The organism is Streptomyces katrae (assembly GCF_000717655.1).
GTDB classification, from domain to species: domain Bacteria; phylum Actinomycetota; class Actinomycetes; order Streptomycetales; family Streptomycetaceae; genus Streptomyces; species Streptomyces katrae_B.
Map to the genome: position 1 here is coordinate 115,344 of NZ_JNZY01000006.1, position 56,320 is coordinate 171,663.

Here is a 56,320-nt window from a genome sequence, read left to right on the forward strand (position 1 = left end):
CCCCCGACGAGGTGGACAAGCTGCTGCGCGCCGGAGACGGCTGGCTGGCCGCGCACCCCGAGAACGGACTCATCAGTGCTCGTTATCTCGCCCGGCACAAACGGCTGACCCGCGACGCCCTGGAGCGGTTGGAGCTGCTTCGGCTGGCCGAGGCCGACGGCAGCGAGGTCGAGGAGCTCGACAACGCCGTGGGTGAGATCGAGGAGAAGCCCGTGCCGCTCGCCGTGCAGCGCCGCGAGGCGATCCTCGCCGCTCTGCGCGCCGTCGGCGCGGCCCGGGTCCTCGACCTCGGCTGCGGACAGGGCCAGCTGGTGCAGGCCCTCCTCAAGGACGTGGCCTTCACCGAGATCGTCGGTGTCGACGTGTCCGTGCGTGCCCTCGCCATGGCCGCGAAGCGGCTGCGCCTCGAGCAGATGGGGGAGCGCCAGAGCAGTCGTGTGCAGCTGCTGCAGGGTTCGCTCGCCTACACCGACAAGCGGCTGGCCGGGTACGACGCGGCGGTGCTCAGCGAGGTCATCGAGCACCTGGACCTGCCGCGGCTGCCGGCCCTGGAGTACGCGGTGTTCGGCTCGGCCCGCCCCCGCACCGTCCTCGTCACCACCCCGAACGTCGAGTACAACGTCCGCTGGGAGACCCTGCCCGCCGGGCACGTCCGGCACGGCGACCACCGCTTCGAGTGGACCCGCACGGAGTTCCGTACCTGGGCCGGCGAAGTCGCCGAACGGTACGGGTACGCCGCCGAGTTCGTTCCCGTCGGGGACGACGACCCCGAGGTGGGGCCGCCGACCCAGATGGCCGTCTTCACACAGATCAGCACCGATAGCAAGAAGGAGGGTGAGGTCGCATGACCAGGACCGGCACGCGCGTACTTCCCGTCACCGACCTGTCCCTCGTCGTCCTGATCGGGGCCACCGGATCCGGCAAGTCCACCTTTGCCCGCAAGCACTTCAAGCCCACCGAGGTCATCTCATCCGACTACTGCCGGGGCCTGGTCTGCGACGACGAGAACGACCAGAGCGCCAGCAAGGACGCCTTCGAGGTCCTGCACTACATCGTCGGCAAGCGGCTCGCCGCGGGCCGCCTCACCGTCGTCGACGCGACCAGCGTGCAGTCCGAGGCCCGCCGCCAGCTCGTCCAGCTCGCCCGCGCGCACGACGTGCTGCCCCTCGCCATCGTCCTCGACATGCCCGAGGGGGTCTGCGCCGAACGCAACGCCGGCCGCCCCGACCGGGCCGGGCTGCCCCGCGCGGTCATCCAGCGGCACCGCCGCGACCTGCGCCGCTCGCTGCGCGGACTGGAGCGCGAGGGCTTCCGCAAGGTGCACGTGCTGCGCACGCCCGAGGAGGCCGACAGCGCGGAAGTGGTGCTGGAGAAGCGGTTCAACGACCTCACCCACCTCACCGGCCCCTTCGACATCATCGGCGACATCCACGGCTGTTCCTCCGAGCTGGAGACCCTGCTCGGCAAGCTCGGGTACGAGGACGGCGTCCACCCGGAGGGCCGCACGGCGGTCTTCGTCGGCGACCTCGTCGACCGCGGCCCGGACAGCCCCGGCGTCCTGCGCCGCGTGATGGGCATGGTCGGGTCCGGCAACGCCCTGTGCGTGCCCGGGAACCACGAGAACAAGCTCGGCCGTTACCTCAAGGGCTCCAAGGTCCAGCAGACCCACGGGCTCGCCGAGACGATCGAGCAGCTCGGCCACGAGCCGGAGGAGTTCGTCGAGGAAGTGCGGGAGTTCATCCGCGGCCTCGTCAGCCACTACGTGCTCGACGGCGGCAAGCTGGTGGTCTGCCACGCCGGCCTGCCCGAGAAGTACCACGGCCGCACGTCCGGCCGGGTGCGCTCGCACGCCCTGTACGGGGAGACCACCGGCGAGACCGACGAGTTCGGCCTGCCCGTGCGCTACCCGTGGGCCGAGGACTACCGCGGCAAGGCGGTCGTGGTCTACGGCCACACCCCGGTGCCGAACACCGCCTGGATCAACAACACCATCTGTCTGGACACCGGCGCCGTCTTCGGCGGGAAGATGACCGCCCTGCGCTGGCCCGAGCGCGAACTGGTCGACGTACCGGCCGAGAAGGTCTGGTACGAGCCGGTCAGGCCGCTCGCCGGCGAGGCGCCCGCCGGTGCTGCGTTCGACGGCTCACAGGCCGGCCGCCCGCTCGACCTGGGCGACGTCCACGGGCGACGGATCGTCGAGACCCGGCACCTGGGCAACGTCACCGTGCGCGAGGAGAACGCGGCGGCGGCCCTGGAGGTCATGAGCCGCTTCGCGGTGGACCCGCGGCTGGTCCCGTACCTGCCGCCGACCATGGCGCCCACCGCCACCTCGCAGGAGGACGGCTACCTGGAGCACCCGGCCGAAGCCTTCGCCCAGTACCGCAAGGACGGCATCGCCCAGGTCGTGTGCGAGGAGAAGCACATGGGCTCCCGCGCCACCGTCCTCGTCTGCAAGGACGCCGAGGCGGCACGCGAGCGCTTCGGCGTCGAGGGCCCCACGGGATCCGTCTACACCCGCACCGGACGGCCCTTCTTCCAGGACCCCGAGGTCACCGAGGAGGTCCTCGCCCGGCTCCGCGGCGCCATCACCGACGCCGGCCTGTGGGAGGAGCTGGCCACCGACTGGCTGCTGCTGGACGGGGAGCTGCTGCCCTGGTCGCTGAAGTCCACCGGCTTGCTGCGCAACCAGTACGCCGCCGTCGGCGCGGCCTCCCGCGCCGTCTTCCCGGACGCCCTCGCCGCCCTGGCCGCGGCCGCCGGCCGGGGCGTCGACACCGGCGACCTGCTCGCCCGCCAGCGGGACCGGGCCGCCGACGCCGGGCGGTTCACGGACGCCTACCGGCGCTACTGCTGGACCACCGACGGGCTGGACGGCGTACGGTTCGCGCCCTTCCAGCTGCTGGCGGCAGCCGGGCGCTCGCTGGCCGACGTACCGCACGACGAGCAGCTGTTCTGGCTGGACCGGCTCGTCGCCGCCGACGAGGCGGCCGGTACCGGGCTGTTGCGCCGCACCGGCCGGATCCTGGTCGACACCGCCGACGAGGACTCGGTACGGGCGGGCACCGACTGGTGGCTGGAGCTGACGGCCGCGGGCGGCGAGGGCATGGTCGTCAAGCCGCTCCAGGCGTACGCCCGGGACGGCAAGGGCCGCCTCGTCCAGCCCGGCGTGAAGGTCCGCGGCCGCGAGTACCTGCGGATCATCTACGGGCCGGAGTACACGCGTCCGGAGCAGCTGGAGAAGCTGCGCCAGAGGTTCCTGGGGCACAAGCGCTCGCTGGCCCTGCGCGAGTACGCGCTCGGGCTGGAGGCCCTGGACCGGCTGGCGGGCGGGGAGCCGCTGTGGCGGGTGCACGAGGCGGTCTTCGGGGTGCTCGCCCTCGAATCGGAGCCGGTCGACCCCCGGTTGTGATGCGGAGGCCGTGACACGGAGGCGTAAAGGCGAGGCCCCCGTACGGCCCCGAATTAGGTCGTATGGGGGAACTTTCCCGAAGAACGCCGGGAAAACCACCGGCGGGATCGTTCATCCAGGGCAGCGGAATGTCCGCGACCCTGGAAGGACGGAACGTCACTTATGAAGATGACCGCGCGCGGAAGCATTGCGGCACTCATGACCTGTATGGCCGCGGCAGGCGCAGCCACCCCGGCCGTGGCCGACTCGGTGCCGGTGGCTGTGCCCCTGGACGCCGTGAAGACCACGCTGGGCGTGGAGACCCCGCGCGTGGCCACCGCGGTGCCGGTGCCGGTCGTCGGCGCCCCGGAGGCTCCGCGGTACCACACGGGGGATCTGCTCCCCAGCCCGATCCTCCCGGTGCTGCCGGTCGCCACCGAGCTCGGCAGCACCCTGGTCGGCGCGCCGGTGCCGAACCTGCTCGGCGACCCGAAGACGGACGGCGAGGGCACCGTGGAGTCCCCGGCCACAGGCCTGCTCGCCCGCACCCCGGGTGCCGTCGTCGGCGCCCCGCTGACGATGCCGAACGGCGACAACTTCGGGATCCCGGACCTGACCACTCCCAAGCTGGGCCTGACCACCCCGGAGCTGATCGGCACCCCGGCGGCACTCCTCGGTCTGCGCTGATCCCGCGGGGGCTGGCGGGCCCGCAGGGGCTGCCGGTCCTGCCCGGTCTCCTGAGCGAACGCCCCGTCAAAAAGCCGTCCGGTCTGCGAACGTGTACGCCATGGGATTCCATGTCGACTCCGAGACCGGGCGGCTTCGCCGCGTCATCCTCCACCGGCCCGACCTGGAGCTGAAGCGGCTCACACCGACCAACAAGGACGCGCTGCTCTTCGACGACGTGCTGTGGGTGCGCCGGGCCCGCCAGGAGCACGACGGCTTCGCGGACGTACTGCGCGACCGCGGCGTGGAGGTGCACCTCTTCGGCGACCTGCTGTGCGAGGCCCTGGAGATCCCGGAGGCCAGACACCTCGTATTGGACCGGGTGTTCGACGAGAAGGAGTACGGGCCGCTCGCCACCGACCACCTGCGCGCGGTCTTCGACGGGCTGCCGGCGGCCGGACTGGCCGAGGCGCTGGTCGGCGGGATGACCAAGCGGGAGTACCTGGAGCGGCACGCCGAGCCGGTGTCGGTGCGATTCCACGCCATGGAACTGGACGACTTCCTGCTGGGGCCGCTGCCCAACCACCTGTTCACCCGGGACACCTCCGCCTGGATCTACGACGGGGTGTCGATCAACGCCATGCGCTGGCCCGCCCGGCAGCGCGAGACGGTGCACTTCGAGGCGATCTACAAGCACCACCCGCTCTTCACCGCCTCGGGGGCCTTCCACTACTGGTCGCAGGGCCAGGCGGACTACCCGTCGACCATCGAGGGCGGGGACGTGCTCGTCATCGGCAACGGCGCGGTCCTGATCGGGATGAGCGAGCGGACGACGCCGCAGGCGGTGGAGATGCTCGCGCGCGGGCTCTTCGCGGCCGGGTCCGCGACCACCATCGTGGCGCTGGACATGCCGAAGCGGCGGGCCTTCATGCACCTCGACACCGTCATGACGATGGTGGACGGAGATACGTTCACCCAGTACGCGGGCCTCGGCATGCTGCGCTCCTACACGATCGAGCCGGGCGCCGGCCTGCAGGAGCTGAAGGTGACCGACCATCCGCCGGAGCACATGCACCGGGCGATCGCGGCTGCGCTCGGGCTGGACTCGATCCGGGTGCTGACCGCGACGCAGGACGTGCACGCGGCGGAGCGCGAGCAGTGGGACGACGGCTGCAACGTGCTGGCCGTCGAGCCGGGGGTGGTGGTGGCGTACGAGCGGAACGTGACGACCAACACGCACCTGCGCAAGGAGGGCATCGAGGTCATCGAGATCCCGGGCAGCGAGCTGGGCCGGGGCCGGGGCGGGCCGCGGTGCATGAGCTGCCCGGTGGAGCGGGACCCGGCCTGACCGGGGGAAACCGGACGGGAACCGGAGGGGCGGGCAACAGGAGGACCGGCGCAACCGGAGGCCGGGGGGCTGTATATCAATGCAGGAGAGCGTATACACTTCCAGCATCCCCTGTCAGTGCGACCCTGGAGTGCCCCGATGGCCACCGACCTCGTCGGCCGTAGTTTCCTCAAGGAGCTCGACTTTTCCGCCGCCGAGTTCCGCGGCCTGATCGAGCTCGCCGCCGACCTCAAGGCGGCCAAGAAGGCCGGGGCCGAGCAGCGCCGCCTCCGGGGCAGGCACATCGCGCTGATCTTCGAGAAGACCTCGACGCGCACCCGCTGCGCGTTCGAGGTCGCCGCCGCCGACCAGGGCGCCCACACCACCTACCTCGACCCGGCCGGCTCCCAGATCGGCCACAAGGAGTCGGTCAAGGACACGGCGCGGGTGCTCGGCCGGATGTTCGACGGCATCGAGTACCGGGGTGACAGCCAGGCGGCCGTGGAGGCGCTCGCCGCGCACTCCGGCGTGCCGGTGTTCAACGGGCTCACCGACGACTGGCACCCCACCCAGATGCTGGCCGACGTGCTCACCATGACCGAGCACTGCGCCAAGCCGCTGGACCGGATCACCTTCGCCTACCTCGGCGACGCCCGCTTCAACATGGGCAACTCGTACCTGGTGACCGGCGCGCTGCTCGGCATGGACGTCCGGATCGTCGCGCCGAAGGCCTACTGGCCGGCCGAGTCCGTGGTGTCCGAGGCGCACCGGCTCGCGGCCGCCAGCGGGGCCCGGATCACGCTGACGGAGAACGTCGCCGAGGGCGTGGCCGAGGCGGACTTCGTCGCCACCGACGTGTGGGTCTCCATGGGTGAGCCCAAGGAGGTCTGGGACGAACGGATCGGCGCCCTGGCCCCGTACGCCGTCACGATGGACGTGCTGCGCGCGACCGGGAACCCGGACGTGAAGTTCCTGCACTGCCTGCCCGCCTTCCACGACCTGGGCACCAAGGTCGGCCGGGAGATCCACGAACGGCACGGGCTGGAGTCGCTGGAGGTGACGGACGAGGTGTTCGAATCCGCGCACTCGCTCGTCTTCGACGAGGCCGAGAACCGGCTGCACACCATCAAGGCCGTGCTCGTCGCCACCCTCGCCGGGCCGGACGACACCCCCTAGCGGGGCTCTTGTTCGCGTGGCATCGCATAGTCATGCGGGCGGGGGCCCGCCAAGGTGAGCCGGGCGGCGGTGGGGCGCGACGCCTTCACTCATGTGTCGCGTTTCTGTGACGGCAGTCACGATGCAGTGATACCGTCGATCGTGTGAGCCCCTTCATCGGTTCCACAGCAGCGACCGAACGGTGGCGCCACCTGCGGGTGACCCGGCAGGACGGCGTGGCCACCGTCACCCTCGACCGCCCCGAGAAGCTCAACGCCCTCACCTTCGGCGCCTACGCCGACCTGCGCGATCTGCTCGCCGAACTCTCCCGCGAGCGGTCCGTGCGCGCCCTCGTGCTCGGCGGCGAGGGTCGCGGGTTCTGCTCCGGCGGAGACGTCGACGAGATCATCGGTGCCACCCTCGCCATGGACACCGCCCAGCTCCTCGACTTCAACCGGATGACCGGCCAGGTGGTGCGTGCCGTCCGCGAATGCCCCTTCCCCGTGATCGCCGCCGTGCACGGGGTCGCCGCCGGCGCCGGCGCCGTCCTCGCCCTCGCCGCCGACTTCCGGATCGCCGACCCCACCGCCCGCTTCGCGTTCCTCTTCACCCGCGTCGGCCTCTCCGGCGGGGACATGGGCGCCGCCTACCTGCTGCCCCGCGTCGTCGGCCTCGGCCACGCCACCCGGCTGCTGATGCTCGGAGAGCCCGTACGCGCGCCGGAGGCCGAGCGCATCGGCCTGCTCAGCGAGGTCACCGAGGAGGGCAAGGCCGGCGTACGGGCCGCCGAACTCGCCGCGCACCTCGCGGCGGGCCCGGCCCTCGCGTACGCGCAGACCAAGGCGCTGCTGACCGCCGAGCTCGACATGCCGCTGGCCGCGTCGGTCGAGCTCGACGCCAACACCCAGGCCCTCCTGATGAACGGCCGGGACTACGCCGAGTTCCACGCCGCCTTCACCACGAAGCGGCCGCCGGAGTGGAAGGGAAGGTAGCGCCATGGCTGCGGGCACCCTGCGGGTCGGCAGCGCCGTGCGGGCCGGCAGCCCGCTGCGGGTCGCCGTCGTCGGCGGCGGGCCCGGGGGCCTGTACGCCGCCGCACTGCTGGCCCGCCAGGGCCACACCGTCGAGCTCTGGGAACGCAGTGCCCCCGAGGACACCTTCGGCTTCGGCGTGGTGCTCTCCGACGAGACCCTCGGAGGCATCGAAGCGGCCGACACCGTCGTCTACGCCGCCCTCGGCGCGGAGTTCGTGCGCTGGGACGACATCGACATCGTCCACCGCGGGCGGCTGCTCACCTCCGGCGGCCACGGCTTCGCCGCCATCGGGCGGCGCAGGCTGCTCAAGATCCTGCACGAGCGCTGCGCCGGGCTCGGGGTGAAGCTCCGCTTCCGCACCCGGGCACCGGCCGCCGCCCTGCTGGCGGCCTCGTACGACCTGGTGGTCGCGGCCGACGGGGTGCACAGTGCGACCCGGCAGAGCGGCGCCGCGCACTTCCGGCCGACGCTGACGAGCGGGAGGTGCCGGTACATCTGGCTCGCCGCCGACTTCGCCTTCGACGCGTTCCGCTTCGAGATCGCCGAGACCGAGCACGGCGTCATGCAGCTGCACGCCTACCCCTACTCCGCGGACGCCTCCACCGTGATCGTGGAGATGCACGAGAAGGTGTGGCGGGCCGCCGGCCTCGACCTGTGCGACGAGGGCGAATCGGCCGCCCGCTGCGCCAAGGTCTTCGGCGAGGCCCTGCGCGGCCGGCCGCTGCATGGAAACCGCTCCGCGTGGACGGAGTTCCGTACGGTCGTCAACGAGCGGTGGTCCCACGGCAACGTGGTCCTGCTCGGCGACGCGGCGCACACCGCGCACTTCTCCATCGGCTCCGGCACCAAGCTGGCGGTGGAGGACGCGCTCGCGCTCGCCGAAGCCGTGGCCGCACAGCCGGACGTGCCCGCCGCCCTGGCCGCGTACGAGGCCGCACGGCGCCCCGCGGTGGCCTCGACCCAGCGGGCCGCCGCCGCCAGCATGCGGTGGTTCGAGGAACTCGCCGGGTACGTGGACCAGCCCGCCCGGCAGTTCGCCTTCAACCTGCTCACCCGCAGCCGACGGGTGACCCACGACAACCTGCGGCTGCGCGACGAGCGGTTCACCCGGGCCGTGGAACGGGACTTCGGCTGCCCGGACGAGGACACCCCTCCGATGTTCACGCCGCTGAAGCTGCGCGGACTGACCCTGCGCAACCGGGTCGTGGTCTCCCCGATGGACATGTACTCCGCACAGCACGGCGACGGGACTCCCGGGGACTTCCACCTGGTCCACCTGGGCGCGCGGGCCCTCGGCGGAGCCGCGCTGGTGATGACCGAGATGGTCTGCGTGTCTGCCGAAGGCCGGATCACCCCCGGCTGCACCGGCCTGTACACGGCGGAGCAGGCGGCGGCCTGGACCCGGATCGCCGACTTCGTGCACACCTCGGCGCCCGGCACCGCGCTCGGCGTCCAGCTCGGCCACTCAGGTCCCAAGGGCTCGACGCGGCTGATGTGGGAGGGCATGGACGACCCCCTCCCGGAGGGCAACTGGCCCGTGGCGGCGGCTTCGGCCCTGCCGTACCGGCCGGGCGTCTCGGCCGTCCCGCGCGAGCTGACGGTGCAGGACCTCGCCTCGATCCGCTCCGATTTCGCGGCCGCCGCGGTACGGGCCGCCGACTGCGGGTTCGACCTGCTGGAACTGCACTGCGCCCACGGCTATCTGCTGTCCGGCTTCCTGTCCCCGCTCACCAACCACCGTACGGACGCCTACGGAGGCCCGCTGGAGAACAGGCTCCGGTTCCCGCTGGAGGTCTTCGACGCGGTCCGCTCGGTGTGGCCCGACGACCGCCCGATGACCGTCCGCATCTCCGCCACCGACTGGGCCCCCGGCGGCACCTCCGCCCAGGACGCGGTGGACATCGCGGCCGCCTTCGCCGCCCACGGCGCCGACGCCATCGACGTGTCGACCGGCCAGGTGGTGGCGGACGAGGCCCCCGAGTTCGGGCGCTCGTACCAGACCCCGTACGCGGACCGGATCCGCAACGCGCTGGGCGTCCCGGTCATCGCCGTCGGCGCCATCTCCTCCTGGGACGACGTGAACTCCCTGCTGCTGGCGGGCCGCGCCGATCTCTGCGCCGTCGGCCGCCCCCACCTCTACGACCCGCACTGGACCCTGCACGCGGCCGCCGACCAGTCCTACGCAGGCCCGGCGGCCCCCTGGCCCGCCCCCTACCGGGCCGGCAGCCGCAAACCGCCGGCCGGCCGCGGCTGAGGGAGGCTCACGCAGCTGCCCTCAGAGGGCGGCCACCTCGATGCGGTCCTCGACCGGGGCGTAGCCCAGGCGCTGGTACACGCCGTTGCTGGTCGGGTTGGCCAGGTCCGTGAAGAGCAGCACCTCCGAGGCGCCGGCCGCGTACGCCGCTTCGCTCACCGCGTACGTGACCCCGGCGGCGTAGCCGCGCCCGCGGAGCTCCGGCGGGGTGTACACGGGGCCGACGCGGGCGGCCGAGCCGATCGGGCGGAAGAACCCGGCCATCGACACCGGCCTCCCGGCGTCCTCCCAGAGCAGCACGCCCCCGTACGAGAGCCGGTCGCGCAGGGAGGCCTCGGAGGGGCCGCCCGGCTCCCCGGTCTCCCGCTTGAAGGCGCCGGCCCAGTCCATCAGCAGCGGCAGATCGGCCTCGGCGGCGGCCCGGGCCCGCCCGGCCGGGGCGGGATCCGGGGCGACGAGTCCGGCGAGCCGGTACAGGCGGTGCTCCTGGGTGACCTCGCTCGGCCTCCCCCAGGCCGCGGCCAGCGCCTCCGCGTCGCGGCGGCGGGCGTTCAGCGCCTCGACCCCGGCGAGGAGCGGCTCGGCGGCGAGCGCGGCCCCCAGGCCGCGGACGGCCCCGTCCGGCAGCGCCCCGATCAGCAGCGGGAACGGCGGGGTGCACAGCAGGGCGCCGTCGACGCTCCCGTCGGCGCCGGTCCACCAGCCGAAGAAGGGCTTCGCGGACCCGTAGGCGTCCGGGCCGCGCCGCTCCAGCGCGTCGGTCACGGTCAGCAGCGTGGTGTTGGCGACGGGCTCGCCGGCCACCGCCCGGCCCGCCGCGGCCCGATAGGCCGTCAGGTCATGGGTGAAGGTCCAGGTCATGGCTCATGATGCCGCCGGATCGTTTCCCCGCGCACATCAGTTTCCCCCAGGCCTGGGGGCACCTGCCAGCGGTGGCCGGGGGAGGGCCTTCGACGGCATCCCCTAGGGTTCCAGGAACCCCGCCCCGATGTCCCGCAGCCGTGCGTGCAGTTCGGCGAAGACCGCCGCCGCCCGGTCGCCCGGCCAGTCCGCCGGCAGCAGCTCGCGCGGCAGGCCCGGATCGGCGTACGGGAGGCGGCGCCAGGTGTCCAGGGCCAGGAGGTAGCCGCGGTAGGCCTCCTCCGGGGTGGGCGCCGGGCCCGACTGCAGGGCGCGCAGCACCGGCTCGTGCAGGTCGAGGAACTCCTCGTGCTGCTTGGCCAGCGAGGTCAGGTCCCACCACCGGGCGACCGCCTCGGCGGTCGGGGCGAAGCCGAGGTGACCGCCGCGGAACAGCTCCACGTACGCCGTCAGGTGCAGCCGGTCCAGGGTGTGCCCGGTCTCCTCGTACAGGTGGGCCGGCGCGATCCACACCCCCGGCGCCACCGCGCCGAAGCCGAGCCGGGCCAGCCGCGAGCGCAGCAGGTGCCGCTTGTGCCGCTCCTGCTCCGGTACGGAGAACACCGCCAGCAGCCATTCCCCCGGCGGGTGGGCGTCGCGGTCCCCGTAGATCCGCCGGTCGCCGTCGTCCAGCAGCTGCCGCGCCTCCGCGGAGAGCTCGTACCCCGCCGAGCCGTCCGCGGCGCGCGCGGGCAGCAGGAAGCCGCGCCGCTTCAGCCGGGACACCGACGAGCGGACCGACGGGGCGTCCACGCCGGCCGCGCCCAGCAGGCGGACCAGCGCGGACACCGGGACCGGGCCCTCGAAGGCCCGCCCGTAGGCTCCGTAGAACGTGACGATCAGGGATCGCGGGGTGTGCTGCTCGACCACGGGTTCACTCTAGGGGTGTCTTGTGGATCAGGCCGGGTCAGCTGCGTCGCGCAGCAGGAACCGCTGCAGTTTCCCGGTCGCCGTCCGGGGGAGGGCGGAGAGGAAGACGAAGGAGCGGGGGCACTTGTGCGGGGCCAGTTCCGCCCGCATGAACGTGCGCAGGGCCTCCTCCGTCACTGCCGCGCCCGCCCGCAGGACGGTGTACGCCACCACGATCTGCCCGCGTCGCTCGTCCGGGCGGCCCACCACCGCGGCCTCCACCACGTCCGGGTGGTGCAACAGGGCTTCCTCCACCTCCGGGCCCGCGATGTTGTAGCCCGCCGAGACGATCATGTCGTCGGCACGGGCGACGTACCGGAAATAGCCTTCCGGATCGCGGACGTAGGTGTCCCCGGTCAGGTTCCAGCCGTCCCGTACGTACTCCTCCTGCCGCGGATCGGCCAGATAGCGGCAGCCCACCGGGCCGCGGACGGCCAGCAGCCCCGGCTCGTTGTCCGCGACCGGCCGGCCGGCGGCGTCCACCACCCGCGCCTGCCAGCCCGGCACCACGCGGCCGGTCGTGCCCGGGCGGATGTCCTCGTCGGCCGCGGAGATGAAGATGTGCAGCAGCTCGGTGGCTCCGATGCCGTTGATGATCCGCAGTCCGGTGCGTTCGTACCAGGCCTGCCAGGTGGCCGCCGGGAGGTTCTCGCCCGCCGAGACGCAGCGGCGCAGCGCGGACAGGTCGTACGCGCCCACGTCGTAGGGGCCCAGGGCGTCCAGCATCGCCCGGTACGCGGTGGGCGCGGTGAACAGCACCGTGACCCGGTGTGCGGCGAGGGCGGGCAGCAGCCGGCGCGGGACGGCCTGGTCGAGCAGCAGCGCGGAGGCGCCGGCGCGCAGCGGGAAGACGACCAGACCGCCGAGGCCGAAGGTGAAGCCGAGCGGCGGGCTGCCCGCGAAGACGTCGTCGGGGCGGGGGCGCAGGACGTTGCGGGAGAAGGTGTCGGCGACGGAGAGCAGATCGCGGTGGAAGTGCATGCAGCCCTTGGGGCGGCCGGTGGTCCCCGAGGTGAAGGCGATCAGGGCCACGTCGTCGGCGGAGGTCTCGACGGCGCGGAACGGCCCCTCGTGGCGGTCGGCCAGCCGCAGCAGGTCGTCCGGGGCCTCGCCGCCGTACGGGGTGATCTGCAGGCCGGGCACCTCCGCCTTGGCCAGGTCGTCCAGCACGCCCACGTGGCACAGCGCGTGCTGCACCCGGGCCATCGCGCAGACCGTGGCCAGCTCCTGCGCCCGCTGCTGGGCCAGGACCGTCACCGCCACCGCGCCCGCCTTCATCACCGCCAGCCAGCAGGCGGCGAGCCACGGGCCGGTGGGGCCGCGCAGCAGCACCCGGTTGCCGGGGACCACGCCGAGGTCCGCCGTGAGCACGTGCGCGAGGCGGTCCACGCGCTCGCGCAGTTCCCCGTACGACCAGACCTCGCCCGTGCCGCCGCGGAAGGCCGGGCGGTCGGGTCCGAAGCGGGCGACGGTGACGTCGAGCAGCTCGGCGCCGCAGTTGAGCCGGTCCGGGTAGGCCAGTTCGGGGAGCTCGAACAGCAGCCGCGGCCAGGCGTGGGGCGGCGGAAGGTGGTCGCGCGCGAAGGTGTCGGCGTGGGCGGAAGGCTTGAGCTCCAAGGCGGGTTCGCCCCCTTGCAACGGCAGCGGCCCCCGGGTGGGGGACCGAAGTGGCGGAGCAGGCCGTGCACGTGCGCTACGAGCGTATCGTGATGGTGACGGCAGTCAACAGGACGCGATAGAAGCGGGGATATTCGGATGACCGGATTCGCGCTCGGGGCGGAACAAGAGGAGTGGTGCGGGCACTTGCGCGCGCTCGCGGCGGACCGGCTGCGGCCGCTCGCCGACAAGGGCGAGCCGGGGCGGGTCAACCGCCCGCTGCTCGCGGCACTCGGTGAGCTGGGCCTGCTGGAGCGGGTCTTCACCTCGGGGGCGCTGGAGCTGTGCCTGCTCCGCGAATCCCTCGCGTACGGGTGCACGGAGGCGGAGACGGCCCTTGCCCTCCAGGGTCTGGGGGCGCATCCGGTGCTCAGCTCGGGGACAGCGGAGCAGCGGGCGCGCTGGCTGCCGCAGGTGCGGGCCGGGCGCGCGGTGGCGGCCTTCGCGCTGAGCGAGCCGGGGGCCGGCTCGGACGCGGCGGCGCTGGCGTTGCAGGCCGTACGGGACGGGGGCGCAGGGAGCGGGAGCGGGCACGGTGACGGCGGCGCGGGCGGCTGGCGTCTCAGCGGCGAGAAGTGCTGGATCTCCAACGCCCCCGAGGCGGACTTCTACACGGTGTTCGCCCGGACCGGCGAGGGGCCGGCCGCCAGGGGAGTCACCGCCTTCCTGGTCCCGGCCGACCGCCCCGGCCTGTCGGGGGAGCCCCTGGACATGCTGTCGCCGCATCCGATCGGCCGGCTGTCCTTCGACGGCGTCCCGGTCGGCCCGCAGGACCTGCTGGGCGAGCCCGGCCGGGGCTTCCGGGTGGCGATGGACACGCTGAACCTGTTCCGGCCGAGCGTGGGCGCCTTCGCCGTCGGCATGGCCCGGGCCGCGCTGGACGCGACCCTGGCCTACACGGCGGTGCGGCCCGCGTTCGGCGGGGTGCTGGGCGACCTCCAGGCGGTGGGCCACCGGGTGGCCGAGATGGCCACCCGCACCGAGGCGGCCCGGCTGCTGGTCTATGCGGCGGCGGGCGCGTACGACGCCGGCTCGCCGGACGTCCCGCGCCGGTCGGCGATGGCGAAACTGCTGGCGACGGAGACGGCCCAGTACGTGGTGGACCACGCGGTCCAGCTGCACGGGGCCGTCGCCCTCCAGCGCGGCCACCTGCTGGAGCACCTGTACCGGGAGGTCCGGGCCCCGCGCATCTACGAGGGCGCGAGCGAGGTCCAGCGCACGATCATCGCGAAGGAGCTCTACCGGTGAGTGTCGAGCGGATCAACCCGGCGGAGCTCTCCCCGCCGACGGGCTTCTCCCACGCCGTGGCGGCAACCGGCTCCCGGCTCGTCTTCCTGGCGGGTCAGACCGCGCTCGACGCCTCGGGCAAGGTGGTCGGGGACACCCTGCCCGAGCAGTTCGAACGCGCTCTGGCCAACCTCCTGGCGGCCCTCGCCGCATCCGGCGGTACTCCTGCCGACCTGGCCCGGGTGACCGTGTACACGGTCGACGTGGACGCATACCGCACCCATGCGGCCGAACTCGGCGGCGTCTGGCGCCGGCTGGCGGGCCGCGACTACCCGGCCATGGCGGTCATCGGGGTCGTCCGCCTCTGGGACGAGCCCGCTCTGGTCGAACTGGACGGTATTGCCGTACTCGGCACCACCCAAAGCGGGTTGCCGGATTGCTGACCAGGTGCTTTTGACAGCGAGCCGGGGAGGGGCGAGGGTGGAAATGACCTTTTTGTAAGGAAAGTCTCAATCCTCGGAGGTGCATGGTCATGCGCCGTGTCATCACCGCGACGGTCGTGGCAGGGGCCGCGGGCGTCGCGCTCGGCCTGATGCCTGTCGGCGGGGCGTTCGCCGCGGGTCTCCCTCAGACCCAGCAGAACAACACGGGATGGTGCTCCGACGACTGGCGCGGGGACCACTGGCGTGACTGCTGCGACTCCTCCCGCTGGCACCACTGGAACGACCGTCCCAGCTGGTGCTGGGACAACGACTCCTGGAACGACGGGCGGCACCACAACGCGAACTGGAACTGGAACGACAACTGGAACAACGACCGCTGGAACGACGGCCGCTCCAACCATGACAACCGCAACGACAACGACTGGCGCGGCGGTCACGACAGCGGCTGGAACGACAACGGCTCCGGCCGCGGTGGCGACGGCGGAGGCGGCGGCTACGGCGGTGGTGGCGGCAACGGTGGCGGTGGGGGCGGCGGCAACGGCGGCGGTGGAGGCAGCGGCCACGGTGGAGGCGGCGGAGGCGGTGGTGGCGGCCACTGACCGGGCCGCCTGACACCCCTCCCACTGACCGGGCCGCCTGACACCCCTCCCACTGACCCGGCTCACCGGCGCTCCAGCAGAGCCCCCATCCACTCCTCGATCCCCGCGACCGTGCGGGGCAGGGCGCCCGACATCAGCCGGGCGCCCTTCGCCGTGATGACCAGGTCGTCCTCGATGCGCACCCCGATGCCCCGAAGCTCCGGCGGCAGCGTCTCGTCGTCCGGCTGCAGGTACAGGCCCGGCTCGACCGTCAGGACCTGGCCCTCCTCCAGGACTCCGTCCAGATAGGTCTCCGCGCGCGCCTTCGCGCAGTCGTGCACGTCCAGCCCCAGCATGTGACCGCTGCTGCACAGCGTGTACCGCCGGTGCAGATCGCCCCGCGCGTCCTTCAGGACGCCCCACTCCGCCAGGCCCTCCGCGATCACCTGCATCCCGGCCCGGTGGAAGTCCCGGAAGCTCGCGCCCGGGCGCAGCGCCGCCATGCCCGCGTCCTGCGCCGCCAGCACCAGTTCGTACACCTGACGCTGCACGGGGGAGAAGCGCCCCGACAGCGGGAGCGTGCGCGTGATGTCCGCCGTGTAGAGGCTGTCGGTCTCCACGCCCGCGTCCAGCAGCAGCAGTTCGTCCCGGTCGAGCCGGCCGTCGTTGCGGATCCAGTGCAGGACGCACGCGTGCGCGCCCGACGCCGCGATCGTGTCGTACCCGGTGCCGTTCCCCTCCGCCCGGGCGCGCAGGCCGAAGACCCCCTCGATCCACCGCTCGCCGCGCGGGTGCGCCAGGGCGCGCGGCAGCGCCCGTACGACGTCCTCGAAGCCGGCCGCCGTGTGGTCGACGGCGAGCTGGAGCTGCCCGATCTCCCAGGCGTCCTTGACCAGGCGCAACTCGGAGAGCGCCGCGGCCAGTTCGGTGTCGGTCGCGGCGTTGCGGCCCGCCGGGGAGCCGAGGTCGTCCAGGTGGGCGCAGCGCAGGCCGGTCAGGCGCTCCGCCTCCGCCAGGTCGGGGCGGCGGCCGACCCAGAACTCCCCGTACCGGCGGTCCCGGAAGAACTCCTCGTTGCCGTCCGCGCGCGGAGAGCGGGGGCGCAGGTACAGCACCGGCTCGTGGCCGTGCGGGCCGGAGGGTTCCAGCACCAGGACGTGGCCCACCTGGTCCTCGCCCGTCAGCCCGGTCAGCCAGGCGTACGCGCTGTGCGGGCGGAAGCGGTGGTCGCAGTCGTTGGAGCGGACCTTGAGCTCGCCGGCCGGGACGATCAGCCGCTCGCCCGGGAACCGCGCCGAGAGCCGGGCGCGCCGGGCCGGGGTGACCTCGTACGCGGAGACCCGCGCGGCGTCGGGAAGGGGGGACGCCGCCCAGTCGGCGGCCATGAAACGGGACAACTCCGGTGACACCGGCAGGTCGTGGCTGCCGATGTTGAGGGGGGAGGGGGTGTCGGTCACGGGGGGCTCCCTCAAGAAGATGCGAACTGGTGGGCGCACAGGTCTTGTCAGTGCAATTTCACATTACTATGTTACAGCTCACACCGCGGCACGTTAATCCCCGTCAAACGCCGCGTGACGCAGGGCAGTTCACGCATCTCACGCATGTCACGCACCACTTCCCCCACCTCCCCTTCCCAGCAGGAGTCTTTGGTGTCTCAGCACAGAGCTGTGCGTACGTCTCTCCTCTCCGCCGCCGTCGCGGTGACGCTGCTCGCCTCCGCGGGCCAGGCCGTGTCCCAGACCGCCGAGCGGCCCGCGCTCGCCGCCCCCGCCGCCGTGCCCGGCACCTTCACCTCCGGTGCGCCCGCCCCGAACCCGTTCGACGAGGTGGACCACCTCGCCTCCCCCAAGGAAGCCGCGCCCGCGACGGCCCAGGCACCCGGCGGTCTGGCCGCCAACGGCCGCGTCCCCGGGGCCGCCCCGGCCGCCGCCGCTCCGGCGGACCGCACCGAGCGCACCGAGAAGAGCCGCAAGCTCGCCGCCGCCCAGGCCGCGCCGACCGCGCAGAGCGTCGCCGCGGGAGTCCCCTGCACCCTCGACGGGATCAAGGGCCTGAGCCCCGAGCAGTTCGCCGACTTCCTGGCCGACCCGGCCGTCACCGCCGACGGCTGTCTGCGCGGGCTGATCTGGACCTGGGACGCCCGCCTGGTTCCCGTCATGTCCGACGCGCACGTCCAGGCCGTCTCCCGCCGGATATCCGGCCTGGCCGCCGCTCACGACGGCCGGAACTCCTCGCACCTGGAGGAGATGTTCACGTACCTGCACGCGGCCGTGTACCACGACTTCTCGCGCGACGAGATCGACCTCACCGACGCCGCGACCGTCGGCGCCATGAGCAAGGCCGTCACCGACTTCGGCAACGCGGCCCACACCTTCGACGCCACCGCCTCGAACGCCCGCACCCTGCGCGAGGCCCTCTACGCGACCGGCCCCGGCATGCGCCAGAGCCAGCTCGGCCTCGTCAAGAAGGTCCTGGCCACCATGGACGCCTCGCACTCCGCCACCAGCGGCGACGCGAACTGGGGCGGCGCGGCCCTCGCGGCCCTCACCGTCAACTACCTCGGCGTCTACCCGGGCAACGAGGACGACGCCTTCCACGCCGCGGCCAAGGCCGACTCCGCCTACCGGGCCGCCTTCAAGGCCTTCGCCGGGTACACCCACCTCAAGGGCACCGCCAACGAGTGGGTGGTCCGCGACGCGCTCGGCGAGTACGGCCGCTTCGGCCAGATCGAGGGCCTCCAGGGCCAGATCTCCCCCGACCTCGGCGCCCTCCTGGAGCCGGTCAAGGCCGCGTGGGGCAACGGCAGCGAGCCCTGGGCCAAGCTCGTCTCCTGGCTGAACACGTACAACGCGTGCAAGCAGTACGGGGTGTGCAAGGAGGACATCGAAAAGATGCTCTTCCCGAACACGTACACCTACGACAACGGCGCCATCAAGGTCCGCACGGCCCTCGACCGGGCCACCGTCGACCAGCTCTACTACGCGAGCAAGCAGGTCAAGACGCAGTTCCACCGCGTCATCGGGACCGACCAGCCGCTGGCCGGCGACCCCAACACCACGCTGAACATCGTGCTGTACGCCTCCCGCGCCGACTACGTGACGTACCAGACGATGCTGAACGGCTACGGCACCAACAACGGCGGCATGTACATCGAGAACGGCGCCACCTTCTACACGTACCAGCGCCGCGTCCCGCAGGACTCCTCCCTCACCCTCGAGGAGCTCTTCCGCCACGAGTACACGCACTACCTCAACGGCCGGTTCGCCGTCCCCGGCTTCTTCGGCGAGGGCCCCTGGTACGAGGGCGACCGCACCACCGCCATGGACGAGGGCACCGCCGAGTTCTTCGACGGCGCCACCCGCGACAACGGCATCGCCGTCCGCAAGTCCCTGGTCAAGGGCATCATCAACGACACCGCCGGCGGCGGCCCGCGGATGTCGGTCGAGCAGCTGCTCAATGCCACGTACGACGGCGACGGCTTCCGCTTCTACAACTACGCGGGCACCTTCTTCGAGTTCCTGTGGACGGAGAAGCCCTCGCTGCTGCGCGAGATGTACACCCACCTGCGGGCCAACGACGTCGCCGGGTATGACGCGTGGCGCCACCGCATGGGCGCGGACTCCTACCTCCAGCGCGACTATGACCGCTTCCTGAACGCGCAGATCGCCAAGGTCGACGAGCTCTACGTGCCGAACACGGTCTACACGCCCAACGACAAGCTGCGGGACTCCGCGCTGGCGAACGTGAAGTCGGCGTTCGCGACCGCCACGTACAGCACCCCGGACTGCGTGGAGAACGGGGACCCGGGCAAGCGCCGGTTCACCTGCACCGGCCGGATCTCCTCGAACCTGAAGAACTGGCGCAGCGACGACCAGAACTTCAAGGACATGTCGGAGACGGTGGACTACTTCATCCTCGACCGGGCGGGCGCGGCCTCCAACAACCTGGCCGACATGAACTGCTCCTTCAGCCCCGTGGAGGTCTGGACCGACCACAAGGCGGGGACGTCGAGTTACAGCTGCGAGGGCCCGCTGCGCAGCTGATCGGGCACCCGGGCCGGTCCCTTCCGCAACGAGGGGAGGGACCGGCCCCGGGGACCCCTGAGCGGCCTAGGCACCGACTAAAGAATGTGACATATTACTGCCGTGCCCAAGAGACATCCCCTGGACGTCGTGATCATCGGCGCCGGCGTCGTCGGAGCCGCGATCGCGTACTACGCCGCCCGCTCCGGCCTTTCCGTGGCCGTCGTCGACCGCGGCCCCGTCGCGGGCGGCACGACCGGAGCCGGGGAAGGCAACCTGCTCGTCTCCGACAAGGGGGCGGGCCCGGAGCTCGACCTGGCCCTGCTGTCGGCCGGCCTGTGGCGCGAACTCGCCGCCGCCCTCCCGCAGGAGATCGAGTACGAGGCCAAGGGCGGGCTCGTCGTCGCCCCGGACGAGGCTTCGCTGGGGGCGCTGCGAGATTTCGCCGAAGGCCAGCGCGCCGCCGGCGTCGAAGCCGTCGAGGCGGGGGTCGACGACCTCCGCGAGCTGGAGCCCCATCTGGCCCCCGGGCCGGCCGGCGGGTTCCTGTACCCGCAGGACGCCCAGGTCCAGCCGGCCCAGGCGGCGGCCAGACTGCTGGCCGCATCGGGGGCTTCGGTGCACCTCGGCGATGAGGTGACCGGGATCCTCACGGGGCCCGGCGGAGTCCGCGGGGTCCGCACACGCGGGGGTGAACTCCTCGCCCCAGCGGTGGTGAACGCGGCCGGGACCTGGGGCGGCCGCATCGCGGAACTGGCCGGGGTGTCCCTCCCGGTGCTTCCGCGCCGCGGGTTCGTCCTGGTGACGGAGCCGCTGCCGAGGGTGGTCCGGCACAAGGTCTACGCCGCGGACTACATCGCCGATGTGGCGAGCGGCTCGGCGGCCCTCCAATCCTCGGCGGTGGTGGAGGGTACGCCCTCGGGCCCGGTGCTGATCGGGGCGACCCGGGAGCGGGTGGGCTTCGACCGCTCGCTCTCGGTGGAGGCCCTTCGCCTCCTGGCCGCCCAGGCGGCGGCACTGTTCCCCGTCCTGGCGGACACCCGGGTGCTCCGCACCTACCACGGCTTCCGCCCCTACCTCCCGGACCACCTCCCGGCGATCGGCCCGGACCCCCGGGTCCCGGGGCTGTTGCACGCGTGCGGCCACGAGGGCGCGGGCATCGGCCTCGCCCCGGCGACGGGCGTCCTGATCACGGCAGCCCTGACGGGATCGGAACCCCCGCTCCCCCTCGACCCGTTCCGCCCGGACCGTTTCGACGAGCCGATGGCAGATCCGGAGCGCGCCCGATGACCGGTCCCGGGTCCGGTGCGGGTATCCGCTGCGCGGGGCCGTCCCCTGCCCGCCCTTCCACCGCTCCCCGGGCGCTGCCCGGACCCGCGCCTCGAACGGCGGCGGGGCCGGGGGTGCCGCCGTGCGGCAAGATCCGGCCTCGCCGGCGTCCGACGCGCGGGGTCCGGGGCGGAGCCCCGGGGACCGGGGAGGGGCGGGGCGGGAAGGAGGCTCCGCGCAGCGGAACCCTGCGCCCGCCCACCGCACCCACCACGCCGAAGGAGAACGGCCGATGAGCCACACCCCCCGCACCCTCGTCGGCGGTGCGCCCGAGGCCACCTACGTCCTGCGCTTCGACGGCCGCGAGCTCACCGCCCAGGCGGGCCAGAGCATCGCCGCCGTGCTGTGGGGCGCCGGGATCCTCGCCTGGCGGACCACCCGCGAACGCGGCGCCCCCCGCGGGGCGTTCTGCGGGATCGGCAGCTGCTACGACTGCCTCGTCACCGTCAACGGCCGCCCGAACCAGCGTGCCTGCCTCGTCCCCGCCCGCCCCGGGGACACCGTCACCACCCAGGAGGGAACCGGCCATGCCGAGCTCGGCGTCTGACCCCGCAACGCCGGGCCCCGCGCCCGACCTCGCCGTCGTCGGCGCCGGCCCCGCCGGGCTCGCCGCCGCCGTCACCGCCGCCGGGCTCGGGCTGCGGGTCGTCCTTCTCGATGCGGGGGAGCGGCCCGGCGGGCAGTACTACCGCCACCCCGCGCCGGGACTCGGGGCGGACCGTCCCGAAGCCCTGCACCACGGATGGGCCGCCTTCGCCGAACGCGAAGCCGCCCTCCGGGCCCATCGGGCGGCCGGCCGGATCACGTACCTCCCGGCCCACCACGTCTGGACCGTCGTACCGGACGGCCCCGCCTGGACACTGCACGCCGTCGCCGGTCCCGAGGAGGCGGCGGCCACCCTGCACGCCCGGGCCGTACTCCTCGCCACCGGGTCCTACGAGCGGCAACTGCCCTTCCCCGGCTGGACCCTGCCCGGAGTGGTCGGGGCCGGCGGGGCGCAGGCCATGCTCAAGAGCGGGCTCGTACTGCCGGGCCGGCGGGTCGTCGTCGCCGGGAGCGGGCCGCTGCTGCTCGCCGTCGCCGGATCGCTCGCCGCCGCCGGGGCCCGGGTGCCGGCCGTCGTCGAAGCCGCCGCGTACGGCGGCTACGCCGGCCACGTCCCCGCCCTGCTGCGCAACCCCGGCAAGCTCGCCGAGGCCGCCACGTACGGCAGCGCCCTGCTCCACCGCCACATCCGCCTCCTCACCCGGCACGCCGTGACCGAGGCCCACGGCGCCGGCCGCGTCGAGGCCGTCACCGTGGCCCGCCTGGACCGGGACTGGCGGCCCGTGCCCGGCACCGGCCGCCGGATCCCCTGCGACGCCCTCGCCGTCGGCCACGGGCTCGTCCCCCAGCTGGAGCTGGCGACCGGCCTCGGCTGCGCCACCCGCCGCAGCGCCGACGGCACCGCCGCACTGGCGCTGGACGCCGGGCAGCGGACCTCCGTCCCCGGCATCTGGTCCGCCGGCGAGACCGGCGGCATCGGTGGCGCCCAACTGGCCCTGCTCGAAGGGGAGATCGCCGCCCATGCCATCGCCGGACGGCCCGCCCCCGCCGCCCTGGCCCGCCGCCGGGCCCGCCTGCGCGCCTTCGCCGACGCGATGGGCACCGCCCACCGCCCCGGCGCCGGCTGGACCGAGTGGCTCCGCGACGACACCGACGCGTGCCGCTGCGAGGAGGTCCCGGCCGGCCGGATCCGCGAGGCCGTCGCCGACCTCGGCGCACGGGACGCCCGTACGGTCAAGCTCCTCACCCGGGCCGGAATGGGCTGGTGCCAGGGCCGGATGTGCGGACCGGCCGTCGCCGCCCTGGCCGGGGAGGCCCCCGCCCCCGACCGGCGGCCGCTGTCCTGCCCGGTCCCGCTGCGCCACCTCGCCGAACTGCCTCCGGCGGACGGCTGATCGGGCGGCCCGGGCCCTTGTGGCCGCCTCACACCCACTAGTAAAATGTCACACATCACTCTAGGGAGCTCTCACATGACCGACGCGCACACCCCCGCGCCCACCACCGGTACGGACACCCGCACCCGCCCCTGGCACGGCATCATGGTCGCCACCGCGCTGCCCCTGCGCCAGGACCTCACCGTCGACTACGACGCCTACGCCGAGCACGTCGCCTGGCTCATCGCCAACGGCTGCGACGGCGTGGTCCCCAACGGCTCCCTCGGGGAGTACCAGACCCTCACCGACGACGAGCGGGCGCGCGTCGTGCGTACCGCCGTCGAGGCGGCCGGGGACGGCGCCCGCGTCATGCCCGGCGTCGCCGCGTACGGCAGCGCCGAGGCCCGCCGCTGGGCCGACCAGGCGGCCGAGGCCGGGGCGGGCTCCGTACTCCTGCTTCCCCCCAACGCCTTCCGGGCCGACGAGGCGACCGTACGCGCCCACTACGCCGAGGTCGCCCGCTCGGGGCTGCCCGTCGTCGCGTACAACAACCCCATCGACACCAAGGTGGACCTGACCCCCGCCCTGCTCGCCCGCCTGCACGGCGACGGCAGCATCGTCGCGGTCAAGGAGTTCAGCGGGGACGTCCGCCGCGCGTACGAGATCGCCGAACTCGCCCCCGGCCTCGACCTGCTCATCGGCGCCGACGACGTCCTGCTCGAACTCGCCCTCGCCGGCGCGGTCGGCTGGATCGCCGGCTACCCCAACGCCCTGCCGCGCTCCTGCGCCGAGCTCTACCGGGCCGCCGTCGCCGGAGACGTCGCCACCGCCCTGCCCCTGTACAAGTCCCTGCACTCCCTGCTGCGCTGGGACTCCAAGACCGAGTTCGTCCAGGCCATCAAGCTCTCCATGGACCTCGCCGGACGCCCCGGCGGCGCCACCCGCCCGCCGCGCTTCCCCCTCACCGGGGAGACCGAGGCCGCCGTCCGCGCCGCCACCGAGAAGGCCCTCGCCGAGGGCCTCAACTAGTCACAAGGGGAGCGGAATGCGTACGCGCCACATCTACCACGCGGTGGACTCGCACACCGAGGGCATGCCGACCCGGGTGATCACCGGCGGTGTCGGGGTGATCCCCGGCGCCACCATGGCCGAGAAGCGGCTCCACTTCATCGAGCACACGGACCACGTCCGGACCCTGCTCATGTACGAGCCGCGCGGGCACTCCGCGATGAGCGGCGCCATCCTCCAGCCCCCCACCCGGCCCGACGCCGACTTCGGCGTGCTCTACATCGAGGTGTCGGGCCTGCTCCCCATGTGCGGGCACGGGACCATCGGGGTCGCCACCGTCCTGGTCGAGACCGGGATGGTGGAGGTCGTCGAGCCGGTCACCACCGTCCGGCTCGACACCCCGGCCGGGCTGGTCAGCGTCGACGTCCGCGTCGAGGACGGGGCGGCCACCGCCGTCACCCTCACCAACGTCCCGTCCTTCTGCGTCGGGCTCGACCTGAAGGCCGAGGTCCCCGGCTTCGGCACCGTCACCTACGACCTCGCCTACGGCGGGAACTTCTACGCCTTCGTCGAGCTCGACTCCCTCGGCCTCCCCTTCGACCGGGACCGCAAGGACGAGCTGCTCGCCGCCGGCCTCGCGGTCATGGACGCCGTCAACGCATCCGGAGACCGGCCCGTCCACCCCGAGAACCCCTCCATCGCCGGGGTCAAGCACGTCTACCTCGCCGCCCCCGGCTCCGACGGCCGCCGCTCCCGGCACGCCATGGCCATCCACCCGGGCTGGTTCGACCGCTCGCCCTGCGGTACGGGGACCAGCGCGCGCATGGCCCAGCTGCACGCCCGCGGCCTCCTCGAGCTCGGCGCGGACTTCGTCAACGAGTCGTTCATCGGTACGGAGTTCACCGGGCGGCTGACCGGGGAGACCACGGTCGGCGGGCTCCCGGCCGTCGTACCCACCGTCACCGGGCGGGCCTGGATCACCGGCACCGCGCAGTACTTCCTCGACCCGTCCGACCCCTTCCCGGCGGGGTTCCTGCTGTGAGCGCCGGGACCGCCCCCGTCCGGAGCGTGGACTACCACACGGCCGGGGAGCCCTTCCGGATCGTCGACGTCGCCGACGCGGGCCTGCCGCCCGTACCCGGCGACACCGTCGCCGAGCGCTGCGCCACCGCCATCGGCGCCGGTGGCTCCGGGACGGCCCCGCGCCGCAGCCCGCTGGACGACGTACGGCGGCTCCTCGTGCAGGAGCCGCGCGGGCACGCCGGGATGTACGGCGGGTTCGTCGTGCCCCCGGACGACGACGGGGCCCACTTCGGCGTGCTGTTCTGGCACAAGGACGGCTACTCCACCGCCTGCGGCCACGGCACGATGGCCCTCGGCGCCTGGGCCGTCGACACCGGCCGGGTCGCCGCCCCGGACGACGGCGACGTACTGGTGCGGATCGACGTGCCCTCGGGCCGGGTCGCCGCGACCGTGCACCGCAGCGGCGGACGCACCACCGGGGTCACCTTCCGCAACGTCCCGGCCCGGGTCAGCGCCCGCAAGGTGCCGGTGGCGACCACCCTCGGCATGGCGGAGGTGGACCTCGCGCACGCCGGCGCCTGCTACGCGTCCGCAGCCGCCCGTGACCTCGGCCTGGAGGTCTCCCGGGCCGCACTGCCCGAACTCGTCCGGGCCGGGCAGGAGATCCGGGCCGCGCTGGCCGGCCACCCGGGGACCTGGCACCCCGGCGGGCCGCTGCTCTCCGGGGTGTACGGGGTGATCCTCCACGAGGAGCTGCCCGACACGCCCTTCGGACCGCACCAGCGCAATGTCACCGTGTTCGCCGACGGGCAGATCGACCGCTCGCCCTGCGGCTCGGGAACCTCGGCGCGCCTCGCGCTGCTCGCCGAGGACGGGCGGCTCGGGGCGGGCGAGGACCTGCTCCACGAGTCGGTGGTGGGCACGGTGTTCACGGGCCGGGTGGTGCCGGTGCGCTCCGGCGACGGCCTGGTCACGGAGGTCACCGGCACGGCGTACCGCACGGGCGAGCACACGTTCGTACGGGATCCGCAGGACGCCCTCGGCCCCGGATTCCTGCTGTGATCCCGCAGTTCGAAGCCGAGGAGACGGCGGCGCTGCTCACCCCGGCCGCGGCCGCCGACGCGCTGGCCGGCGTACTGCTGGCCGGGCTGGACCCGGAGGCCTGCCCCCAGCGCTCGGCCATGCCCGTGCCGGGCGGCGGCGAGCTGCTGCTGATGCCGGCCGCGGCGGGGGCGTACGCCGGGGTGAAGATCGCCGGGGTGGCGCCCGGCAACCCGGCCCGCGGCCTGCCCCGCATCACTGGCTCGTACCTGCTGCTGGACGGACCGACCCTGCGCCCGCTGGCCCTGTTCGACGGCGCGGCGCTGACCGCCCTGCGCACCCCGGCGGTCTCGGCGCTCGCCCTGCGCCATCTCGCGCCGGCCGGGCGGCCGCTGCGGCTGGTGCTCTTCGGTGCCGGCCCGCAGGCGTACGGGCATCTCGAAGCGGTGCGGGGCGTGCGGGAGTTGGCGCAGACCGTGGTCATCGGCCGCGACCCCGTGGCCGCGGAGAAGCTGGCGGAGCACGCCGGCGCCCTGGGCGTGCCGGCCCGCACGGGCACCCCGCAGGACGTGGCCGACGCGGACCTGGTGCTGTGCTGCACCACGGCTCGCGAACCCCTCTTCGACGGGCGGCTGGTGGCTCCGGGCGCGACGGTCGTGGCCGTCGGCTCGCACGAGCCGGACGCCCGCGAGACCGACACCGCCCTCGTGCGCCGGGCGGCGGTGTACGTGGAGTCGCGGGCGGCAGCGCTGCGCGAGGCGGGGGACCTGCTGGTGCCGGAGGCGGAGGGGGCCATCGGACCCGGTCATATCAGCGGCACCCTGGCCGACCTGGTGACGGGCCGGATGCCGGTGGCCGGGCCCCCGAGTTGTCCACAGCTCTTCAAGAGCGTGGGCATGGCCTGGGAAGATCTCGCTGTGGCGGTGGCGATGTACCGCGCCGCCGGAGAGAACAGCGAAACGTGACATTGTACGCTGTTCCTCCGCACGTCGGTGGCGTGAAGGGTTTCGGAGGAACAGCAATGGGTGACCTGAAGCAGCACAGTCTCATCAAGGCCCAGGAACGGCTTCGCGACCAGGTCGGCCATGCCCTCCGAGCAGCCCTGATAGCGGGTGAACTGCGCCCCGGCAGCGTCTACTCGGCGCCCGGCCTGGCCGCAGAACTCGGGGTCTCCGCCACGCCCGTCCGCGAGGCGATGCTCGACCTGGCCCGCGAGGGCCTGGTGGAACCCGTCCGCAACAAGGGCTTCCGGATCACCGAGGTCAGCGAACGCGACCTGGACCAGTACACCGAGCTGCGCACGATGATCGAGGTCCCGACCATCGGCCGGATCACGAAGATCGCCACGGCGGAGCAGCTCGAGGCGCTGCGGCCCATCGCCGAGGAGATCGTCACCAGCGCCCGCGAGCACAACCTCATCGCCTACCTGGAGGCGGACCGCCGCTTCCACCTCTCGCTGCTCGCCCTGGCGGGCAACGACCGCCTGGTGGAGACGGTCGGCGACCTGCGCAAGCGCTCGCGGCTGTACGGGCTGACCGGCCTGGACGAGGCCGGAAAGCTGGTCTCCTCCGCCGAGGAGCACATCGAGCTGCTGGACCTGATGATCAGCGGGGACGCGGAGGCGGCGGAGGCCTGCATGGTCCGCCACCTCGGCCACGTCCGCTCCCTCTGGGCCCAGGGCCGCGACGAACCGGTCGGCCGCGCGCCGGGCGGCCTGGGGTCGGGCCTCTAGGGGATTTCACGGGGCTGCGCGGGGCTGCGCGGCGCGGAGGGCACCCTCAGCCGTCGAGCCAGCGCCGGCGCCCCGGGCCGGTCGGGTGCGTGCCGGTGACGCCCATGACCATCGAGTAGAGGCTGGTTTCGGCGGTGACGAAGAGGCGGTTGCGCTTGGCGCCGCCGAAGGCGATGTTGGAGACCGTCTCGGGGACGTTGAGCCGTCCGATCAGGGTGCCGTCGGGGTCGTAGCAGTGCACCCCGTCGTCCATCGCGGCGGCCCAGAGCCGGCCGCCGTCGTCGAAGCGGAGGTTGTCGAAGCGAGCCTTCCCGGGCGCCGCTTCGGCGAAGACCTTGCCCTCGGACAGCGTGCCGTCCTCGCGTACGTCGAAGACCCGGATGAAGCCGGCCCGGGTGTCGGAGACGAACAGCTGCCGCTCGTCCAGGGAGAAGACCAGACCGTTGGGTGCGCCGAAGCCGTCGGCGACCAGCTGCACCGCACCGGTGGCGGGATCGACGCGGTAGACGTTGTTGGCGCCGATCTCGCTCTGCGCGCGGTGGCCCTCGTAGTCGCTGGTGATGCCGAAGTCCGGGTCGGAGAACCAGACCGAACCGTCGGACTTCACCGCCGCGTCGTTCGGGCTGTTCAGGCGCTTGCCGTTCCAGCGGTCCGCCAACACGGTGATGGTGCCGTCGTGTTCGGTGCGCGTGACGCGGCGGTTGCCCTGCTCGCAGGTGATCAGCCGGCCCTGGCGGTCGAGGGTGTTGCCGTTGGTGTGCCCGGCGGAGCGGCGGAAGACGCCGACGGCGCCCGTCTCCTCGTCCCAGCGCAGCATCCGGTCGTTGGGGATGTCGCTCCAGACCACCTGCCGCCAGGCGGGCAGGTAGACCGGCCCCTCGGCCCAGCGGCAGCCGGTGTGGAGGACCTCCAGTGCGTCATCACCGTTCATGCACCGCCCGGTGCGGAACCGGTCGTCGAGCATCTCGTACAGCCCGGGGCGCTGGCTGGTCATTGGCCCTTCCCTTCTGGCAGTCGGAGGCCGAATCTCATCTGGCCTATGGCCAAGACTGCGAGATGATCTATGGCTCACGCCAGCGGAAGCCGAATGAAGAGGCGCGGATCACATTGGTCGTCGCCTGCTGCGGACACTGCCCCCAACGCGGCCTCGAACGGCGGCATTTGGGCAACGGCTGGATAACGGCGGCGCCAACCTCTTGTCAGTACAATTTCACATTACTATGTTACCGGTCACATCATAGAGCGCGGCCCTTCACTGGAGTGACCCATGACCAAGCGCACCCAACTCGCCCTCGCCACCGCCCTGGTGGCCGCACTCGCACTCGGTGCCTCGGGCTGCTCCGACCCCAAGAAGGGCTCCACCGGCGCCGGCGCGAGCAACCCCGCCGCCGCCAACGACGGCAAGATCCTCGGCGGCACCCCGGTCAAGGGCGGAACCCTGACCGTCCTGTCCAACCAGGACTTCGCCCACCTCGACCCCGCCCGCAACTGGGTCATGCCGGCCATGGACTTCGGGACCCGGCTCCTCTACCGCACGCTCGTCACCTTCAAGGCCGAGCCCGGCAAGGCCGGCAGCGAGCTCGTCCCCGACCTCGCCACCGACCTCGGTACGCCCTCCAACGGAGGCAAGACCTGGACCTTCACCCTCAAGGAGGGCGTGAAGTACGAGGACGGAACGCCGATCAAGGCGCAGGACGTCAAGTACAACGTCGAGCGCTCCTTCGCCCCCGACCTCACCGGCGGCCCCGACTACGCCGCCCAGTACCTGGCCGGCACGGAGGGCTACAAGGGGCCGCTCCAGGGGCAGCACCTCGACTCCGTCAAGACCCCCGACGAGCGCACCATCGTCTTCGAACTCAAGCGCCCGGTCGCCGAGTTCTCGGCGACCGCCACCCTCCCCACCTTCGCCCCGGTCCCGCAGTCCCAGGAGAAGGGCACCCAGTACGACGCCCGCCCGTTCTCCTCCGGCCCGTACAAGATCGAGTCGTACGACCGCGACAAGAAGCTCGTCCTCGTCCGCAACGAGCACTGGGACCCGAAGACCGACACGGTCAGAAAGGCCTACCCCGACAAGTTCGTCGTGGTCATGGGCCTCAAGGGCGGCCAGATCGACGACCGCATCATCGCCGGCGAGGGCGCCGACGCCTCCACCGTCCAGTACATGGACATGCGCCCCGAGAGCGCCCCCAAGGTGCTGCCGAAGCAGGACATCAAGGCGCGTCTGCTCGCCGAGTCCCAGGGCTGCACCGAGATGCTCTCCCTGAACAACTCCCGGGCGCCCTTCAACGATCCCAAGGTCCGCGAGGCCATGCAGTACGCCGTCGACAAGGAGGCGGTGGTCACCGCGGGCGGCGGCCCGGCCCTCAACGAGGTCGCCACCGCCTACCTGCCGCCGGCCCTCTCCGGCGGCAAGCAGGCCGACACCCTCAAGATCGCCCCGGCGGGCGACCCCGCCAAGGCCAAGGAGCTCCTCAAGGCCGCCGGCAAGGAGACCCTCAAGGTCTCCCTCGCCGTCTCCACCGGCGACAAGAGCAAGGCCGAGGCCATCCAGCAGGGCCTGTCCCGCGTCGGCATCGAGGTCGTCATCGACACCATCGACCCCGGCGCGTACTACGACGTCATCGGCGACCTCTCCACCACCCCCGACATGACGCTCTCCGGCTGGTGCCCCGACTACCCCTCCGGCTCCACCTGGATCCCCTTCGTCTTCGACGGACGCACCATCAAGGAGAAGGGCAACCAGGGCAACAACAGCCAGTTCCGCGACGAGGCCACCATCAAGCGGATCGACGAGATCAACGCCATGGCAGACGCCAAGCAGGCCAACCAGGCCTGGATCGACCTCGACGCCGAGATCATGAAGAAGTCCCCGGCCGTCCCGATCCTGCTCGAGCGCAAGCCGCTGCTCGTCGGCCCCAACATCGCGGGCGCCTACGGCCACCCCGTGTGGACCGGCACCATCGACTACGGCACGGTCGGCCTCAAGGACCCCTCGAAGAGCCAGGGCTGAGGGATACGGAGCCCCCGACACCATGACCACCACCGCACCCGGTGCCGGCGGCCAGACGGCCCCGGTCCCGGCTCCGGGCGGCGCACCGGCCCCCGGCGCCGCCAAGGACGGTCCCGCGGCGGCTGCCACCGGCAGCAGCCCCTGGCAGCTCGCCCGGCGGGAGCTCCGCCGCCGCCCCGCCGTCCGCGTCAGCCTCTGCGTCGTCCTCCTCTTCGTCCTGATGGCCGTCACCGCCCCCTGGCTGGGCGCGCTCGGCGGCTGGTCCCCCGAGGAGTTCGACAAGTCGGCCATCGACCCCTACCTCGGCGGCCAGCCCCTCGGCTCCCTCGGCGGGATCAGCCCCGAGCACTGGCTCGGCGTCGAACCCGTCACCGGCCGCGACCTGTTCGCCCGCGTCGTCCACGGCGCCCAGGTCTCCCTCCTCATCGCCTTCGCCGCCACCGCCATCGTCGTGGTCACCGGCACCGCCGCCGGAATCGCCGCCGGCTACTTCGGCGGCCGCACCGACATGGTCCTGTCCCGGCTGATGGACCTGACCATGTCCTTCCCGTCCCTCATCTTCATGATCGCGATGCTCTCCGTGGCCAAGGACGTCAACCGGATCGTGCTCATGACCGCCGTCATCGGCGTCTTCGGCTGGCCCGGCGTCGCCCGCGTCGTCCGCGGCCAGACCCTCTCCCTCAAACACCGCGAGTACGTCGACGCCGCCCGCGTCGGCGGCTCGAGCTCCTGGCGGATCCTGACCCGCGACATCCTCCCGGGCGTCTCCGGCCCGGTCATCGCGTACACCACCCTGCTCATCCCCGGCATGATCAGCACCGAGGCCGCGCTCAGCTACCTCGGCGTGGGCGTACGCCCGCCCACCCCGTCCTGGGGCCAGATGATCGCCGAGTCCGTCGCCTTCTACGAGACCGACCCCATGTACTTCGTCATCCCGAGCACCTTCCTCTTCCTCGCGGTACTCGCCTTCACGCTGCTCGGCGACGCCCTGCGCGACATCCTCGACCCGAGGGGCGGCCGCAGTTGATCCTCTACCTCGCGCGCCGGCTGCTCGCCCTCGCGGGCGTCCTGCTCGCCATCGCCGCCGTCACCTTCCTCATCTTCTACGTCCTGCCCTCCGACCCGGCCGCGGCCGCCTGCGGCAAGACCTGCAGCGCCGAACGGCTGGCCGACGTACGGGCGTACCTCGGCCTGGACCAGCCGGTGTGGCGGCAGTTCGCCGACTTCCTCACGGGGATCTTCACCGGCCGCACCCTCGGCACCGGCCAGTACGCCGTCCAGTGCGACTTCCCGTGCCTGGGCTACTCGTACGAGAACTCCCTGCCCGTGTGGGACCTGCTGATGGACCGCCTCCCCGTCTCCGCCTCCCTCGCCGTCGGCGCCGCCGTGCTGTGGCTCGTCCTCGGGCTCGGCGCCGGGGTCACCGCGGCCCTGCGCAAGGACACCGCCACCGACAAGGCCCTGATGGTCGGCGCGGTCGCCGCGGCCTCGCTGCCGGTCTACTTCACCTCCGTGATGCTCATCTACGGGGTCATCCGCGTCGCCGGGCTCCTGCCCTACCCCACCTACCAGGCCTTCAGCGAAAATCCGGCCGCCTGGGCCACCAACCTGCTGCTGCCCTGGACCGCGCTCGCCCTGCTCTACGCCGCCATGTACGCCCGCCAGAGCCGGGGTTCGATGATCGAGGCCATGGCCGAGCCGTACATCCGTACCGCCCGTGCCAAGGGCATGCCCGAGCGCACCGTCGTCGTCAAGCACGGGCTGCGCTCCGGGATGACCCCGATCCTCACCATCTTCGGCATGGACCTCGGCGGGCTGCTCGCCGGAGCCGTCATCACCGAGTCCATCTTCGGACTCCCGGGCATCGGGCGGCTGTTCTACGGGGCCCTGGTCAGCTCGGACCAGCCGGTGGTCCTCGGGGTCACGCTGCTCGCCGCCTTCTTCATCGTCGTCGCCAACCTCGTCGTCGACCTCTTGTACGCCGTCATCGACCCGAGGGTGAGGTACTGATGGGCGCCCCAGCCGCCGCCCCCCTGCTGGAGGTGCGCGACCTGCGCGTCACCTTCACCACCCCGCGCGGCTCCGTACGAGCCGTCGACGCGCTCGGCTTCACCGTGGAGGCCGGCCGGACCCTCGGCATCGTCGGCGAGTCCGGCTCCGGCAAGTCGGTCACCTCGCTCGCCGTCATGGGCCTGCACCGGGGCGCCGAGGTCGGCGGCTCCATCGCACTGGCCGGGCAGGAGCTCACCGGGATGTCCGAGAAGGAGCTGTCCCGGCTGCGCGGCCGGAAGATGGCCATGATCTTCCAGGACCCGCTGTCCAGCCTGCACCCCTACTACACCGTGGGCGAGCAGATCGCCGAGCACTTCCGGGTGCACTTCAAGGCCGGCCGGGCCGCCGCGCGCCGGCGCGCCGTCGACATGCTCGGCGAGGTCGGCATCCCGGAACCGGCCCGCCGGGCCGGCGAGTACCCGCACCAGTTCTCCGGCGGCATGCGCCAGCGCGCGATGATCGCCATGGCGCTGGCCTGCGAACCCGATCTGCTGATCGCCGACGAACCCACCACCGCCCTCGACGTGACCGTGCAGGCGCAGATCCTCGAGCTCATCGCCCGGCTCCAGCAGGAGCGCGGCCTCGGCGTCGTGATGATCACCCACGACCTGGGGGTGGTCGCCCGCGTCGCGCACGAGGTGCTGGTCATGTACGGCGGCCGGGCCGCCGAACAGGCCGGCGTCGACGAACTGTTCGCCGACCCGGCGCACCCGTACACCCGGGGCCTGCTCGACTCGCTGCCCCGGCTGGACGACGCCGACGACGAACCCCTGCGGGCCATCCCCGGTTCGCCGCCCTCCCTGCTCGGGCCCGCCCCCGGCTGTGCGTTCGCCCCGCGCTGCCCCCTGGCCGCCGCGGGCACCGCGGAGCAGCAGCGCCGCTGTGCCACCGAGCGGCCCGAGCCACGGCCCTACAAGGCCGCCGGGCGCACGGCCGCATGTCACTTCACGGGGGCCGGGGCGGTGCCCGTTGCCGCGCCCGCTCCGACCGCTCCGACCGCCCCGGAGGCGTCCCGATGACCGTAGAGGCCCGCTCCCCGGACACCACCGCACGGCCGGACCGGGCCGCCGGGACGGACCAGGCGCTGCCCGAGCCGTTGCTGTCCGTACGTGATCTCACCATGGCCTTCCCCGGCAGACGCACCGCGTCCGGGCGCCGGGGGGCGCCCGTCCGCGCCGTCGACGGCATCTCCTTCGATCTCGCGGCGGGCGAAACCCTCGGCCTGGTGGGCGAGTCGGGCTGCGGGAAGTCCACCACCGGCCGGATGCTGGTGCGGCTGCTGGAGCCCACCTCGGGCAGCATCGCCTTCGACGGACGGGACATCACCCGCCTTCCGCAAGGAAGGCTGCGCCCGCTGCGCCGCCACCTCCAGATGGTCTTCCAGGACCCGCACTCCTCCCTCAACCCCCGCCAGACGGTGGCCCGGATCATCTCCGACCCGCTGCTCGTGCAGGGCTGGTCGGCCTCCGACGCCCGCCGCCGGGCGGCCGAACTGATGGACCTGGTCGGGCTGATCCCGGAGCACATCGACCGCTACCCGCACGAGTTCTCCGGCGGCCAGGCCCAGCGCATCGGGATCGCCCGCTCGCTGGCCACCAGCCCCCGGCTGATCGTCGCCGACGAGCCCGTCTCCGCGCTCGACGTCTCCGTCCAGGCGCAGATCGTCAACCTGATGGAGCGCCTGCGCCGCGAACTCGGTCTGGCCTACGTGTTCATCGCGCACGACCTGTCCGTGGTGAAACGGGTCAGCGACCGGGTCGCCGTCATGTACCTCGGCCGGATCGTCGAGATCGGCGAGAAGCGCACCCTGTACGAAAACCCCCAGCACCCGTACACCAGGGCCCTGCTGTCCGCCGTTCCGCTGCCGGATCCGGCGGCCGAGCGGCGGCGGGAGCGGATCGTCCTGCTCGGCGACCCGCCGAGCCCGGCGGCACCGCCCCCGGGCTGCACGTTCCACCCGCGCTGCCCGAAGGCGCAGGAGATCTGCCGGACGGAGCGCCCGCTGCTGCGGATCGCCGCCTCGCGCGAGGTGGCCTGCCACTTCCCTGGCGCCTGACGGGGGGGGCAAGGGGAAGAAAGCGGAGGACCCGGGCCGACACGATCGGCCCGGGTCCTTCCGTTGCCCGGGTGTTCGCGCAGCGTCCCGTAACGTCATTCACCGCAAATGATCCAGGGGCGGAAATGACATCGAGTAGCGACGGATATGTGGCGAACGCCGCGTCCATCAACGGAAATTCGCCTCTTCTCGTTGAACTGGCGGGGCTCTTGTACGCGGGGCGGCCCGACGGCGGGATGACGGTCATGGCCCGGGTGCCCCGCTCGCACCAGGAGGTGTCGTGGCTTCGGCATGAACATCGAGGACGCGAGGCGGGCGCTGAATGACTGAGCAGCAGGTACCGGGGCTCACCCGACGCCACCGGGTGGCGACGGCCGCGGGCGCTGCCGTTCTGCTGGTGCTGCACACCGTGGCGGGCTTCTTCCTTCTCAACGCGCTGCTCACCGAGTCCGAGGGGCCCTGGGACCGGTCGGTGACGCAGACCGTCCGTCTGATGGCCGGGCTCGGCCTGTCGGTGGAGCTCCTGGCCGTCGCGGTCACGGCAGTCTGCGTGAACACGGCTCGGCTCAGTCGCTGGTGGTACGCGCCCGCGACGGCTCTGGTCCTCACCGCGCTGATCCGGACGGTCTTCGCCCCGCAGCCCTGACCGCCCGGCCGGGCACGCCCCGCCGGTGTCGAGGCCGGCGGGGCGCAGGGGACGGTGCTCAGGCCAGTTCGCGGCGGAAGAACTCCAGTTCCAGGGCCATGAGCTTCTCCTTCGTGCCGTTCGGGGTCATGTGGGTGACACCGGGCAGGGCCAGGAGCTGGTGCGGGCGGCCTGCGTCCGTCAGGGCCTGGGAGAGGCGCAGGGTGTGCGAGGGGTGGACGTTGTCGTCGGCCAGGCCCGTGATGAGCAGCAGCGGCCGGCTCAGGTGCGGGGCGTCCGGGATCAGCGAGTCCCGCTCGTACACCTCGGGGTCGTCCTGCGGGAGCCCGAGGTAGCGCTCGGTGTACGCGGTGTCGTAGTGCCGGAAGTCGGTCGGCGCGGCCCCGGCGGCCGCCGCGTGGAAGACGTCCGGGCGGCGCAGCACCGCCATCGCGGAGAGGTAGCCGCCGTACGACCAGCCGCGTATCCCGACCCGGCCGAGGTCCAGGTCCGGATGGCGTTCGCCGAGCGCGTGCAGGGCCGCGACCTGGTCGTCCAGGGTGACCTCGGAGAACCCGCGGTACACGGCGTGGGTGAAGGCGGGGGAGACGTACGGGGTTCCGCGGTTGTCGACGGTCACCACCGCGAAGCCCCGGTCGGCCCACCACTGGCGGTGCTGCCAGCGGCGCGGCTCGGCGGACACGTCCTGGAAGCAGGGGCCGCCGTAGCTGTCCATGAGGACGGGCAGCCGCCGGCCGGGGACGTGGCCGCGGGGCAGCACCACCGAGGTGGGGATGGCGTGCTCGGTGACCCGCTGCAGCAGCGGGACCACCTGGTACGGCAGCCGCGCGGCCAGGTCGGCGGGCTCGAACTCGCGCCCGTCGGCGGTGCGTACGGTCCGCCGGATCCCGTCGGCTCCCGGGTACGGCCGGTGGCCGGGTCGGCGGAGAGCAGCAGGACGCATTGCTGGAGCCGGTCCTGGACCGTCAGCAGGATCTCCGTCTCCGACTCCCAGTCGGCATCGGAGACGTACGGGTACGTCACCGCGTCCCAGTCGAGCCGTACGCGGCCGCCGCCCGGGCCGAGCACCCACAGCTGGACCTCGGCGTTGGGCCCGCCCGCCTCGGGATACGCGAAGTCCTCGGCCGGGAGCTCGGGGTGCGCGGGGTCGGCGAAGTGGCGCCGCTGGAGGGCGGATTCGTCGACGCGGGCGGCCAGCAGGGTCTCCCCGTCGGGGGACCACCAGTGGCCCCGGCCCCGGTCCAGTTCCTCGGCGGCGGCGAACTCGGCGATGCCCCAGCGGGCCCCGTCGGCCGGGCTGACCCGGCCGCCCGGGTGGGTGTACAGGGCGTCGTCGGTGACGTACGCGGTGCGGGAGCCGTCGGCGTTGAGCCGCGGGTCGAGGGCGGGCCCGGCGGCCGGGAGCTCCTCGGGCGCGACCGTGGGAGTGCCCTCGTACCCGACCCGGTACAGCCGCCCGTACAGCGGGAACACCGCGCTGCGGCCGTCGCCGGAGAGCGCGTACGAGCCGATCCCGGCGGCGACGAGCCGGATCCGCTCCCTCAGCCTGCGCTCGGCGGCCGGCAGGGTGCCCGGCTCGGGGGACAGCTCGCGGGGGTCGGCGAGGCGGGTCTCGGCGCCGGTGGCGGTGTCCAGGACCCAGAGGCTGTCGAAGGCATCGGTGGGGCCGGTGGAGCGGAGGAACCAGAGCAGCCGGCCGTCGTCCCCGAAGGAGAACGCGCGCGGGGCGCCGTAGGTGAAGCGGCCGGTGCTCGCGGAGAGCCTGAGGAAGTCATCCATGATCGGTAGTGTGTCATGTGAAATGGCACACTGTACATGTCGTTCGACCCTCGGCCATTCGAGTGGTGTACCCCCGGTAGCAGGTTTAGCGTCGAGAAAGTGGACGAGAACGCAACGCCGACCAGTAAGGGGCCCGACGGCAAGGTCCGGGGCAGCGGCAACGGGCTGGCGCTGGTCGTCATCGCCTCCTGCCAGCTCATGGTCGTTCTCGACATCACCATCGTGAACATCGCGCTGCCGCACATCCAGACCGCCCTCGGCTTCTCCACCGAGAGCCTGTCCTGGGTGGTCAACGCCTACACCCTCACCTTCGGCGGACTACTCCTCCTCGGCGGGCGCGCCGGCGACATCCTCGGCCGCAAACGCGTGTTCATCTTCGGCGTGCTCCTCTTCGGCCTGGCCTCACTGCTCGGCGGGCTCGCCCAGAACGAGGGCCAGCTGATGGCCGCCCGGGCCCTGCAGGGCGTCGGCGGCGCCATCGCCTCCCCGACCGCCCTGGCGCTGATCACCACCACGTTCCGCGAAGGCCCGGCGCGCAACCGGGCGTTCGCCGTGTTCGCCGCCGTCTCGGCGGGCGGCGGCGCGATCGGACTGCTGGCCGGCGGCGTCCTCGTCGAGTGGCTCAACTGGCGCTGGGTGCTCTTCGTCAACGTCCCGATCGCCCTGGCCATCGCCCTGATGGCCCGGCGCGTCATCCGCGAGTCCGCACGCCACCCGGGACACTTCGACGTCGCCGGCGCGCTGCTGTCCACCCTCGGCATGGTCGCGCTCGTCTACGGCTTCATCCGCGCCTCCCAGGAGGGCTGGACCGACCCGATCACGCTCGGCTCCTTCGGGGCGGCCGTGGTCCTGCTCCTGCTGTTCTTCCTCAACGAGCGGCGCTCGCCGCAGCCGATCACCCCGCTGCACATGTTCGCCGACCGCAACCGGGCCGGGTCCTACGGCATCATGCTCTTCCTGGCCTGCGCCATGTTCGGCATGTTCTTCTTCCTGACCCTGTTCGTGCAGAACGTACTGGGCTTCAGCCCGCTGCTGGCCGGCCTCGCCTTCCTGCCAGTGAGCGTCGTCATCGCCGTCGGCGCGGGCATCACCTCCCAGCTCCTGCCGAAGTACGGGCCGAAACCCTTCATGGTGGCGGGAGCGCTGTGCGCCTCGGCCGGCCTGGCCTGGCTGACGCAGACCGACGTCGACTCGACGTACCTGGGCAGCATCCTGGGCCCGATACTCGTCTTCAGCCTCGGCATGGGCATGAACTTCGTCTCGCTGACCCTGATGGCCCTGTCCAACGTCCGCGACCGGGAGTCGGGCGCCGCCTCCGGACTGCTCAACACGACGCAGCAGGTGGGCGGATCGCTGGGCCTGTCGATCCTGGTCACGGTGTTCGGCACGGTCAGCCGCAACGAGGCCCATGATCAGGTCCCGGCCTTCCTGAGCCAGGCCGCCCCCGCCCAGAAGGCCCTCTTCCTGCGGACCGGGCAGCTGCCGGACCCGTGGGGCGACCAGGTGCTCACCTCGGGCGTGAGCTCCGCGTTCATCGTCGCGGCCTGCTTCGCCCTGGTCTCCGCGGCCATTGCGCTGCTCGTGATCCAGGTCCGCCCCTCGGACCTGGAACGCCTCAAGGGCAACCACGCCCCGGCGGCCGTCTGAGGTGCCCTCCGGCACGGCCGTCCGAGCCCGGGCCGCCACGCACGGCATGGGCCCGCGTCACCCCGCGGCCGATGCCGCCAGCAGCTTCTCGTGCTGCCCGCGCGGAACGGAGGCCGGCACCGCGCCGTGGTACGTGGCGAGCACCCCGCGGGTGCGGACGACCGTGGTGCGCGAGGGCTCGTTCAGCGGAAGGCCCGGAGTGGTCCACGTGAAGACGACGCTGTCGTCGCCCGCGCCCGCAGCGGGCCCCGGTTTCACCACGACGCGGACGTCCTGATCGCCGAACATGAGGGTGTACGCGACGAACTCCTTGCACAGGGGCAGGGCCCGCTTGAGTCCCTCCATGACCGCCGTGGCCTCGTCCACGGTGTAACTGGCGAGTCTCAGGGAGTGGAGCCTCTTCAGGTCGAGCCGTCCCGACGGGTCGCCCGCAGGCCGTACCGCGGCCCGGAGATCGGCCGTCGGCCGGTGCTCGGCGTCCTCCCACATGAAGTCGACGAACTTCTGGCAGGCGGGGGGACTGTCCGGCGTGAGCGTGGCACGTGCCGCCCCGTTCTGCTGCCCGCCGGGCCGTCCTTCCGGCTGCCCGACGAGGTACCCGGGCAGCTGCCGCCCCGACGGCATCGCGGCCCGCAACTCCTCCGGGCCCAGCGGCTGCGCGCGGAACGCGCCGGGCGCCGGGTCCTGGCCTTCGGACCGACAGGATGCCGTGACCACCGCACAGACCGACAGCACGACGGCCGCCGTCACGACACGCACCAGGCGATGCACCCGGCCCCCTCCCTCTCGACGGACATCCTCGCGGGCAGCAGGATCCGGCGGTTGTGCGGTCGCTATCCGGCCGTGCTCCGGACCCGGCAGCGGATCGGGCCGTCCGCCCGCAGGGTGATCCCGGCGCTGACCGGGACGTCGGTGTCCAGGGCCTCGAACTCGTGCGCCCGCAGGATCATCGCCAGCGCGATCACCGACTCCAGCATCGAGAAGTGCTGCCCGATGCAGGCGCGCGGGCCGCCACCGAACGGGAACCAGGCATAGCGGGGACGGCCGGCTTCCGCCTCCGGGGTGAACCGGTCCGGGTCGAAGCGGTCCGGATCCGGCCAGTACCGGGGGTGCCGGTGCGTCACCCACGGGGCCAGGATCACGTCCGAGCCCGCCGGAATGGTCCGTCCCCCGACCTCGGTGGCCGCGACCGAACTGCGGCCGATGACCGGGGCGGCCGGATAGAGCCGCATCGCCTCCTTGAGGACCTGCGTGAGGTACGGGAGCCGGTCCAGGTCGGCGGCCTGCGGCGTACGGTCGCCCAGGACGCGGGAGACCTCCTCCCGGGCCCGCGCCTGCTGCTCGGGGTGGCGGGCCAGCAGGTGCAGGGAGAAGGCGAGCGAGGTGGCCGTCGTCTCGTGGCCGGCGAGCAGGAAGACCAGTACCTGGTCGCGCAGTTCGGCGGCGTCGAACTCCCCGTCGTCGGTGCTCGTCGCGGCGGCGAGCAGGCTCAGCAGGTCCTCGCCCCCGGCCGGGGCACCACTGCGCCGCTCGGCGATGATCTCGTCGCACACCGCGTAGAGCTCGTCCATCGCGGCGGCCGCCCGCTTGTTGCCGGGAGTGGGCCAGGTACGCGGGAAGCTGGCGGGGGAGTAGCCGCGGCGCAGCACGTACTCCGTGATGACCGGAAAACACCGGTCGACGACGTCGACGGTGGCCTCCACGTCCGTGCCGAACAGGATCCGGGCGACCGCGCGCAGGGCGAGCTGCATCATCTCCTCGCCGACGTCGACGACTCCGCCGGGAGCCTGCTCCCAGCCCGCGGCCACCGCCCGGGTCTCGGCCGCGACGGCATCGGCGTAGCCGTCCACCCGGCGCTTGGTGAACAGCGGCTGGACCAGCCGCCGCTGGCGCAGGTAGTCCTCGTCCTGGCTGGTGAGCAGACCGTTGCCGAAGGAGTCCCGGAGCTCCTGGTAGAAGGCGTTGTCCTTGCGGAAGTTGGCCGCCTCCGAGGCCAGGACCTGCTGCGCGCCCTCCGCGGAGAAGACGCAGTACAGCTCGGCGCGCAGCCCCGGCGGGCCGGCGCTGATCCGTACGACGTCGCCGCGCTGCTGCTGGGCGCGCAGATAGGTCCCGAGCGAGTCCGATTTCAGGTCGAAGAGCGAACCGAGCAGGGGCATTCCCCCGAGCGCGGGTACCTCCGTACCGGTTCCCGTCCGTGTATCCGCTGCTGCCATGGCCGCCCCCTCGACACCGTACCGACGGGGCCGATTCTGCCCGCCCGCGCCGGAGGCGCCGACGATCGCTCCGCCATGGGGCTGAAACCCATCGGTCTGTTTGCCCTTTTGTCGCTACTTGTCGCAGGCGATGCCGTCCTTGTCCCGGTCGAGGGCGTCGCGGTAACCGGGCTGGCCGCGCCGCATGGGCGCCGCCCCGGCGGCCTTGGCCTCGGCGCAGCTCTGGAAGTAGACGCTGCTCCCGCCTCTGCCGCCCCCGCTGCCGCCGCCGTCACCGCCGGTGGAGCCGCCGTCGGTCGGGGGCGAGGTCTTCGGCTTCGGCGGGGCGGGAGTCCGGCTCGCCGCCGGGGCCTTGGAGGGGGTGAGGGCGGCGCCGGCCTTGTCCGGGCACGGCCGGCCGGGCGCGACGAGCGAGAGCTCGACGGCGGACGACGGCTCGAGGGGGCTCCCGGCCGCCGGGGTCTGGAAACACACCGCCCACGCGGCGTGGTCCGCGGCCAACGGGACGTCGCTGTAGGCGCTGCGCGCCTCGACGGCTCTGCTGACCAGCTTCTTCACGGTGGCCTCGGCGTCGGTGAACTTCTGCCCGACGAGCGTGGGCATCGAGGCCGTACTGGGCGGGGCCGCAGGCACGGCAGGGGTCGTGGCGCCGGCCGGCTTGTCCGCACCCTTCTTCGGCGCGGCATCCTCGCATCCGCTGCCGAGCAGGACCACTGCCCCCACGAGCGCTGCCACGGCGAATCCCCGACGGTGGAACATGAATGACCCCCCAAGACCAACGCTCTGCAGAACCGCCGCAGCGTACGCGTGTCACTCCACCACACGCGAAGCGGTTTCACGCCGCTTTCCCCGGCATGCGCACGCCCACGAACACGCGGGCCCGCCGCTCTGCCGGAGCGGCGGGCCCGCGCGCGCCGTCCGGGGCGTCCGGACCTGTCACCGCATCAGATGTCGCGGAACTTACACCGCACTGCCGTGACCTCAGCGGACGAATTCTCAACCGCCCCTGACCAGCCCGGGAGTGGTCGACGATGGTCGTCGCCGGCCACCCTGGGCCACCCCCGGACGGCCCAGCGGCGGCCCACCACACGTTGCCTTCAAGAACAGCTCATCTCTCAGTGCATCGGTTACGGCCCAATGTCAGCGCCTCTAGAGCCGATGGCAACCACCGCCCCTTCCGGAGCTTCCGCAGCTTCTCCTCGGCCGCCGACCTGGGGCCCAGCTTCATCGAAGCGATCACCCCGTCGGTGTGAGGGGTGTTCAGCCTCAGGCCCACCGCCACCGACGCCAGGGGAGCGCGATGCGCGCGCCGTCGTCGTCTGGGCGCCGCACGCGAGGGCAACGCCTGTACGGCCGGACCGGGGGTGTGCCACCGACTCCGCTGGGAATCCGTGAGCACGCGGTGATGTAGGAGCAGTGCCATAGCCAGTGCTGTTACGGATCCAAGCGAAGTTCCGTGATGGACTGCGTGAACTGATCTCGTACGAGTGGGTCAATGTTCTGCACATTCTCGTCGTCACTGGACTGGTCTCGGGCACCAAAAGCTGTGGATAGGTACGGAGGGCGCGGGGGCGTCGCCTGCATCTCGCTAAAATGGACCACCGTATCGGCGAAGGGCTCGTCACCCAGCTTCTTTTTGGCCAGGCTCGTGGGGGCAAAATCCGTTCGCGTGCAGACATCTGATGCCGCTGGTGCGTGCTTGCATTTCCCCGGCTTCATATCTCCATTCGGCGTAGACATTGAAATGTATGCAGTCAGTCGAACGATATTTTGTTTGCCGTCATTCGCGTCGAATACGAACGAGTGGGTCCGTGTCTCTCCAGGAGCCAAAGACTCCCCCGTGGCTAGCAGATCGTCGAAACTGAGGAGGGTTTCATACTTTCCAAAATGTCGACGATTTGGCTTCCCCAGATCCAGCGTTGCACTCGCATTGCGGGCACTCATGCCTTCCGCCGACTCTACTCGGTGCCCTGTGACTACATAAACGGCGCCCAAAGTTTTCGCGGGTGCTGTGCCATTGTTTTTAAGTGTCACAACGCCGCGGATTCGGGTGGTCCTGCGCGAGGTGTTGATCTTCTCCAATGTTGCGGAGACGTCGACCTTTGGGCGTTCGTTTACAGGTTTATAAAAGGTCATATAAGCCCACTGGGAAAAACCCAGGAGTGGCAGAAGGGTGCCCAGGGCCACCCAGCCAAAATTTAGATGACCATATACCGCAGCGCTAATCACTAGCATGAGGGCGCAAAGGAAGAGAATGAGTGTCGGAATTAGCCATTCCATGTCGAGTGTCCGGCTGTGCAGGTCGATCCAGATCGGAATGAACAGCATGGGTAGAGCTGCAGCCTGAGATAGCAGCACAATCGGGTAATGCCAGGGGCTGTGAATCGTGGCGCCGGGGGGAGTGGCTGCGCTCGCACGGTCGCGCCGTCGCTGTTGGTTACGTGCTGTTCGGATAGCGGCGGAAATGGCACTCGGTCCGGTTGGCCTACGGGACGCGCCAGGTAGGATTCGGCAGACCTTTCGCAGGAGGTGAGCGAGAGAACTCCCGTGGTACATCTGGAGCAGTGCGACAATGTTGAGGGCTGTAATTAGGAATCTGAGGAGCGATGAGAGCACCTGCTCCTTTCCGTAATCCTTTACGTCGTAGACGGCGCTCCACGTGAAGAGGGAAATTTCTGCCAGGAGGATAAGCACGAGGAGCCAGCAAAGGAACCAATAGCGTAGAGGTGAATTCTGTTTGGTGATCACGAGGCGTCCGTCTCTGTGGGTGTCAATTACCTGCTTTATGGTCCGCGGACCCGCGCTGGTCGTGGCGATGTTTCCCGAACTGCTGTCCCAGAGGGACAGATTTGACCGCATTTCGGTGCCGGAATGTTCGGTGGCAGGCAGGCGCGGCGGCCACCATCGCACTGAGCTATGTCTGGCGGCTTCGTCGAGTTTGTCGGTCTTGAGTCCGCCGGATCGGGCATCGACGGAGGCGGGTGGTGTCGTTTACGGGGTGCGCGGTGATCCTGTCCCCTCTGAATAGGTGACTTCGTTAATATGGGTGGACGTCGTGAGGGCGGGCGCCTTGTGTGTTCCCCCGGACAAGTTGCCTGGTGAGGTGCGGTCTTTTGTGTCACGTCTCTGTGATAGCGGAGACGCGTACGCTCCCATACCCAGGGCGTTTGAATTCTCACCCTGATGGGCGAGCCTCTTCACCGGAGAAACGATCACTCGTGGCCTATTTGAGAGCCGCAGGGATTAGCCACCGGGAGCTTCCAAGGCGCGGGCTGAACGTCGAGATCGTTACAGCCGTGGAGCCGACGGGGACCCAGCCACGGTGTATGGCCGCTGTGTATCCGGCCGCTGGCTGAAGGCACGGCACGAACGCAGGCTGGGCTGGACCGAAGCTGAAACGGGAGCGCGGGCCCGGCTGCGGCCTGAGTCGGGAGCGGTGAGCGGAGCGAGCCGCCATGCTGGGGGAGGGAAGCCTTCATGGTGCTCCGGTGTCCTGGGATGGGCGTGCGCACCAGTACCGGGCAGACGACGACGGCTCTCCAGCTGTTCATGCGAGTCTTAAGGGCGACGTCGGGAGCAGACAGGGAGATCAAGTGTCGGAGCAGGTCAGCCCTCGCGGGACCTTCTTGAGGGTCGCTGACGCGTTGAAGGCCCAGATCGTGTCTACCCCGGAGATGGCCGAGTTGCCGTCACTGCCGCAAGTTATGGACGCCTATGGCGTCTCACGGGGCGTGGCGCTCAGGGCGTTTCAGGTGCTCCAGAAGGAAGGGGTAGCCGAGCCGGTGCCCGGTGCCCGGTGGCGCGTGGTCCGCGAAGGGCAGAGCACGGACCGGCGGCCGTTGGCAGAGCGAGTGGCGGCACTCATCGTGTCTGAGCGGCTGGAAGTCGGGGCAGCGTTTCTGAGTGCAGGCGAGCTGTCTTCGCGACTCGGGGCATCCCGCCCCACCATCAGCAAAGCGCTGACGCAGCTTGAGGCCGCGGGAGTGCTGAGCGAGGGTGGGCAGGGCAAGCGGCGAACGGTTCGGGCTGTTCCGAACCAGGAGGAGGACTCGAAGACTTGAGCACCACAACGCTGACGGAATGGGCATACCCGCTCGCGGAGTCGCTGCTGGCTGAAGAACTCCCGCGCCGGTGGCAGCACTCCCTCGGGGTCGCGGGGAGGGCTCGCAAGTTGGTGCCGATTCTGGGTGCGGACTCTGAGCTGCTGGAGGCCGCGGCGGTATTGCACGACATCGGTTACGCCTCCGCCCTCGCCAAGACGGGGTTCCACCCGCTCGACGGTGCGCGGTATCTCCGGGACACGGCCGGCGCGGACGAGCGGGTGGTGCGGCTGGTCGCTCACCACTCCTGCGCGTGGATGGAGGCGGACGCCCGCGGGCTCCGCGAGGAACTTGAGGACGAGTTCCCGCGCGAGGCCCCCGAGCTGGCCGATGCGCTCTGCTTCTGCGACATGAACACCACCCCGGACGGCGTCCCCACCAACCCCGTGGACAGGGTGGACGAGATCGCTGGGCGGTACGGCCCGGACAGCCTTATCGGAATGTTCATCCGCCGCGCGGAGCCCGAGATCCTGCTGAGCTGTGCGCGCGTGCACGAGCGGCTGGCCGCCGCCAAGTGTCAGCCGATGTAAGGTGCGCTCCGAGACGCATCCATCGCGTGCTCGATGCGCAGACGCATGGTCGAGTGGATGTCCAACTCTGCGAGTTCGGACGGATCCACCCAGCGCACCTGGGTCGTCTCGTTGCTCGTACGGACGTCTCCGCCGATCGGCCGGGCCCGGAAGCAGATGCTGAACTGCTGCCGGGCCTCGCCATCGTCGTAGAGCATGACGTGTCCGGGGTCCGTGTAGATCCCCGACATGTCGACCACCTCGGCCTTGATCCCAGTCTCTTCCCAGACCTCGCGCACCACGGTGTCACTGATTGATTCGCCGACGTCGTGGCCGCCGCCCGGAAGGGCCCATCGCCCGTTGTCGGAGCGCTGGATCACGAGCACCTGACCCTCGTCGTTCTGCACGAAAGCGACGACGGAGGGCACGACGGAGTTGGCCGCCGGCGCCTGAGGATCGTGGAGATAGTCGATGCGTCCCATGCTCATGCTCCCGTGATGTCGTGGTCGGCTACCTGGCGCGCGCCTCCCCAGGTCTGTTCGATGCTATTCGCATACGTGTCGAAGAGACCGCCGCCAGGAAGTCTCCGCAGGTGGAGAACCGGCGCCATGTACGCCCCGATGCCGTAGACGTGGGTGTTCACGAGCATCTCGTCGTCGGCGCGGAACAGAGAGTTGTACAGGGTTGCGTCGTGCAGCCGGAAGCCGATGTCCGGATGGCTGGCGAAGAGCGGCTGGTAGTTCATCAGGGCGTTGCGAATCTTGCCGTCCATGATGCGGTGGCCCTCATCTATGCCGCGCTGCTCGACTGCGCGACAGCCAGGGTCTCCCAGCAGGATGCGTACCTGGGTGTTCCCCTGCACCTTCCGCTTCAGTAGGTCATGGAACTGAGGGTCCTCGGAGAGCCACAGCCCTGAGTACACGAGGACATCGACGTGCTTCTCGGCGCGCTCATAGATGTCGCGCCACAGGCTGCTCGGGACCATGTGCCGATGCGGGTAGACCGTGAGGATCTCGGCCTTGCTCAGGTCCGTCGCGCTCTCAACTGCGCGGGAGTCGTCCCACAGGGTCGTGACGTCGACCTTGAGGAACGCGGCCGTGGCGTACTGGTGCCGGCGGTACGGCACTTTGTCCTGGGTGATCCAGCGCTCGACCGTCTTCGGATTGACATCGATCGCTTCGGCGAGGTCCTGCAAGGTCTTGCCCTGCGCCAAAAGGGCTGACCGTAAGCGTTCGTTGGACATCTCCACCCTCCGCTGGGACGTCTTGGGATCTCTTGAAGGTAGCCAGATATCCCAGCAGGTGTCCATCGCGGGGGTGCACAACGCCCGCCACCTGCACCGATTCTGATGGAGCGCCAAGGAAGTCCCGGCGCGAAGCCAAGAGGGTCCGCCAGCGTGCTTGACGGAGGTCGATGCAGTACCTGTAATAGAGGTACTGCATCGGTCCTGCAAGGGACTGGCTGCTTGATCTACAACGTCGCGCCCGGAGATCCCCGTGAGACGGGATCGAAGGAAGCACTCGCTCCTTGAGAACTGAACAGCGTGCCAAGTGAGACGAGTCGGGGCGTGGCCCCCGTCCCCACGGCGACGGGTTGTCGCCGGCGGCAACACCTTGTCTCGCGTACCGGCTCTGAGAACGCCCCTCCTCGGGGGTGCCACCCGGTACGTGCCGCCCTGCTGGCGTCAGAGCAGTGACGATGACGCACCCGATTCCCAGGCTCGGGGCCGGAGCGCCGTGGCAGCGGTGCGCCGGTGAAGCCTCGCCCCATTTCGGGGCGGTCGCCTCTCGCCAAAGACCGCGACCGCCCCTGCCGTCCCTTCGACTTCAGGAGAGAGCACCATGCGTACCTACGTCGGTAGCCATGAGGCTGTCAGCGTCAACGAGTTCATCGAGCTGGCCCTCGGCACCCCGCTTGAGCTATGGATCGGGGTGGAGGGCGAGAGCGCGGAGGAGCGTGAGGCCCGCCTGGATGCGGCCCGCGACATCCTCGCCGAGTACCCCAGCCTGCCGGACGACGTGAGCCGGGTCGCCGCCCAGGTGATCGAAGCCAACGCGCCGGAGCTGTTCAACATCGCCCCTCTGATGCGGCGGCCCGCCGGCCGTCGCCCGGCAGCTCGGCCGGGCCGTAAGGGGGTCGCGGCATGAGCCACACCGTGACTGCCCTCTCTGCTGCGCTGCCGTTAGCGGCCGGCTGGTCCCTGCACAGCCTGCGCTTACGGCGCCGGTTGGAGGTCGCCCGCCACGACCCGCTCACCGGTCTCCTCACCCGTGACGCGTTCGCACAGCGTGCCGCCCGGATGCTGGCCAAGGGGCGGAGCGCGGTCTATGTCATCGACTTGGACCGGTTCAAGGCGATCAACGACACCCACGGCCACGCCGCCGGGGACGTTGTCCTCCGCACGGTCGGGCAGAGGCTGAGCCGCTGGGCTGATGAGAACGCGGCCGTGGTCGTTCGCCTTGGCGGGGACGAGTTCGCCGCGGTTGCCCCGGTGTTCAGCCGCGAGGACCTGCTGTGGACGCTGACGGAGCTGGCCCGCTTGCTCGAGGAGCCTGTTCACGCGGGCGGCCACATGTTCATCGTGGGCGCGTCCATCGGTGCGGTCGCCTACGACCCGGCGACGGACAGCGCGGATGTGTCGGCGCTGCTGCGGGTGGCGGATGAGCAGATGTACCGGGCCAAGCGGGGCGGTGCTCCGTGGATGGATGCGCGGAGCCTCACGCCGGAGCAGGCGACGGTCAATGGCCGCCGCGCCGGCCGCCGCGGCACCACGGGCGGCGGATCGGAGACGGCCGCATGAACGACGTTCAGATCCGTTCAGCAGAGAAGGCCCTGTCGGTCGGCACCTGGCTGATCGTCGCCGGAGCCATGCTCTACTCCGTCCTGACGGTCACCCCGCTGATGACGGACCACACACCCGCCGAATGGGGCTGGACCGCCCCGATCCTGCCGCTGGTCGTGGACGCCGCCGTCGTGATCGTGGTCCGCCTCGACTCGGTCCTGGCCCGCCTCGGCGGGCAGGGCGGACGCTGGCCCATCGCACTGCGTTGGATGACCGGCGCCATGACCCTGGCCCTGAACGTGGCCGACTCCGCCCTGCAAGGAGACCTGGTCGGCGTCGCAGTCCACTCCGTCGCCCCGCTCCTCCTGATCGTCACGGCTGAGACCGGGCTGGCGTACCGGCGGGCCATCACCGCCGCCGTGGCTGCCCTGAAGGAGGAGGAGCGGGCCGAGCGTGAAGCCCGACGGCAGGCTGCCGTGGACCGCGAGGAGCGGGCCGAGCGCCGCGAACGTGAGCGGCGCGATCACGAGGCCCAGCTGGCCCGTGAACAGCGCGACCATGAGGCCCGCCTGGCCCGTGAACGCGCTGAACACGAGGAGCGCGACCGCGAAGAAGCCCGCGAGGCCCGGGAACGCAGCGAGCGTGAACGTCTTCAGCGCGAGCGTGAACAGCAGCAGCGGGACCGTGAACGCCGTGAACGCGAGCTGGCGGAGCGCCGCGAGCAGCAGGAGCGCGAGCGGGCGGAGCGTGAACGCCGTGAACAGATCGAGCGGGCAGAGCGGGCTGAGCGTGAACGTGCCGCGCTGCTGGCTGCCGGCCCCGCCACGGAGAAGCTGTCTGAGGAGCAGGCCCGCCAGGTCGTGCGGGCCGCCTACTCGGCGGAGCTGCCGGTGCGGGCCGCGTCCGAGCTGACTGGCTGGTCCATCGGCTGGGTCTCCTCGCGCTACAGCGAACTGCGCCAGAGCCCGGTTCTGGAAGGAGCCGCGGTGTGACGCTCTCCCCGCTCACCGCCCGCGACGCAGCCGGTTGTGAGGGCGCCTGATGTCTCTGACGTTCGGCAAGTGCTTCGACCCGGACGGAACCAGCTTTGGGATACCCACCTACCCGTGGCGCCTGGCCCCTGAGGGTCTCGCCACCCGTCGGCAGCTTCGCGCTCAGGGGCTGCGGCCCGGCGGGCAGCCGGTCGCCGCGCAGGTACTGCGGCCCCGGTTCCGGCGCGGCCCGCTGGTCGCCTACCTCTACTGCCTCGAGAGGGCCAAACCGGTCCGCCCGATGACCGCGGGCAAGGCCGCCGCTCTCGCCAAGGCGATGACGGCCCGCCGCACCTGCCCCCGGTGCTCCACCGACGCCGGATACGTCATCCCGACCTCGCTCGGCATGTGCGTGACCTGCGCCTACCCCGAAGAACGGCGCGCCGCCTGAACGAAAGCACCGATCACACGGGCCCGACCGCTCACCTCTCACAGCAGTCGGCCGGGCCCGTCTTTCCCTCGCTCTGGAAGGAAGCTCCAGTGAAGCACCACGACAATGAGCACGACTCCAACCAACCCGAGGCCGAGATCACCGACTTCGGCAGCAACCCGGGCGCCGAGGTAGTCGACCTCGGCAAGGCCCGCTCCGCCCGCTCAGCCGACACCGGCTCTGTCGGGCCGGACGAGGCACCCCGCCCTCTGGTCGACGGACCGGACGTGAAGGGGCCTGGGTACCTCGGCCGCCTGATGGGCGCCCGCCGCCGGGCGATCGTTCCCGCCTGGCTCAAGTCCACGGCTGAGCTGAAGACCGCCGCCGCCTGGGTGGCCGGTCACTACGGCCACATGGTCGGCTTCCACGCCTTCCGTTCCCCCGTCTACGCCGCCCGCCTCGCTCTCCAGTCGCCGCGCGGGGCTGCGAAGTTCATCGGCGGGACCATGCGCTGGGTCGCCGACAAGGAAGGCGACCCGGTCCGCCTGGCGATGGTGCAGAAGGAGGATGCGGCCACCTACCTGAAGCTGTCGCGGCAGCGAGACGGCCGTGTCCGCTTGCGCACCCTGGTCCTGCTCCTCGCGTCCGTGATCGGGTTTGGCGCCGCGCTTGCCCTGTACGTGCTGGCCCCGGCCTGGCTCATGGCCGTCTCCGTCAGTGCCGTGGTGCTGGCCCTCGGCTACGCCGGGGAGGCGCCGGACGCTCCGGTGATCCACCGGGCGGTGGAGCTCGCCAAAGTCCAGAAGCTCACCTCGGACATCGTCCTGCGGGCCCTGGCAGCCCTGTCCATCTCGCAGATCAACCAGGCCATCGCCAAGGGCCGGGACGGGTTCGTGTTCACCGCCCCGATCACCCGCGACGGCCCCGGATGGCGTGCCGAGGGTGACCTCCCGTACGGCGTGACAGTCTCGGACGTGATGGACCGCCGAGACCGCCTCGCCTCCGGCCTGCGCCGGCCGCTGGGCTGTGTGTGGCCCGAGGCGGTGCCTGACGAGCACACCGGAAGGCTGGTCCTGTGGGTCGGAGACCAGGACATGTCCAAGGCACAGCAGCCGGTATGGCCGCTGGCCAAGGCTGGCAGCGTGGACCTGTTCAAGCCCACCGCATTCGGCACCGACCAGCGCGGACGCTGGGTGGAGATGTCCCTGATGTACATCGCGGGGATCGTCGGCGCGATCCCGCGTATGGGCAAGACGTTCCTGCTCCGCCTGCTCCTGCTGATCGCAGCCCTCGACCCGCGGGCGGAGCTGCACACCTACGACCTCAAGGGCACCGGCGACCTCGACCCGGTCGGGGACAAGTGCTCCCACCGCCACCAGGCCGGTGAGGACGACGAGAACATCGAATACGCCATCAAGGACATGCGGGCCCTGCGCGAGGAACTGCGCCGCCGGGCCAAGACGATCCGCTCCCTGCCCCGCGACATCTGCCCCGAGTCCAAGGTCACCTCGGAGCTGGCCAGCAAGAAGTCGCTCGGCCTGCACCCGATCGTGATCGGCGTGGACGAGTGCCAGGTCTGGTTCGAGCACCCCAAGTACGGGGGTGAGTTCGAGGAGATCTGCACCGACCTGGTCAAGCGCGGGCCGGCCACCGGCGTCACGCTGCTGCTGGCCACCCAGCGGCCGGACTCCAAGTCCCTGCCGACCGGCATCAGCGCCAACGCCTCCACCCGGTTCTGCATGAAGGTCATGGGCCAGATCGAGAACGACATGGTCCTGGGCACCGGCTCCTACAAGCGGGGCATCCGGGCGACCATGTTCGCCTGGGGTGACAAGGGCATCCACTACTTCGTCGGAGAGGGCAACGATGCCCGCATCGTCCGCTCCGTCTACGTGGACGCACCCGCCGCCGAGACCATCGCCAACCGGGCCCGTCGGCTCCGCGAGGACGCGGGAACCCTCTCCGGCCACGCCCTCGGCGAGACTCCCGAGGCCGAGACGGCCACCGCGTACGACCTGCTCGCCGACATCCTCGCCGTCGTCCCGGCCGAGGAGCCCAAGGTCTGGTCCGAAACGGTGGTGGCCCGCCTGGCCGAGCTCCGCCCGGAGGTCTACGGCGGCTGGGAGCCCGAACAGCTCGCCTACACCCTCAAGCCGCACGGCATCCCCACCGGCCAGGTCTGGGGCAAGACCGACGAAGGCAAGGGCGCCAACCGCCGCGGCATCGAACGCACCAAGGTCGCCACCGCTGTAGCGGAGCGTGACGGAAAGCGGGACGCGGGCTAGCCCCGACCCGCAGCTAGACCTAGCGGAGCACCCCGCTAGGTCTAGCACTGCGCCTAGCGATCAAAACAATCCCTGATCAGGCCACTAGTTCTCTAGTGGCCTCCCCCCGGCACGCCCGGAAACAGCCCTGGGAGGCCTCTTGTGACCCTCGCCCTCACCGCTAGCCTGCTCGCCCTCATTCTCACGCTCAGTTACGCCGGACTGTGTGCGGTGTCGCCGTTCGGCAACTGCCGCAAGTGCCGCGGCTTCGGCTACGCACTCAAGACCGACCGCCGCGGACGGCTCAAGCCCGGCAAGACCTGCCGCCGCTGCCGAGGCGACCGCAAACGCATACGCGTCGGCCGCCACCTCTACAACGTCGCCATGCGCCTCCACCGCGACGGCACCCGCTGACACCCACGCCCAACCTCACCGACTGGAGTACTCCATGGGCTTCACGATCTCCGCCGTCCTGCTCTTTGGCATCGCCTCGTTCTTCGTCCTCAAGACCAAGGCCGCTGGCGCCGGGGCCGCCATCGTCCTGTTCCTCTTCGGGTTCTTCGCCGCCGGGACCGGCGCGTACGAGCCCATCACCAACCTCGTGCAGTCCGCCGCCGCAGCCCTCACCGACATCGCCGAGTAGGAGGCATCACCGTGAACCACGAACCCGCCCGCTGGGAGACCACCGAGGCTCACCTCCCCGTCCCGCTGCCGACCGCACCGCTGGTTCCCGTCCAGCAGCCGCACCTGCCGGACGTCCAGACCATCCAGCTCCCCGACGGCCGACTCATCACCGGCTACGCCATCGCCCCCACCAAGGCCCCCGAGCCCATTCCGGAGCGGCCGGCCATCAACCCGCTCGCCGTGAACATCGCCCTCGGCGGTCTCGGCTTCGCCGCCGCCTGCGGCGGCCTGATGCTCCTGACCACCTTCATCGCAGCCCTGGCCGCGTTCATCCATCAGCTCATCGTCCTGGCCGCCGTCATCTTCGGCGGCTTCATCGCCACCCAAGTCCTCGGCACCAACCGCGGCACGGGCGGAACGGTCGTCAACATCCGCCGGGCCGTGATCAAGCGCAACCACTTCCACCACTGACCCAAGGAGCACACATGGACATCGACCAACACGAGGTCGTGAGCGTGGAGATGGACTGGGACCTCCTCGACCGCCCCTATGTCCGGCGCGTCACCCGCCTTCAGCTGGGCGAACTCCTGCTCCAGCTGGACGACATGGCTGCCCAGACGGAAGCCGAAGAGGAGAACTGACGCCATGTTCGAGATCCGCGTCGTCTGCACCCCGACCGAAGCCGACGAGATCACCGAGGCCCTGGCTGAAACGTTCACGACCGGCGCGGTGCGCCGGCACCTCACCCGCGACGGGGAGCGCGTCCGCCTGTACGTCACCGCCGAGCAGCAGCCCAGCCACTGGCCGACACCCGAAGCTGCCTACGCCACCGCGCCGAGCATCATCAGCGAGATCGGCTGGACCGCCCGCGGGACCCGGGACTGTCTGCACGGCATCCAGGTCCGTGAGTTCTGGCTCCGCAAGGCCGCGCTCCTGGACCGCATCGCGCTCACCGACGGCGACCCTGTGAGCGGCGACGCCGCGACCCTCGCCGTCGAAGCGGCCCGTCGCCTGATGGAAATCGACCACGCCGCAGGACTCGGCCCCAACGGCTACGCGGACGGGCCGTACACCCCGGACCACCCGGACAGCATCCGCGAACCCCGCGGGTACGTCCGCCAGGAGTACGCCCTCTGGAACCGGCACCACTAGCTGTGCCCGGGGCGGTCGCCTCTCGCCAAAGACCGCGACCGCCCCGGCTCTCCACGCCCTTCGACAGAACTGGAGACCACCAGCATGACTCATCAAGCACCTCCCGCGCTGCTCTCCCTGGCACTGGCCCTCGCCGAAGCCAACGTGCCCGTGCTGCCGCTCCGGGAAGGGAAGCGCCCATTCGGGAACTGCCGCACCTGCACTCGCTCTGCGTGCGGCGACCGGCCACACATGAAGGCTGCCGGCCCCTGCCAGTGCCCCGCGCCCTGCCACGCCTGGGGCGCCGCCACGACTGACACCGCCGTTCTCACCTCCGCCGCATGGGCCGGAGCGTGGCGGCAGGCTCAGGCCGTCGCCTACCACCCCGGTGGCGCCGGGCTCACCGTCGTGGACCTAGACAACGCTGAAGCGGTCGAATGGGCCCGCCAGAACCTGCCCACCACCAAGACCGTGGTGACGACGCGCGGAGAGCACTGGATCTACTTCGGCACCATGACCTCCCCCAACGGCGTACGGCCCGGCGTGGACATCAAGTCCTTGATGTCCTATGCCCTCTGGCGCGGCCCCGGGATCGGCACGATGCAACTCCTGCCGGACGTCGTCCGCGAGCTGGCCGTGAAAGAGCCCACCGCGGTCCCGCCGACACTGTGCACCGTCACTGTGCCCGTGTTGGCCGGGGGTGGGGAGTGCCGCCACCGCTCGCCCGTCTACCTGGAACGTGGCATCGCCATGGCGGAGCAGCGCATCAACGGGGCGACCGACACCATCCACAAGACCGTGTACCGGACGTTCCTGGCGGTGCTGTCCGCCCACGGATGGTGCAGCTGCCTCACCGAGGCACACATGGAGCGGCTGTTCACCGCTGCACAGGCTAAGGGCGAGTCCCTGCGGAACTGCGAAGACGCCTGGGCCAACGCCCGCACGAAGCTGGGGATGTAGCCATGCCCGAGGAAGAGAAGACTCCGGCCCGCGAGATCATCACCGACTACGCCCAAGCCCACTTCCGGTACTTCCGCACCACCGAAGGCACCGTGTACGCGCAGAAGAACGGCCACCCCGTGGCCCGTCCGATCCGCTCCCAGGGCACGACCGGCAGCCACCGGCAGGAACTCATGGTCGGCCTGTTCCACGACGGGCTCGGCGTGTTCAACGGCACCGCGCTCAAGGAGGCGTTGGACTTGATCGAAGCACTCGCGCTCAGCCAGGACGTACAGGCCACTCACATCCGCGTGGCCCCGGGATTCGACGGCGCGACCTGGCTGGACCTCGGCCGCAACGATGGCAAGTCCGTACGCATCCACCCCACCGGCTGGGAGATCCTCACCCCCGATCCGCGGGAGGTGTGCTGGCGGCGCACTCAGCTCACCGGCGAACTCCCCCTCCCCGAGAAGGACACCGACGGCAAAGGCATCGACCTCCTGCTGCAGCTGTGCAACTTCGCAGGCGCGGACAGCGAGTGCCTCGCTGTCGCGTGGCTGATCGGCTGCCTGGAGCCGTCCGTGCCCGTCCCTGCACCGTTCCTCACCGGCCCCCAGGGCGCCGGCAAGTCCACCGCAGCTCGCATGCTGATGCGGATCATCGAGGGCATGAGCGGCGACCTGCGACGGGCACCGAAGGATGAAGAGAACCTGATCACGGCCGTTGCCGCCGGATGGGTCACCGCCCTGGACAACCTCTCCCACCTGCCCCCGGATCTGTCCGACCTGATGTGCTGCATCGTCACCGGCGCCGAGAGCATCAAGCGTGCCCTGTTCACCGACGGCGACGTCGTCCGCTCCCGCTACCGCCGCCCCCTCCTGCTGACCGGCATCGACGTGGGCGTCATCCGCCCCGACCTCGCAGAACGCCTCCTGCCCCTGCGCCTGGTGCGGCCCCGGGTGCGCCGGACGGAGGCGGAGTTGTGGGCGGAGTACGAGCAGGTGCTGCACGTCATTCTCGGCTCGCTGCTGGACCTCACGGTGAAGGTGCGAGCCACCGAGGCCGACATCCCCACCGACCTGCGGATGGCGGACTTCGCCCACCTCTGCGCCCAGCTCGACGCAGCCAAGGGGCTCGGAGCGCTGAACGCCTACCGGGCCAGCCTCGACGAACTCAACGACGACGTGATCGAAGGTGACCTCCTCGCACAGACCGTCCTCAAGCACGCTGTCGGCCTCGAGCCCGGGGTGGAGGTCAGGATGACCTCGACCGAGTGGCTGCACGCCCTCACCCAGCTCTACACCGGAGAGGACTTCCGAGCTCTGCCCAAGGGGTGGCCCACCACCGGCAAGGTCTTCTCCGACCGCCTCAAGCGGCTCCAGCCGACCCTCGCCGCCCGCGGCGTCTTCGTCGACTGGGGCCGCACCAGGACCGCCCGCTACATCGAGATGACCCGCCCCGCCGCCCCGCCGGCGGACCAGCCGGATCCGATGTTCTAACCCGCGCCACTGCGACGGGTCCCGGCTCAAGCAAGAGGAGCACCCGGCGCCGGG

Annotated in this window: 53 protein-coding genes (1 of these 53 running past the window's edge); 40 read left to right on the forward strand and 13 right to left on the reverse strand. The window is 71.5% G+C overall.

Annotation, left to right across the window (positions count from 1 at the left end; genetic code table 11):
- The 7 genes from IF09_RS0109555 to IF09_RS0109585 all read left to right on the forward strand — a co-directional run.
- Positions 1–848 carry the 3' portion of a 3' terminal RNA ribose 2'-O-methyltransferase Hen1 gene (locus tag IF09_RS0109555; protein ID WP_030293952.1) on the forward strand. 616 nt of this gene lie to the left of the window's left edge, so only the last 848 of its 1,464 coding nucleotides appear in the window; the start codon falls outside the window, past its left edge; it ends in the stop codon at positions 846–848.
- Positions 845–3,409, forward strand: coding sequence for a polynucleotide kinase-phosphatase (locus IF09_RS0109560; RefSeq protein ID WP_030293954.1), 2,565 nt, complete (start codon positions 845–847; stop codon positions 3,407–3,409). Before IF09_RS0109555 ends, IF09_RS0109560 begins: the two co-directional genes overlap by 4 nt.
- 198 nt (positions 3,410–3,607) lie before the next feature.
- Positions 3,608–4,075 carry a hypothetical protein gene (locus IF09_RS0109565; protein ID WP_234320934.1) on the forward strand — a complete coding sequence of 156 codons (468 nt, stop codon included), beginning with the start codon at positions 3,608–3,610 and terminating at the stop codon, positions 4,073–4,075.
- A 100-nt stretch (positions 4,076–4,175) separates the two neighbouring features.
- Entirely contained in the window at positions 4,176–5,402 is a 1,227-nt protein-coding gene (locus tag IF09_RS0109570) for an arginine deiminase (protein ID WP_030293958.1), read from the forward strand.
- Positions 5,403–5,540: 138 nt separating this feature from the next.
- Positions 5,541–6,557, forward strand: a complete 1,017-nt coding sequence (gene argF, locus IF09_RS0109575; RefSeq protein ID WP_030293959.1) for an ornithine carbamoyltransferase — start codon at positions 5,541–5,543, stop codon at positions 6,555–6,557.
- Between the two features lie 143 nt (positions 6,558–6,700).
- A complete protein-coding gene (locus IF09_RS0109580; protein ID WP_030293961.1) occupies positions 6,701–7,528 on the forward strand; it encodes an enoyl-CoA hydratase family protein in 828 nt (275 codons plus the stop codon).
- Between the two features lie 4 nt (positions 7,529–7,532).
- Complete coding sequence (locus IF09_RS0109585) at positions 7,533–9,824, forward strand: bifunctional salicylyl-CoA 5-hydroxylase/oxidoreductase (protein ID WP_051832296.1); 2,292 nt, start codon at positions 7,533–7,535, stop codon at positions 9,822–9,824.
- A 21-nt stretch (positions 9,825–9,845) separates the two neighbouring features.
- Here the strand turns inward: IF09_RS0109585 and IF09_RS0109590 are convergent, their stop codons facing one another.
- The 3 genes from IF09_RS0109590 to IF09_RS0109600 all read right to left on the reverse strand — a co-directional run bounded on the left by IF09_RS0109590 (position 9,846) and on the right by IF09_RS0109600 (position 13,250).
- Positions 9,846–10,685: a GNAT family N-acetyltransferase gene (locus IF09_RS0109590; protein WP_030293965.1), complete on the reverse strand. Its 840-nt coding sequence runs from the start codon at positions 10,683–10,685 to the stop codon at positions 9,846–9,848.
- A gap of 102 nt (positions 10,686–10,787) precedes the next feature.
- Complete coding sequence (locus tag IF09_RS0109595) at positions 10,788–11,594, reverse strand: PaaX family transcriptional regulator C-terminal domain-containing protein (RefSeq protein WP_030293967.1); 807 nt, start codon at positions 11,592–11,594, stop codon at positions 10,788–10,790.
- Between the two features lie 27 nt (positions 11,595–11,621).
- Entirely contained in the window at positions 11,622–13,250 is a 1,629-nt protein-coding gene (locus tag IF09_RS0109600) for an AMP-binding protein (RefSeq protein WP_030293968.1), read from the reverse strand.
- 138 nt (positions 13,251–13,388) lie between these two features.
- Here IF09_RS0109600 and IF09_RS0109605 point away from each other — a divergent pair, with 138 nt between their 5' ends.
- The 3 genes from IF09_RS0109605 to IF09_RS46310 all read left to right on the forward strand — a co-directional run bounded on the left by IF09_RS0109605 (position 13,389) and on the right by IF09_RS46310 (position 15,558).
- Positions 13,389–14,537, forward strand: a complete 1,149-nt coding sequence (locus IF09_RS0109605) for an acyl-CoA dehydrogenase family protein (protein WP_030293969.1) — start codon at positions 13,389–13,391, stop codon at positions 14,535–14,537.
- Complete coding sequence (locus IF09_RS0109610) at positions 14,534–14,959, forward strand: RidA family protein (RefSeq protein ID WP_030293970.1); 426 nt, start codon at positions 14,534–14,536, stop codon at positions 14,957–14,959. Before IF09_RS0109605 ends, IF09_RS0109610 begins: the two co-directional genes overlap by 4 nt.
- Before the next feature lie 89 nt (positions 14,960–15,048).
- Complete coding sequence (locus IF09_RS46310; protein ID WP_199920422.1) at positions 15,049–15,558, forward strand: hypothetical protein; 510 nt, start codon at positions 15,049–15,051, stop codon at positions 15,556–15,558.
- A gap of 62 nt (positions 15,559–15,620) precedes the next feature.
- Here the strand turns inward: IF09_RS46310 and IF09_RS0109620 are convergent, their stop codons facing one another.
- Positions 15,621–16,994, reverse strand: coding sequence for an aminopeptidase P family protein (locus tag IF09_RS0109620; protein ID WP_030293971.1), 1,374 nt, complete (start codon positions 16,992–16,994; stop codon positions 15,621–15,623).
- Between the two features lie 192 nt (positions 16,995–17,186).
- On the opposite strand from IF09_RS0109620, the gene IF09_RS0109625 reads away from it, so the two are divergent.
- From IF09_RS0109625 to IF09_RS0109665, 9 genes are all read left to right on the forward strand, one after another.
- Positions 17,187–19,580: a collagenase gene (locus tag IF09_RS0109625; protein WP_030293973.1), complete on the forward strand. Its 2,394-nt coding sequence runs from the start codon at positions 17,187–17,189 to the stop codon at positions 19,578–19,580.
- Positions 19,581–19,682: 102 nt separating this feature from the next.
- Entirely contained in the window at positions 19,683–20,849 is a 1,167-nt protein-coding gene (locus tag IF09_RS0109630) for an NAD(P)/FAD-dependent oxidoreductase (RefSeq protein ID WP_030293976.1), read from the forward strand.
- A 271-nt stretch (positions 20,850–21,120) separates the two neighbouring features.
- Positions 21,121–21,435, forward strand: a complete 315-nt coding sequence (locus IF09_RS0109635; protein ID WP_030293977.1) for a (2Fe-2S)-binding protein — start codon at positions 21,121–21,123, stop codon at positions 21,433–21,435.
- The gene (locus IF09_RS0109640; protein ID WP_030293979.1) at positions 21,416–22,828 is read left to right on the forward strand and encodes an NAD(P)/FAD-dependent oxidoreductase; all 1,413 of its coding nucleotides are present in this window, start codon (positions 21,416–21,418) and stop codon (positions 22,826–22,828) included. The genes IF09_RS0109635 and IF09_RS0109640 overlap by 20 nt, the downstream gene beginning before the upstream one ends.
- Positions 22,829–22,903: 75 nt before the next feature.
- Entirely contained in the window at positions 22,904–23,836 is a 933-nt protein-coding gene (locus tag IF09_RS0109645) for a dihydrodipicolinate synthase family protein (RefSeq protein ID WP_030293980.1), read from the forward strand.
- A 16-nt stretch (positions 23,837–23,852) separates the two neighbouring features.
- Complete coding sequence (locus IF09_RS0109650) at positions 23,853–24,857, forward strand: proline racemase family protein (protein WP_030293981.1); 1,005 nt, start codon at positions 23,853–23,855, stop codon at positions 24,855–24,857.
- Between the two features lie 26 nt (positions 24,858–24,883).
- Complete coding sequence (locus IF09_RS0109655) at positions 24,884–25,900, forward strand: proline racemase family protein (protein WP_234320935.1); 1,017 nt, start codon at positions 24,884–24,886, stop codon at positions 25,898–25,900.
- A complete protein-coding gene (locus tag IF09_RS0109660; RefSeq protein WP_234320936.1) occupies positions 25,897–26,844 on the forward strand; it encodes an ornithine cyclodeaminase family protein in 948 nt (315 codons plus the stop codon). The genes IF09_RS0109655 and IF09_RS0109660 overlap by 4 nt, the downstream gene beginning before the upstream one ends.
- 56 nt (positions 26,845–26,900) lie before the next feature.
- Positions 26,901–27,611, forward strand: coding sequence for a GntR family transcriptional regulator (locus IF09_RS0109665; protein WP_037634477.1), 711 nt, complete (start codon positions 26,901–26,903; stop codon positions 27,609–27,611).
- A 46-nt stretch (positions 27,612–27,657) separates the two neighbouring features.
- Here IF09_RS0109665 and IF09_RS0109670 read toward each other — a convergent pair whose 3' ends face one another.
- Positions 27,658–28,605 (reverse strand): SMP-30/gluconolactonase/LRE family protein, encoded by a 948-nt coding sequence (locus IF09_RS0109670; RefSeq protein WP_030293988.1) that lies wholly within the window; start codon positions 28,603–28,605, stop codon positions 27,658–27,660.
- A gap of 273 nt (positions 28,606–28,878) precedes the next feature.
- Between IF09_RS0109670 and IF09_RS0109675 the strand changes: the two genes are divergently transcribed.
- The 6 genes from IF09_RS0109675 to IF09_RS0109700 all read left to right on the forward strand — a co-directional run bounded on the left by IF09_RS0109675 (position 28,879) and on the right by IF09_RS0109700 (position 35,375).
- Complete coding sequence (locus tag IF09_RS0109675) at positions 28,879–30,621, forward strand: ABC transporter substrate-binding protein (protein WP_030293990.1); 1,743 nt, start codon at positions 28,879–28,881, stop codon at positions 30,619–30,621.
- 22 nt (positions 30,622–30,643) lie between these two features.
- Positions 30,644–31,648 (forward strand): ABC transporter permease, encoded by a 1,005-nt coding sequence (locus tag IF09_RS0109680; protein WP_030293992.1) that lies wholly within the window; start codon positions 30,644–30,646, stop codon positions 31,646–31,648.
- Positions 31,645–32,631, forward strand: coding sequence for an ABC transporter permease (locus IF09_RS0109685; protein WP_030293993.1), 987 nt, complete (start codon positions 31,645–31,647; stop codon positions 32,629–32,631). Before IF09_RS0109680 ends, IF09_RS0109685 begins: the two co-directional genes overlap by 4 nt.
- Complete coding sequence (locus IF09_RS0109690; RefSeq protein ID WP_051832297.1) at positions 32,631–33,692, forward strand: ABC transporter ATP-binding protein; 1,062 nt, start codon at positions 32,631–32,633, stop codon at positions 33,690–33,692. Before IF09_RS0109685 ends, IF09_RS0109690 begins: the two co-directional genes overlap by 1 nt.
- A gap of 101 nt (positions 33,693–33,793) precedes the next feature.
- Positions 33,794–34,729, forward strand: a complete 936-nt coding sequence (locus tag IF09_RS0109695; protein WP_234320950.1) for an ABC transporter ATP-binding protein — start codon at positions 33,794–33,796, stop codon at positions 34,727–34,729.
- 322 nt (positions 34,730–35,051) lie between these two features.
- On the forward strand, positions 35,052–35,375 hold the full coding sequence (locus IF09_RS0109700) for a hypothetical protein (protein ID WP_030293998.1): 324 nt from the start codon (positions 35,052–35,054) through the stop codon (positions 35,373–35,375).
- A gap of 58 nt (positions 35,376–35,433) precedes the next feature.
- On the opposite strand, the gene IF09_RS46875 is transcribed toward IF09_RS0109700, so the two are convergent.
- Together IF09_RS46875 and IF09_RS40040 are read right to left on the reverse strand one after the other, a co-directional pair.
- Positions 35,434–36,090 carry an alpha/beta hydrolase family protein gene (locus tag IF09_RS46875; RefSeq protein WP_234320937.1) on the reverse strand — a complete coding sequence of 219 codons (657 nt, stop codon included), beginning with the start codon at positions 36,088–36,090 and terminating at the stop codon, positions 35,434–35,436.
- Positions 35,991–37,154, reverse strand: a complete 1,164-nt coding sequence (locus IF09_RS40040; RefSeq protein WP_234320938.1) for a DPP IV N-terminal domain-containing protein — start codon at positions 37,152–37,154, stop codon at positions 35,991–35,993. The genes IF09_RS46875 and IF09_RS40040 overlap by 100 nt, the downstream gene beginning before the upstream one ends.
- 99 nt (positions 37,155–37,253) lie before the next feature.
- On the opposite strand from IF09_RS40040, the gene IF09_RS0109710 reads away from it, so the two are divergent.
- Positions 37,254–38,801: an MFS transporter gene (locus IF09_RS0109710; protein ID WP_030293999.1), complete on the forward strand. Its 1,548-nt coding sequence runs from the start codon at positions 37,254–37,256 to the stop codon at positions 38,799–38,801.
- A gap of 57 nt (positions 38,802–38,858) precedes the next feature.
- Here the strand turns inward: IF09_RS0109710 and IF09_RS0109715 are convergent, their stop codons facing one another.
- From IF09_RS0109715 to IF09_RS45525, 4 genes are all read right to left on the reverse strand, one after another.
- Complete coding sequence (locus IF09_RS0109715) at positions 38,859–39,572, reverse strand: hypothetical protein (protein ID WP_030294000.1); 714 nt, start codon at positions 39,570–39,572, stop codon at positions 38,859–38,861.
- 62 nt (positions 39,573–39,634) lie between these two features.
- Positions 39,635–41,017, reverse strand: a complete 1,383-nt coding sequence (locus tag IF09_RS0109720) for a cytochrome P450 (protein ID WP_030294002.1) — start codon at positions 41,015–41,017, stop codon at positions 39,635–39,637.
- Positions 41,018–41,131: 114 nt separating this feature from the next.
- The gene (locus tag IF09_RS40045; RefSeq protein ID WP_234320939.1) at positions 41,132–41,752 is read right to left on the reverse strand and encodes an excalibur calcium-binding domain-containing protein; all 621 of its coding nucleotides are present in this window, start codon (positions 41,750–41,752) and stop codon (positions 41,132–41,134) included.
- A 699-nt stretch (positions 41,753–42,451) separates the two neighbouring features.
- Entirely contained in the window at positions 42,452–43,345 is an 894-nt protein-coding gene (locus IF09_RS45525) for a hypothetical protein (RefSeq protein ID WP_158709940.1), read from the reverse strand.
- Between the two features lie 1,265 nt (positions 43,346–44,610).
- Here IF09_RS45525 and IF09_RS0109730 point away from each other — a divergent pair.
- Both IF09_RS0109730 and IF09_RS0109735 read left to right on the forward strand, forming a co-directional pair.
- Positions 44,611–45,078 carry a GntR family transcriptional regulator gene (locus tag IF09_RS0109730; protein ID WP_030294005.1) on the forward strand — a complete coding sequence of 156 codons (468 nt, stop codon included), beginning with the start codon at positions 44,611–44,613 and terminating at the stop codon, positions 45,076–45,078.
- A complete protein-coding gene (locus IF09_RS0109735) occupies positions 45,075–45,647 on the forward strand; it encodes an HD domain-containing protein (protein WP_030294007.1) in 573 nt (190 codons plus the stop codon). Before IF09_RS0109730 ends, IF09_RS0109735 begins: the two co-directional genes overlap by 4 nt.
- Here the strand turns inward: IF09_RS0109735 and IF09_RS0109740 are convergent.
- Positions 45,635–46,108: an NUDIX domain-containing protein gene (locus IF09_RS0109740; RefSeq protein ID WP_030294008.1), complete on the reverse strand. Its 474-nt coding sequence runs from the start codon at positions 46,106–46,108 to the stop codon at positions 45,635–45,637. The genes IF09_RS0109735 and IF09_RS0109740 overlap by 13 nt on opposite strands.
- A 2-nt stretch (positions 46,109–46,110) precedes the next feature.
- Positions 46,111–46,869, reverse strand: a complete 759-nt coding sequence (locus IF09_RS0109745) for a helix-turn-helix domain-containing protein (RefSeq protein ID WP_030294009.1) — start codon at positions 46,867–46,869, stop codon at positions 46,111–46,113.
- 598 nt (positions 46,870–47,467) lie between these two features.
- Here IF09_RS0109745 and IF09_RS0109750 point away from each other — a divergent pair.
- From IF09_RS0109750 to IF09_RS0109805, 12 genes are all read left to right on the forward strand, one after another.
- The gene (locus IF09_RS0109750; protein ID WP_030294012.1) at positions 47,468–47,773 is read left to right on the forward strand and encodes a hypothetical protein; all 306 of its coding nucleotides are present in this window, start codon (positions 47,468–47,470) and stop codon (positions 47,771–47,773) included.
- On the forward strand, positions 47,770–48,426 hold the full coding sequence (locus IF09_RS0109755; protein ID WP_030294013.1) for a GGDEF domain-containing protein: 657 nt from the start codon (positions 47,770–47,772) through the stop codon (positions 48,424–48,426). The genes IF09_RS0109750 and IF09_RS0109755 overlap by 4 nt, the downstream gene beginning before the upstream one ends.
- A complete protein-coding gene (locus IF09_RS0109760; protein WP_030294015.1) occupies positions 48,423–49,400 on the forward strand; it encodes a hypothetical protein in 978 nt (325 codons plus the stop codon). Before IF09_RS0109755 ends, IF09_RS0109760 begins: the two co-directional genes overlap by 4 nt.
- Before the next feature lie 49 nt (positions 49,401–49,449).
- The gene (locus tag IF09_RS0109765; protein ID WP_030294017.1) at positions 49,450–49,830 is read left to right on the forward strand and encodes an RRQRL motif-containing zinc-binding protein; all 381 of its coding nucleotides are present in this window, start codon (positions 49,450–49,452) and stop codon (positions 49,828–49,830) included.
- An 89-nt stretch (positions 49,831–49,919) separates the two neighbouring features.
- Positions 49,920–52,094, forward strand: a complete 2,175-nt coding sequence (locus IF09_RS0109770) for a cell division protein FtsK (RefSeq protein WP_030294019.1) — start codon at positions 49,920–49,922, stop codon at positions 52,092–52,094.
- Between the two features lie 141 nt (positions 52,095–52,235).
- Positions 52,236–52,487 carry a hypothetical protein gene (locus IF09_RS0109775; protein WP_030294021.1) on the forward strand — a complete coding sequence of 84 codons (252 nt, stop codon included), beginning with the start codon at positions 52,236–52,238 and terminating at the stop codon, positions 52,485–52,487.
- A 34-nt stretch (positions 52,488–52,521) separates the two neighbouring features.
- A complete protein-coding gene (locus IF09_RS0109780; protein WP_030294022.1) occupies positions 52,522–52,716 on the forward strand; it encodes a hypothetical protein in 195 nt (64 codons plus the stop codon).
- Positions 52,717–52,721: 5 nt separating this feature from the next.
- Positions 52,722–53,168 (forward strand): hypothetical protein, encoded by a 447-nt coding sequence (locus tag IF09_RS0109785; protein ID WP_078613161.1) that lies wholly within the window; start codon positions 52,722–52,724, stop codon positions 53,166–53,168.
- Between the two features lie 14 nt (positions 53,169–53,182).
- Positions 53,183–53,338: a hypothetical protein gene (locus IF09_RS45530; RefSeq protein ID WP_158709941.1), complete on the forward strand. Its 156-nt coding sequence runs from the start codon at positions 53,183–53,185 to the stop codon at positions 53,336–53,338.
- A 4-nt stretch (positions 53,339–53,342) separates the two neighbouring features.
- Positions 53,343–53,849 (forward strand): hypothetical protein, encoded by a 507-nt coding sequence (locus IF09_RS0109795; RefSeq protein ID WP_030294026.1) that lies wholly within the window; start codon positions 53,343–53,345, stop codon positions 53,847–53,849.
- Positions 53,850–53,933: 84 nt separating this feature from the next.
- The gene (locus IF09_RS0109800) at positions 53,934–54,788 is read left to right on the forward strand and encodes a bifunctional DNA primase/polymerase (RefSeq protein ID WP_030294028.1); all 855 of its coding nucleotides are present in this window, start codon (positions 53,934–53,936) and stop codon (positions 54,786–54,788) included.
- Positions 54,789–54,790: 2 nt separating this feature from the next.
- Complete coding sequence (locus IF09_RS0109805) at positions 54,791–56,266, forward strand: ATP-binding protein (protein ID WP_030294029.1); 1,476 nt, start codon at positions 54,791–54,793, stop codon at positions 56,264–56,266.
- Positions 56,267–56,320: the final 54 nt, after the last annotated feature.

What these genes read in the sequence shown, in the direction of transcription:
- IF09_RS0109750 (WP_030294012.1), top strand. Translation starts at nt 47,468, where the DNA reads ATGCGTACCTACGTCGGTAGCCATGAGGCTGTCAGCGTCAACGAGTTC.
- IF09_RS45525 (WP_158709940.1), bottom strand. Translation starts at nt 43,345, where the DNA reads ATGCTGTTCATTCCGATCTGGATCGACCTGCACAGCCGGACACTCGAC.
- IF09_RS46310 (WP_199920422.1), top strand. Translation starts at nt 15,049, where the DNA reads ATGCGCCGTGTCATCACCGCGACGGTCGTGGCAGGGGCCGCGGGCGTC.
- IF09_RS0109645 (WP_030293980.1), top strand. Translation starts at nt 22,904, where the DNA reads ATGACCGACGCGCACACCCCCGCGCCCACCACCGGTACGGACACCCGC.
- IF09_RS0109565 (WP_234320934.1), top strand. Translation starts at nt 3,608, where the DNA reads ATGACCTGTATGGCCGCGGCAGGCGCAGCCACCCCGGCCGTGGCCGAC.
- IF09_RS40040 (WP_234320938.1), bottom strand. Translation starts at nt 37,154, where the DNA reads ATGGATGACTTCCTCAGGCTCTCCGCGAGCACCGGCCGCTTCACCTAC.
- IF09_RS0109640 (WP_030293979.1), top strand. Translation starts at nt 21,416, where the DNA reads ATGCCGAGCTCGGCGTCTGACCCCGCAACGCCGGGCCCCGCGCCCGAC.
- IF09_RS0109590 (WP_030293965.1), bottom strand. Translation starts at nt 10,685, where the DNA reads ATGACCTGGACCTTCACCCATGACCTGACGGCCTATCGGGCCGCGGCG.
- IF09_RS0109765 (WP_030294017.1), top strand. Translation starts at nt 49,450, where the DNA reads ATGTCTCTGACGTTCGGCAAGTGCTTCGACCCGGACGGAACCAGCTTT.
- IF09_RS0109805 (WP_030294029.1), top strand. Translation starts at nt 54,791, where the DNA reads ATGCCCGAGGAAGAGAAGACTCCGGCCCGCGAGATCATCACCGACTAC.
- IF09_RS0109690 (WP_051832297.1), top strand. Translation starts at nt 32,631, where the DNA reads ATGGGCGCCCCAGCCGCCGCCCCCCTGCTGGAGGTGCGCGACCTGCGC.
- IF09_RS0109755 (WP_030294013.1), top strand. Translation starts at nt 47,770, where the DNA reads ATGAGCCACACCGTGACTGCCCTCTCTGCTGCGCTGCCGTTAGCGGCC.
- IF09_RS0109670 (WP_030293988.1), bottom strand. Translation starts at nt 28,605, where the DNA reads ATGACCAGCCAGCGCCCCGGGCTGTACGAGATGCTCGACGACCGGTTC.
- IF09_RS0109570 (WP_030293958.1), top strand. Translation starts at nt 4,176, where the DNA reads ATGGGATTCCATGTCGACTCCGAGACCGGGCGGCTTCGCCGCGTCATC.
- argF (WP_030293959.1), top strand. Translation starts at nt 5,541, where the DNA reads ATGGCCACCGACCTCGTCGGCCGTAGTTTCCTCAAGGAGCTCGACTTT.
- IF09_RS0109745 (WP_030294009.1), bottom strand. Translation starts at nt 46,869, where the DNA reads ATGTCCAACGAACGCTTACGGTCAGCCCTTTTGGCGCAGGGCAAGACC.
- IF09_RS0109585 (WP_051832296.1), top strand. Translation starts at nt 7,533, where the DNA reads ATGGCTGCGGGCACCCTGCGGGTCGGCAGCGCCGTGCGGGCCGGCAGC.
- IF09_RS0109795 (WP_030294026.1), top strand. Translation starts at nt 53,343, where the DNA reads ATGTTCGAGATCCGCGTCGTCTGCACCCCGACCGAAGCCGACGAGATC.
- IF09_RS0109605 (WP_030293969.1), top strand. Translation starts at nt 13,389, where the DNA reads ATGACCGGATTCGCGCTCGGGGCGGAACAAGAGGAGTGGTGCGGGCAC.
- IF09_RS0109680 (WP_030293992.1), top strand. Translation starts at nt 30,644, where the DNA reads ATGACCACCACCGCACCCGGTGCCGGCGGCCAGACGGCCCCGGTCCCG.
- IF09_RS0109675 (WP_030293990.1), top strand. Translation starts at nt 28,879, where the DNA reads ATGACCAAGCGCACCCAACTCGCCCTCGCCACCGCCCTGGTGGCCGCA.
- IF09_RS0109740 (WP_030294008.1), bottom strand. Translation starts at nt 46,108, where the DNA reads ATGGGACGCATCGACTATCTCCACGATCCTCAGGCGCCGGCGGCCAAC.
- IF09_RS0109560 (WP_030293954.1), top strand. Translation starts at nt 845, where the DNA reads ATGACCAGGACCGGCACGCGCGTACTTCCCGTCACCGACCTGTCCCTC.
- IF09_RS45530 (WP_158709941.1), top strand. Translation starts at nt 53,183, where the DNA reads ATGGACATCGACCAACACGAGGTCGTGAGCGTGGAGATGGACTGGGAC.
- IF09_RS0109665 (WP_037634477.1), top strand. Translation starts at nt 26,901, where the DNA reads ATGGGTGACCTGAAGCAGCACAGTCTCATCAAGGCCCAGGAACGGCTT.
- IF09_RS46875 (WP_234320937.1), bottom strand. Translation starts at nt 36,090, where the DNA reads ATGGACAGCTACGGCGGCCCCTGCTTCCAGGACGTGTCCGCCGAGCCG.
- IF09_RS0109650 (WP_030293981.1), top strand. Translation starts at nt 23,853, where the DNA reads ATGCGTACGCGCCACATCTACCACGCGGTGGACTCGCACACCGAGGGC.
- IF09_RS0109780 (WP_030294022.1), top strand. Translation starts at nt 52,522, where the DNA reads ATGGGCTTCACGATCTCCGCCGTCCTGCTCTTTGGCATCGCCTCGTTC.
- IF09_RS0109720 (WP_030294002.1), bottom strand. Translation starts at nt 41,017, where the DNA reads ATGGCAGCAGCGGATACACGGACGGGAACCGGTACGGAGGTACCCGCG.
- IF09_RS0109695 (WP_234320950.1), top strand. Translation starts at nt 33,794, where the DNA reads ATGGCCTTCCCCGGCAGACGCACCGCGTCCGGGCGCCGGGGGGCGCCC.
- IF09_RS0109760 (WP_030294015.1), top strand. Translation starts at nt 48,423, where the DNA reads ATGAACGACGTTCAGATCCGTTCAGCAGAGAAGGCCCTGTCGGTCGGC.
- IF09_RS0109700 (WP_030293998.1), top strand. Translation starts at nt 35,052, where the DNA reads ATGACTGAGCAGCAGGTACCGGGGCTCACCCGACGCCACCGGGTGGCG.
- IF09_RS0109635 (WP_030293977.1), top strand. Translation starts at nt 21,121, where the DNA reads ATGAGCCACACCCCCCGCACCCTCGTCGGCGGTGCGCCCGAGGCCACC.
- IF09_RS0109800 (WP_030294028.1), top strand. Translation starts at nt 53,934, where the DNA reads ATGACTCATCAAGCACCTCCCGCGCTGCTCTCCCTGGCACTGGCCCTC.